Here is a 57671-nt window from a genome sequence, read left to right as displayed (position 1 = left end):
AGCGCTCGTGAGATCGTCGCGTTCGCTGCCGGCCGGGATGGTCCATGCGCCACCCAACGGAGCAGCCAGTGGCTGCGAAGAGAAGAAGTTGATCGGGGCGGCCGTGGTCGGTCCCAGCTTGAGCCTGTCGTAGACCGGATGGCCGCCGACGGTCCTGACGTACGTCCTTCGAACCTCCCGGTCGAGCAACGTCCAGGTCGCGCCACCGTCGACCGAAGCCGACACGCGGTACATCGCCCCCAGCGCCCTAAGTCCCGCCGAAAACTGAAGCCGGATTCGGATCAGGTTCGCGAACGGGGAGTCGACCGGCCCGCCGTTCTCGATCGTCCCGATGTTCCCCGAAACTCCGGACGTCGTCGATCCGGCAAGGGTCTGGCTCAACCCGTAGACCGCGTCCGGCGAAACCGTTCCGATGGCTTCCAAAACGACCCACTCACCGTCCATTCCGTAAACGGGATCGTCGTAACACGTCCGCGCGTGGGGCCCGGCGTATAGCGTGACCTCCGATCCGCAGGCGAAGTTCCACCAGGTATGGCACCCCACGGGATAGAGCGCGTGAATGACCGCCTCCTCGGGCGTCCCCTTGTCCTGGACGACCTTGAACCAAAGGTCGGGCTGGTCCGGGTTCCAGAAACTGCGCCTGAAGCAGACCTTGAATCGACCTTGGGAATCGACGGCGCCTTCCCCGACCTTTGTCTTGGTGACGAACCGGGGCCAGAACCAGCAGAAGATCGGCCACGCGATGTGAGGGTTCAGCAGCAGCTCGGACCGAAGAGTCCGCATGTCGCCGGACGAGACGGCCGCCCGAAACGAGTCCGGTAACGTGTCGAACATCCTTTGTCGGTCTCCGGACAAGGCCGACAGATCCAGGCCCCCTCCTCGGAACTTCGCCATGAGGCCCGTTTGCGGAGGCAGTGGCGGCGGTCCGATCGGCCCGCGCTCGAAAGGCGGCGGGTCACCGGGTCGGGGGATCGGTCGGTCGACGATGTACCGTCGGAACTTATCAAGTTCGAGGTCAGGGATCCGCGGCAGGAGGATCTCGAGCGGGTCCACTTCGTAGACTTCGACCGTGGAACTGCAGACGGGCAGTTCCACCGCGTGCGACCCCGTTCCGACGCGCTTGACGACTTTGCCTCGGACGCAACACCGTGGCCGAAGCCACTCGTCCCATATCAGACCGTCGATGACGAAGTCGCGCGTCCCTTTCCATTGGGAGCCGAGGGACGTGATCCGTGATTCGAACGCTTGCGCCCTCCGCAGACCGGACAGCGTGGGCTTCTCGTCGCCCGTGTCCGGTCCCACGATCAGCCGGTAGTCCTGGTCGACCGCCGGTGCCGTCGCCTTGAACTCGAGTTTTCCTCCCTTTCCGATGGGACGCTGCTCGATCAGCTTCCCTCCGGCGTCAAAGAGATAGGCAGTGAGGCCTTCCGGTCGTTCGCCGTTGGATCCGGCTTTCAGGTCGATAGAGATGACGAGGCGCTCACCGGCGCCCTTACGTGCTTCGTTTGCCATTCAGATTCCTCTCCGCGCGCTCACAGCCAATCGGCCGCACAAGAACGCGCACCCTTTATCTTATCAGCAAAAGTACGGGCCGGCAAAAATTCGGGCTTTCGATCGTCGAGACCGACGACCGGACCGGACGTCAGGGCAAGAGAGGACCTCCGTCGCGACGCATCGCGACGGAGGTTCTCACTTGGACCGGCGCGGGCCGGCAGACGCGTGGAGCGACTGCGCCGCTCTTAGCCTTTGACCAGTTGCTCGACCAATGTGGACAACTGAGTGCCCACCTTGTCGCTGTAGCCGATCTGGACCTTCACGACCTTGCCCGTGCGGTCGACGAGCAACATGGTCGGCAAGGCTTGAACGGCCCACTTGCTCATAAGGCCGTCGTTCGAGTGAGTGAACACGTACGTGTACTTGTGCTCGCGGGCGTAGCCCGATGCCGCCGAGGGACCGGATTCGTCCTCGAGCCCGTTCGCACCGATGACGACCAAGCCCTTGGACTTGTACTTCGTGTGAAGTTGCTGAAGGAGGGGAGACGCCTTCTTGCACGGGCCGCACCACGTGGCCCAAAAATCGATCAGGACCGGTTTGCCCTTGATCGTCGCGTTGTCGACCTTCTTGTTGTCGACCGTCCGCATTGCGAAGGCGGGGAGCGGCTTACCTTCCATGTCCTTCACGTTCGGTTCCGCGACCGGCTTCGGTGCCGGAGCCAGGAATGCGAATGCTGACGCGAAGAATGCCGCCGCTGCGTTCAAGAGTCCGTTCATTGTCCTTTCCCGACGTACAGAACCCACTTCGGTTTCGGTTTGGTTCCTGGTCCTGGACCCCGAGCCGGGCGGACCGGCCGTCGGCAGTGCCAGACTTTCGACTGTGAAGAGGTGGCTTCCTTGGTTCGCGTTGCCCCTCCTCGCGTGCCTGGCCCTTTTCCTGAAACGCGCGTCCGGACCGGCCCTCTTGAAGGACACCGACACGGCCGTCCTCTTGCGCGCGTTGGACGCCCGTCACGATCTTCTTTCCTGGTTCCGAACGGACTGGCCGCTACAAAACCACTTTTACCGACCCGTCTCGACCCTGGTCTTCGAATTCGACCGGGCCGTCCATAGAGACTCGGCGGCGGGGTTCGGCCTCACGAACGCCTTGCTCGCATGCGGGTGCACGCTACTGCTGTTCTGGCTCGTGCGGGAAGCCGTGCGGTCGCCCTGGATCGCAGGTGTCTCTTCGGCGCTCTTCGGTCTTTGGACCTTGGACTCCGCTGCGCTCTCTCCCTTGACTCCGGTCGCTTGGGCCGCTGCCGGCGTTTGCCTGCTGGGGGTTTTCCGAGGCGGACGCACAAAGATCCCGGTCTGCCTTGGGGCGGCGGGGACGCTCGTGTTCCTTTCGACCCTGACGGCACCCGTCTCGCCCATCGATGACCGCGTCCTCGCGTGGATTCCCGGTCGAACGGCTTCGACGATGGCGCTCTTCGCTCTCGCTGCGATGGCGGCCCATGCCCGGTTCGACCGATTGACCGCGACTTCGGACCCTAAGCCCGCGACGTCGACCGACGTCCCCGCGACCCGGGGGACGGAAACGGTTACGGCGCGTCAAAAAAGGTCGGCTTGGGTCTGGACTACGTTCGCCGCACTCGGCACGGTCGGAGCCTTACTGTCATACGAACAGGCCGTCATGGTGCCCGCCGCCCTCCTGGGACTCTCCGTCATCACGGCTTTAGAAGGACGACGTCCCGTCAAATGGCCCCACGGCTTGTACTGGGCGCTGCTCGTCGCCTACCTGGCCGTCCGTTGGGCCGTCGTTCCGCACGGCGTCTCGGGCTACCAGCAACAACAGTTCCGTGACGGACCGGGCGTCCTGCTCGTACTCATGGACTACGCCCTCCCAGCTTGGAACTGGCTCGCGACGTGCGGCGTGACGCTGTCCGTCGGCTTCGAGGTCCTTCTGACGGACGTCCCATGGAGGTTCGCGGCGTTGGCCGGATCGAACTTGGCGGCCTGGAAGACGGTGGCCCGTCACCGGAGCTGGCCGATCGTCCTCGGATCCATGTCTTTGGCCTTGATCGCGTTCCTACCGATGGCGTGGCTTCAACCTTTCGGCCACTACCACTACTGGCCGTCGGCGTTCCGTTCCGTCTTGGCCTGTTCCCTTGCGGCGGTCGCGGTCCGGGCCGCCCTCAGCGCAGTTTCGCCCCCAGCCGTTCCAGCCCCGATACGGCCGCGTCCCGCACCCGGTTCGCTTCCTCGTCCGTAAAGGTTCCGGCCTTGCGGAGCAGGAGGGCGATGCCCAGGCTATGGTGGCCCGGATCGATCCCCGCCCCTTCGTAGACGTCGAACAGCCAATGCCGCTCGAGCACGTCGCCACAGGCCTCTTCGATCACCAAGGCGACGTCCTGGTACTTGACGGACTTTGCCACGACCACGGCCATGTCCCGGCGGACGCTCGGGTGCCGATGGAACGGCTTGAACGGATCGTCGGCCGGAACGAGCCGCCAAAGAGCCGTCACATCGATCTCGGCGAGGCACGTTTCGGTGGGCAGCCCCAGAGTCTCGGCAACCAAGGGATGGATCTGGCCGAACAGCACGGCCCCCTCCCAAGAGGCCTGCCGCGTCGGGTGGAACCGATCGTCGGGGACGGCAGGAAGACTGAACGACGGTCTAAATCCGGTTCCTTCCAGAATCGTCTCTATCGTCCCTTTCATGGCAAAGAAGCCCGCATCGGTCACGGTCGGCCCAGATGCGGCCGCTGACGTCGAAATGAGAGCCATGTGGTGCCCCTCCGAACCCGGACGGAAGACACGGCCGACTTCGAACAGCTTCAATCCCTTTCCACCGTTCCTCAAGGCTGCATCGGCGACACTGGGAAGGCAACTGTTGCGGAGGAGCTCCAGTTCAGGTGAATGCGGGTTCCGGACGTGGACGTGTCCCCCGGGAGCGTCTAGCGGGCTGCCGGCACACAGCGAATGGCTGATGCATTGGGTGAAGCCGCACCGCACCGCCCAACCGCGAAGGGCGTCCAGAAACTTGGACCGGCCGTGGACACCGCCCACGGGCGTGCTCCCGATGGGCAGCAGCGACGGGATCTTCTCGTACCCGTGCACGCGACCGACCTCCTCGACGAAGTCGTCCTCTCGGACAAGGTCGATGCGCCAACTGGGGGGAGCGACGCTAAAGTCGTCGCCGTTTTGTTCAACTCTACTCCCTAAGTCTTGAAGGTATTTTGCAATCTGTTGAGACGAGACGTCCAATCCCAGCAAGCGGCGCGTCCGATCACCGCGGACAACCACCGCAGGTCGGACCGGCGGTGCCGGATAGACGTCGATCAGTAAAGGTAAAGGCTTGTAACCTGCACATTGTTCCAACAACTCTGCAAAGCGGTCGAGCGCTCTGACGGTTCCTTCCGGGTCGACGTAGCGCTCGAACCGATAGCTCGCGTCCGTCTGGAGCCCGAGGCCCTTGCGCGTCCTTCGGACCGCTTGGTGGTCGAAGTGGGCCGATTCGAGAAGGCAGCGGGTCGTCGTCTCAGAGACTTCGGTGTCCAAGCCTCCCATGACCCCGGCGACCCCGATCGGACGGGTCTCGTCGCAGATCATCAGCATTCCCGCTTTCAGTTCGTGGGCAGTGCCGTCCAGAGTCGTCAACGTCTCGCCCGCACGGGCTTCCCGGACGACGAGCGACCCTTTAGGGACGAGGTCTAAGTCATAGGCGTGAAGAGGCTGACCGGTCTCGTACATGACGGTGTTCGTCAGGTCGACGAGCAGAGAGATCGGACGCTGTCCGATCTTCCTCAGGCGTTCTTGGACCCAGTCCGGGGACGGGCCGTTGGCGAGACCCTCGAAGACGCGGATCGAAAACCGGGTGCAAAGGGGCGACTCGATGCGGACCGAGGCCGTCGCTTCAGGATCCGCCGCTCCTTCCTGCGGACCGTGCGTGGACAGGGCCTGATAGAGCGGCGTCGGCCGGCTCTTCGGGTCCTTAGCCAAAACCTCGCGGGCCAGTCCCAAGACCGATGCCCCGTCTCCCCGGTTCGCCATGACGTTGATGTCGAGCACCTTCTCGCCTTCGACGAGCAAGACCTCCTCCAGTTCGAAGCCGGTCATGGTCAACAGGTCACCGACCTCCTCGGCGCTCATCGCCGTCTCGACGAGGTCGCGAAGCATGGACTCGGTGAACTTCATGGGAGGTGCGATTCTACCGCCCGAGGTTTGAACCCAAGGGAGTTCAGTCCGACGTGCGGACCAGTCCGTCGTCGTAACGGTCTGTACCGTAAGACGAGCCTGTCTTCCGGTTCAGGCCCGTGGTCCGGAAACTCGAAATCTCCGCTTCACGGCCGTACCGTTCCAGGAACCTGAGGTCGTTCTCCAGGAAGTACCGAAGGTCGTCGATCCCGTGCATCATCATCGGAATCCGTTCGACCCCGAGGCCAAAGGCGAACCCGGAATAGCGCTCGGTATCGATACCGTATCGCTCCAAGATGTTCGGGTGGACGAGTCCGGCCCCGCCGAGTTCGACCCATTTACCGTTGAACAGCTTCGGAGTCGAAATGGCATAGTCGACGCCCGGTTCGACGAACGGGAAGAAGTCGGGGCGGAACCGCACCTTCGCCTCGTCGCCGAACATCGTCCGTGCAAAGGCGTCGAGCGTTCCCTTCAAGTGCGCCATCGAAATGCCCTCGTCGACCATGAACGCGTCGACCTGGTGGAACGTGTGCCCATGGGTGCGGTCGACGGCCTCGTTCCGATACGTCCTGCCGACCGTGAAAAAGCGGAACGGCGGCTCGACGGTTTCGAACAGCCGGCCTTGGAACGACGTGCACTGCGTTCTGAGGACGAGGTCGTCGGACACGTAGAACGTGTCCTGAGCGTCCATCGCCGGATGGTCCGGCGGGTAGTTCAAGGCGTCGAAGTTGTACTTGAAATCTTCAAGTTCAGGCCCTTCATAATAGACGAATCCAAGTCCCCCAAGAACCGACTTGATCCGGTTTTCGGTGAGTTGGAGGACGTGTTCGTAACCGACGTCCGGCCGCTTGCCAGGCATCGTCACGTCCAAGCGCTCAGACTCGAACCGGACGGCCAGTTCCTTGTGGAGCAACTCCTCGACGCGCGCGTCGAGGAGGGACTGGAGGCGAGCCCGAGCCTCGTTGACCGCTGCGCCGAATCGGGGCCTGTCTTCCGCCGGCAACTGACCGATGCCGCGCATCAGACCCGTCAGTTCGCCGTTCTTGCCGAGCGACTTCAGCTCGATCTCGCGACACGCCGTGGTCGTCGGCGCGGCTCGAATGGCCTCGGCGACCGTCTGTTCCAAGGTCTGGACCTGCTCCATCGGGAACGCCTATTCTGACACGGGCGCCGTCAGAGCGCGGCCAGGGACCGTCCCACCTTGTCCACGATCTCGTCGATCAAGGCGTCTTCGATGACGATCGGAGGCGTGAACCGGAACGTCCGGTGGCGGGTCTCCTTCGAAAGGATGCCGTTCTCGAGCAACCGCTGCGTGAGTTTGGCCGAGTCGACCCCGTCGTTGACCTCAAGGCCGACCAGGAGTCCGCGCCCCCGAAGGGCATGGATGCGGGGCGAGTTCAACGAGCGGAAACCCTCGAGGAGGCGCTCGCCCTTGGTCAGGGACATCTCGGCGAACCCTTCGGTCTCCATTTCGGCCAACGCGGAGAGGGCGACGACGCACCCGAGCGGGTTGCCGCCGAAGGTCGAACCGTGGTCGCCAGGTTGGAACACGGACATGACTTCACGAGTGCCGACGGCCGCACTGACAGGCATGACGCCACCTCCGAGCGGCTTTCCGACGGCCATCATGTCCGGTGCCGCGTCTTCCCATTGCCAAGCGAACTTACGGCCGGTGCGGCAGAACCCCGTCTGGACCTCGTCCCAGATCAAGAGGGAACGGGATTCGTCGCAGACCTTCCGGAGCCCGACCATGTAGCCGTCTTCCGGGATCAAAATGCCGCCTTCTGCCTGGACAGGCTCGACGAGGACGGCGGCCGTGTTGGGCCCGACGGCGGCCCTGACCGCGTCCACGTCGCCGAACGGAACGATCTTGAACCCGGGCGTGAACGGCCCGAAATGGTCGCGGTAGTTCTTCTCCGTCGAAAAGCCGACGATCGTGGTCGTCCGACCGTGGAAGTTGCCTTCGCACACGATGATCTCGGCCTGATCGTCAGGGACGCCCTTGACCGTGTAGGCCCACTTTCTGGCGATCTTGATCGCGGTCTCGACCGCTTCGGCCCCGGTGTTCATGGGGCAGACCATGTCCAGACCGCAATAGTCGGCAAGTCCCTTCAGGAAGAGCGCGAGTTCCCCCGTATAGACGGCCCTGCTCGCCAAAGAAAGGCGCTCGAGTTGCTCGTGGACGGCCTGGACGACCTTTTCGCTGAGGTGGCCGTGGGCGACGGCCGAGTACGCCCCGACGCAGTCGATGAAGCGGTTCCCCGCCCCGTCCCAGCATTCGGCACCGTCACCCTTCACCACGTTCACGTGGAGGGGCTTGTAGTTGTGCGTCCCGTACTGCTCCGTCATGCGGATGGCGTCTTCGTCGGCGAGGGTTCGGACGACCTCCGCGACCCCGCGGGAAGCGATGTCGTCCCAGATCGAAAGGGTTCGGGAGGTGGACATAGGGTCAGTGTGAAGCAAGGACACGGCCGAAATGAACCCCAGAAGGTGGACGGTGCGACCTTCTGACCAGTCAGGTCCCGACTTTCGGCACCCTTACCGGCCGGCAAATGTGATTTCCCGGCCCAAATGCGGAACAAACCCTTAGAGGATGGTCGCGCATGTCTGAAGCAGCAGCTCCCGAAAAGCCGAAGAAGAAAGGCAAACTTCCCATGATCTTGGCCCTCGTGGTCATGCTGGTCGCCGGAGGGTTCTTCGGAATGAAGATGGGTTCGGGGGGCAAGAAGGAAGAGCCGCCGATCGAGCTCGGAGAGGTCGTCCCTCTCGGTGAGTTCCTCGTGAACCTGAACGACGGTCGTACGTTCCTCAAGACCGACATCGCCGTCCACGTCGCCAAGAACATGCACCTGACGGAAGAGGCGGGAGGCGGCCACGAAGGCAAAGCCGAGCCTCCCGCTCCGGTCCGCGATGCTGTGATCTCGGTCCTGACGCGACAGGACTTCAACGAGATCGCGACCCCGGAAGGCAAGGAGAAGCTGAAGAAGGAGATCGCAAAGGCGATCAATGCCGTCGTGCCTCATCACGACGAAGAAAAGGACAAGAAGGGCAAAGGCAAGAAGGCCAAGGGCCATGCCGCCAAGTCCGAGGGCGAAGCCGGGGCCGAGAAGGGCGCCGAGGGACACGGCGCCTCGCACGAGGAAGAGATCGTCGACGAAACGTGGGACTCTCAGACAGGCCCCGTCTTGAAGGTGTACTTCACGACCTTCGCGACCCAGCAGTGATCCGTGCGGCCGGTCGTCTAAACTGGCCGCATGTCCGATCCTGAACAGGCCCCCGAACCGCCGAAGCCGGCGGCCGTCCAGCGGCCGACCCTGGTCTTGGCGGCTTTCGTCTTGGCCGGCGTCCTCGCCATCGGACTGCTCGTCTGGATCGAAGGGATCAAGGCCGCTGCGATGAGGCGCGAAGCGTTCGCCCGAGGCGTGGACGGCCTCGCCGCTTCCCTTTCGCTCCCGCTCCTTGAAACACGCTCGGTCCGGTTCGAAAACCGAAAGTCCCGCCTCCAAGGCGTCCTGGACGCGATCAACCGGGAGGGGCGGTTCGTTTCGGTCGTCGTGACCGATCCGGAAGGTACGGTCGTCGCGACCACCGACACGTCCCTACAGGGCCAGAAACTGCCGGAAGGCGGTATGGCCAAATCGCCTGGCACGGCGAAGGACGTCGAGGGCACCGTCGAGGTGTGGACATCGGTGACGACCGACGGTGGCGAGAAGATCGGCGCTCTCCGGGTCCGGATCCGCTTCTAGGCTAGCCGCTGTTGCTGCCCCGTGCGTGTTGGTCGCACGTGGCCGGTTCGCTGCAGTTGCCGATCGTGTACGTCCCGTGGGTCGGGCACTTCGGTTCCCTTTTCAGGTACTTCGGGACAAGGTCGGTCATCACGGGCGTGTCGGTCGGGCCCATGCCTTCTTCCATTTGCCACAGTTGCTTGGCCTGGTCGATCTTGACTTGGTTCTCGAGACAGGCGTGCGTCCAGGTCCGAAGCCGCACTTGAGCGTAGTAAGGGACGGCGATCGTCAACAGGATCCCGATGATCAGAATGACGATCATGATTTCGACGAGCGTGAACGCCCGTCGTCCTCGAGGTCTTTTGATCATGCTTTGAATCCGTTTCACAGCGCCTACCTGGAAGATTGTCGTCGCCTTTTCCCCTTTTCGTCAGGTTACGGCCTATATCCTTGTTCCGCAAACGGGATCAGAACCTGCCGATCGAACGTCAATCCCGCAAAAAAACAGGAGGCGCACCGAACGTGGTGCGCCTCCCGAAAGGGCTAAGCCTGGGGCTCTTTAGTGACCGGACGACGTCATCTTGGCCTTGGTCGGCTTCGACTTGGCGGCACCCTTCATGTAGGTCACTTTGACTTCGGTCGCGGTGATGGTGGAACCCTTGGCCGGTCCCGTCACCATGACGAGCGTTCCGCCCTTTAGGGATCCGATGCTGAAGAACTTGCCCTTGTACGTACAACGGGCCTTGGACGCGTCGACGGTGTACGTGCCCTTTTTCGAGGCGACGACGAACGTCTTGCCCTTCGGTTCGCCCTTTACGGCTCCGCTGACTTGGTTCGTCGCGGCGACCGGCTTCTTCATCGTGCCCGACTTTTGGGCGGCGACCCGGGGGGCGAGGGTCTTCGTCTTTCCGACCTGGGCCATGGCCGGGGCCATCGCCGCAAGGGCAAGGGCCGTGACTGCGAAGATGCGGATCGAGTTTTTCATGCTTCGGTTCTGCTCCAACGTACTCGGAGATGTCTCCGAGTAGAGATTAACGGACCCGTGAGGTTGCCGGTGCCCGAATTCCGTTATGTTAGCAAAATCTAGGTGTCGTGAACTCACGACACCTTGAATTTGATGACGCCGACCTTACCTTCGACCTGCACTTCGACCGTATAGTCGCCTTTCGAGACGTACGTCGCCCTGCGGGCCGCGTAGGGGTCTTTCAGCACGTCTTCGGCCGTTTTCGGCACGCTGAAGTCCGGCTTGGCGTCCGGATTTCCCGGTTTGATCAGGAGGGTCATCGTGGCAAAGTTGTATCCCGGAGCCACGACGTAGTCCTCTGACTTCAACTCTTTGCCGTCCGCACCTTTCAGCACCAGCTTGCCTTTGCCGCGCCAATGAGTGAAGAACTTGAGTTGGACCCGCGGCTCGGTCCGCGGCGCTTTCTCCCATTCGGACGCGGGCATGCCCCAGCGTTCGCTGGCCGTGACCTCGTCGACCGACCACGCGTGGAAGTCCTTCTTCCGGATCTCGTCGGTCAAGTCGTATAGCGGCTCGAGCGATACGGCCCAGACCGACCGTGCATGGCTCGCGACGACCATTTCCTTCGCCTTGGCCGCGATCGCCAAGTCGTGGACGGGCGTATGCGGCATTCCGCCACCGTACGGCGTCCAGTGCGAACCGCCGTCCGTCGACACATAGACGCCCATATCGGTCCCCACATAGAGGAACCCGGATTTGTTCGGGTCTTCACGGACCGTGTTGACGCATTCCGCGGGTAGGTCTCCCGAGATCGATTCCCAGGTCTTCCCGTAGTCCTTCGACCGCCACACGTAAGGAGCGAAGTCGTCTTGGCGATAACCGTTCTGCGAACAGTAGACCGTCCCGGCGTCGTACTTGCTGGCGACGATCCTAGTTACCCAGTTGTCCGGCCGAGGGGTCGCGATGTCGACCCAGGAGTTGCCGCCGTCCGGCGTCATCTTCACCGAACCGTCGTCCGCTCCGACGTAGACCACGCCGAATTTGAACGGGCTCTCGCTGACCGTCGTCAACGTCGAATGAGGGACGTTGCCGGGAGGACGGTTCTTGGTCAGGTCGCCGCTGATCGCTTCGAACCGCCGTCCTTGGTTGAACGAACGGTGGAGCTTCTGGCTTCCGACGTAGACGATGTCCGGATGGTGCGGCGAGATCAGGATCGGAGAGATCCAGTTGAACCGAAGCCCTTCGCCCGTCGGCCGGGCGTTCCACCGCTCGTTGGTCTTCTGGTCGATCGCAGAGTGGTCGCCGAACTGGCTGGCGATGTAGACCGTGTCCCCACCGCCCCTCGGGTCGATCGCGATCGCACTTCCGTCGCCTCCGCCGATGTCCTTCCATGAGTTCGGATCGGACCGGCCGGACACGTACGTGCTCGGCCCCTTCATCGTCCCGTTGTCCTGGAGCCCGCCATAGACGTTGTACGGCGTCTTGTCGTCGACGGCGATGGTCGTGAACTGGCCGACGGACAGATTGTTGATGATGCGCCAGTGGTCGCCGCCGTCGCCGCTGTAGTACAGCCCGCCGTCGCACCCCTCCCAAATCCGGCGGGGATCGTCTGGGTGGAAGCGCACGACGTGGAAGTCGACGTGACTCTCTCTGGCCGTAGAGGCCCAGGTCTTGCCGCCGTCCTTGCTGCGCAGCAACAGGACGCCCGTGATGTACACGACGTCCGGATTGGTCGGATCGACCGAGATTTGGCCGCCATAGTAGCCGCCGTGCTCGCCGAGCGGGCCGCTCACGCTCTTCCAAGTCTTGCCCGCATCGTCGCTACGGAAGACTTCGGCTTCGCGTAACCGCATCTGGAACACGTTCGGGCTCCGCTTCTTGAACAGCTCGTCCAAGCCCTTCTTGTCCAGCTTCCCGTCCTTCAGCCGCGCTAAGACGTCTTCAGCCTTTTCCTCGCGCGGAAGATAGCTCGTGAGGAAGGTCTTCAGCTTCGACTCTTCGACCTTGAGCAACACGTCGAGCGGCGTGCGCACGTAGCGCATCAAGGTCAGACGGCCCGCCGCCGTCCTTTCGTCGCGCCCGATGGACTCCTCGTCGGCGTTCTGGTTGTCGTAGAAGGCATAGACCGTGTCCGGCTTCGAGGCGGCGACCGCCAGGCCGATGCGTCCGGCATCGCCGTCGTGGGGCAAAGCGGTGACCTTTTTCCAGGTCTTGCCGCCGTCGGTCGTCTTCCAGACTGCGGATCCCGACCCGCCTTCGCGGAAGTTCCAGGCCCGACGGTCCCTGTCCCACGTCGAGGCGTACATGACGTCCGAGCGGCGCGGGTCCATGGCAAGGTCGACGGCGCCCGTGTAACGGTCGACCTTTAAGACCTGCTTCCACGTCTTGCCGCCGTCGGTCGTTTTGTAGACGCCGCGCTCTTCGTTCTGCGAGTACAGATGGCCGAGCGCGGCGACCCAGACCGTGTTCTCGTCCCGAGGGTCGATGACGACGCGACCGATATGGTGGCTCTCGGGCAATCCGACGTTGGTCCAAGACTTGCCCGCGTCGGTGCTCTTGAAGACGCCCGTCCCGGCATAGCTCGTCCGTTGGCTGTTGTTCTCTCCGGACCCCAGCCAGATCGTGTCCCCGTTCTTCGAGACCGCGAAGTCGCCGATACCGAACGAACTTTGTCCGTCGAAGAGCGGCGTCCACGTCACCCCGTCGTCTTCGGTCGACCAAAGCCCGCCCGTCGCATAAGCGACGAGGAGCCGATTGGGAACGCCCCTCGGGACTTCGATATCGATGACTCGCCCGCCTTGGACCTCGGGGCCGATCGATCTCCACATGACGCGCTGGAACACCGAGTCCGACTCCATTTGGAGCCGCCGTCTGTATCCGGCTTCGCGGTCTGCGGCGGACATCCCGACGACGTCAGGGGTGTGAAGCTTGGCTTTGACCTCGCCCTTGGAGACCGGGCGCGTGAGCTGGGACTGGTCTTGGGCGATGAGCGCCAACGCGACCGGGATCACGAACATTGTCGGGCAGTATGAACGAAGACGCCTTCCGGATCAATACGAAAGGCGTACCGATGGCCTGCCGATACCGGACGTCAGCGTCGGGATCCCGCCAACTTGGACATGAGCCGCAGGATTTCCAGGTACAGCCAGACGAGGGTGACCAGCAGGCCGAAGCCTGCGTACCATTCCATGTACTTCGGCGCCCGGCTCTGGACCCCGCTCTCTACGACCTGAAAGTCCATCGCGAGGTTGAGGGCGGCCAACACGATGACGAACGCGCTGAATCCGATCCCGATCGGCCCGCTCTGATAGATCGGCAGACTGAAAAGACCCTTGAAGAACATCCCGCCGATCCAAGTGAACAGGTAGGTGATCCCGATCGCGAGCGTCGCTCCGGCGACAACGGCCATGAAGGTCTGGGTGACCTTGATGATCCGGGTCGCGTAGAGCGCCAGCATGACCCCGAGAACGACGAACGTTCCCAAGATCGCAAGCGGAACGGCGCCGGCATATTGGGTCTTCGCCATGTTGGCGTTGTAGACCACCGAGATCGTCCCGACCGCCAATCCTTCCACGACGGCGTAGAGGGGGGCCGTGACAGGCGACCACTCGCGTTTGAAGCTCGTCATGACCGCGAGGATGAGCCCTCCGACGACGCCTGCGATCAGGAGGACGATGCTCTGCGACATCCAGCCGACGACCGCACCGACGATCAGGAGGAGCAACAGCAGGCCGGTCTTGACCATCGTGCCTCCGAGCGTCATGACGCCGGAACCGGACGCTTCTTCGAAGATCCGCGACTTGAGTGTAGGGTTCTGTGTACGGAACATGCTCGTCCTTCGTCTTGCAGACTCCTGAAAGTATGCCCCGGCTTCAGGTCCCATCGTCCGTTGGGGCCAAGACGGTCCCGTCAAACTGCTCCCCGTGGAAGCCCGTACCCTCCGCGTCCGTCCGGTTCAACGCCTCATGGGGACCGTCCGGCCGCCTGGCGACAAGTCGATGACCCACCGGGCCTTGATCCTGGCGGCGATGGCGGACGAGTCGCCCAGCCGCATCGGCGACCCGCTGATCGGGGAGGACTGTATGGCCACCGCCGAGTGTCTCGGCGAGTGCGGCGCCGACATCGAGTTCTTCGAACCGGGCGAGTTCGGGTCCGCCCGCTTTGCGATCGTCGGCCGCGAAAGGCCCTGGTCGTCTCCAGACGTCGACCTCTATTGCGGCAACAGCGGGACGTCGATGCGCCTGCTCGCCGGAGTCCTGGCTTCGGTCCCCGGTCTGGACTGCCGGTTGACGGGCGACGCCTCGCTCTCCCGCAGGCCGATGAGGAGGGTCGTCGGACCGCTCCGTGACATGGGCGCGTCCATCGAAGGGGACACCGCGCCGATTTCGATCCGGGGCCGCACCCTGAACGGGATCAGGTATCTGTCGCCCGTCGCGAGCGCCCAGGTCAAGACGTGCCTGTTGCTGGCCGGGCTCAAAGCCCAAGGCGAAACGTGGGTGTCGGAACCGTCCGTGAGCCGTGACCACACCGAACGCATGCTCGAGGGACTGGGGATCGAAGTGATGAGGGACGGGAACCTGTGCGTCGGCGTCCGGGGCGGCCAGCGGATCCCTGCGGTGGATTTCGACGTTCCCGGCGACGTTTCGAGCGCCGCGTTCTTCCTGGTCGCGGCGGCCATGACCCCTGGCTCCGACGTCCGGCTCGTCAGCGTCGGCGTGAACCCGACGCGCACGGGCGTCTTGGACGCTTTGCATCGGGCCGGGGCGACGGTCGAACGGGACGTCGAACGAGAGTCCACGGGCGAACCCGTCGCCGACCTTCGCGTCACGGGGAGCGGGTGTCTCCGTGCCTTCGAAGTCGGCGGCGACGACGTACCCCGACTCGTCGACGAAATCCCGGTCCTCGCCGTCCTCGCGACCCAATGCGAAGGGACGACCCGGATCCGTGACGCCGCCGAACTGCGCGTCAAGGAATCGGACCGGCTGAAGACGATGGCCGAAGGACTGAGGGAAATGGGTGCCGCCGTCATCGAACACGAAGACGGGCTCGACGTCAGCGGCCCCACTCCGCTTCGGGGCACGACCATCGACGCCGAGGGCGACCATCGGATCGCGATGGCGTTCGCGGTCGCAGGCCTCGTTGCCACAGGCGAGACGACCGTGCTGAACGCCCAATCGGTCGACACGAGTTACCCGGCGTTCGAAAGCGACCTTCGGCGGCTTCGGCACGACGGGGCGGGCCTGCCATAATGCCTTCTGTGGATCGCGAGGCTCAGGTCAGGTCGCAAGTTTGCGACGTCGGCCGCCGGCTCTGGGAACGAGGCCTCGTCGGTGCCCGCGAAGGCAACGTGTCCGCCCGGTTGGCCCCTGGCGTGCTCGTCTGCACCCCTGGCGGCGTCTGCAAAGGCGACATGCGGCCCGAAGACCTGGTCCTGGTCGACGACGAAGGTCGCCCTCTCGGCGAAGGCCGGCCCAGCAGCGAGGTCAAGCTGCATTTGAGAGCTTATCGCCGGAGACTCGACTGCCAAGCCGTCGTCCACGCCCATCCGCCCGTCGCGACCGCGTTCAGTCTCGCCGGACAAGGCTTGCCCGACGATGTGCTTCCCGAATCCGCCTTTGTCCTCGGCCCCGTGGCGTCCGTCCCGTTCGGTTTTCCGGGGACCGACGAACTACCGGACCGGTTAGACCCGTTTTTGGACGGCCACAAGACGTTCCTGCTCAGCCATCACGGAGCCGCGACCCTGGGCCGCGACGTTTGGGACGCTTGCGACCGCATGGAGACGCTCGAACGGGTGGCGACGATGCTCCTTTACGCCAACACGTTGGGGCGTGTCGTCCCCATGCCTCCGTCCGCCTATGCCGAGCTCAAAGGAACGGCGCTGCACGGGAGACTGGCTTGAGAGGCCGCCTCCTTGGTCTGATGCTGCTCCCCATAACGGTCTCGGCGCAAGTGCCTGACGTCGCGCCGTTCCTTGAGCTTCGACCGACCTGGCAGGTCCGTGCCACCAAGAAGTCGTTGTTCGAGTATTACGATGCGAACGGTCGATACTCCCTCGTCGGCCTGCGCATGGTCTTGGAGTCGGGCCACAGAGTCTACGTGGCCCAACGCTTCCAACGCGTGGACAACACGGGAGATCCGGACACTTTGGACGAATACTATGTCGAACAGCGCGGCTCGTGGAGGCTTGGCAAACAGTACCTTCCCTTCGGGCGGCGGGAGATCCTGCGTTCGACCGTGGCCGCGGCCCGGTTCGACACCAACCTACTGCTCGACGACGCCCCGATCTCGCTGGCTGCGTGCGACGGCGGATCAGGTCGGACCCGGGCGGTCTACGGCCGCATCGGCGGGGAGATCGGCTTGAGTTTCGCGATCGGTAACCATATCGGCATCCAACCGACCGACATGTCCCGGTTTCGGGACGTCGAGACGGCGCCAGGAATCGGCCGTGGATATCGGCTCGCCCTTGGCGCGGACACTCAGGTCCGGCTCGGTTCGGCCCTGGTGGCCGTCGAATGGGGTTCGCTCAGACGTGGGGAGACACCGTTGGACGAGGACAAAGACCTTTCGGACGTCCGGCTCAAACTGCCTCCGAACGAGCGGGGCGACAAACTGACCGTCGGATGGTCGCGGGACTGGAGCTCCCGGACCGACCTGACGTCGTTCGAGATAGAGCTCTTCGGGAACGGCAAGATCAGCTATCTTCCGACGGTCCGGTTCGACGGTTTCGGATTCCGAGACTTTTCGATTTCAGCGGTGGTGAGGTTCTAGTGAGTTTCGGCTTGGCGTCCTTCGGACTCTTCGCGATCGTCGCGCTGGGAGTCCTCCTGTTCCTCGTCATCGCACTGGTGGCGGCCTTGCGGTCCGCAGGATCGAAGTCGTCGGGCCAGACCGGCCTCGGCGAGGAAGCCCGGTGGCTGCTCCGACCGATCCGCCAACTGCGGGACGGGCTGGACGACCTTTCGCGGAGGGCGAAAGCACCGGAGGTGAAGATCATCGCGGCGGAAGCGGTCTCAGAGGCCGACGCCGTCCTGGAGCACGCGATGCGGCTCGTGGAAGCCCGCGAATCCTTGAAGCGGGGACTCAAGGGCCGTGGCGAGGCCGAAACGAACTACAACCGGCTACAGCGCCAATACGTCGAGGCCGCTTCCGACTCCGAACGGTCGGCCCTCGAGTCGGCCATGGAAGCCCGGAGCCGGGAACTGCAGTCGTACGACGCGGCCCAGGCTAAGGTCAAGGAGATCGACGGCAAACTGCGGGAGGCCGAAGCGACGCTCTCCGAACTCAAAGCCAGGCTCTCCGCAGGCGCCGTCCACAGCGGCACCCAGTGGGAAGAAGCCGAATTCGGCGACGTCGTTTCGCGGCTGAAGGGACTTGGCCGTTCGTTCGACGAGGTCCAGGCAGAATTGGAAGTGACGTCATGAGTGAGATCCGCCGCGCGTACGACCTGCTCCGAGGCTACATCAACCACGAGTGGGACCGGATCCGCTCGTCCGACCTCGACCAGTATTGGCAGCCCAAAACGAACGACGCCCGGACAGGATCCGATGCCGGCGAGTCCGTCGAGGCGTCCGAGCCCGTGTCCAGGCCCGCGGACCCGAAAGCCGTGGCGCGCGGCATCCTTGGGGTGACCGAGGAAGCCGGACTGGACGACGTCCGCAAGGCGTTCGACCGCCTCAACAAGCGCAGCAACCCCGCCAACTTTCCGGAGGGGAGCGAGGAGGCCTCGATGGCGCTGAAACTCCAGGCAAGGGTCAATTGGGCTTACCGGACGCTCACGGCCGACATCCCGTCGTCCGAGCTCCGGTTCAAATCGCTCGAACTAGACTGACCCGCCCTGAAGCTCGAAAACGGTCGGTCTCCAACCGAGTTCGGCCAGTTTCGACAGGTAGTCCTCGTCCGTAATAGACTCCAGGGGCTTACCGATGAGCGTGACCAGCACCCCTTCCATGACGTTCGTCGCAAAGGTTTCGCCCCCCATCTCTGGTGTGGTCGCGATCGCCCGCCGGGCTCCCGTCGTGCGGAGCCACTCCAGATCTGCCGACCGGAGGGTCTGGGTCATGACGGTCTTGCCTTTGAGATCGTCCGGGGCATAGCGACGGATGTAGTGCCAGTCGCCGCAGACGAACGTGGCCCAGGCGAAGACGTCGGGGAACTTGGGTTTTCGCTCTTCCTGCTTCTCTCCCGTCGGATAGAACCACTGGAACGGCAGCCTGGTGACGACGGGCAAGAGGACGGACGCCAAGCGGGACACGGTCTTGTACTTCTTAAGTTTCAGAGGCAGGCCCAACCCGAACAAGACGTCGCCATAGACCGTCTGTGGACAGACCTTATCGATCGCTTGGGCCATGCCGAACCGGTCGACCGCACTGACCAGAAGCACCCGCTCCTTAGAAAAATCGACGGTGCCTTCTTCCTGGAGCCGCTCGATGGTCCGACGCTCGAGCGTGTGCTTGAGGCCGCTCCCGTCGACCACAGGCGTCTTCTTGACGCCCCGGATCAGACCCAGGATCTCGCGGAAAGCGTAACGCTTCGTCTCCGTCACAAGCCAGATGTCGGCGCCGCCCACACCAAGGGCGTCTGCCACTCCGTCCAAGCTTTCCATTACAGACTTGAACTTTTCGCGATCCCCGTCCGTTCCCCGACGCTCGATCCGGAAGGGGACGCCGAGAATGTCGCACTCGTGCGCCTTGTCCCTTTTCGAAGTCCCTAAGGACACGGAGACGACGAGGCGGTGCCGCTCCGGCCTTGTCGCACTGTCAGAAGACAGCGGTCACCTCGATTTCGACGTCGACGCCTTTCGGCAGACCCGCCACGGCGACGGTGGACCGCGCCGGCGGTTCGCCCGTGAACGCGGCGCCGTAGATTTCGTTGACGGTCGCAAAGTGCTCCATCGAACTCAAAAAAATGGTCGTTTTGACGACGTTCTCCATCGACAGACCGGCCGACTCGAGGACGCCGCGGATGTTGTCCATCACCTGCCGCGTCTGGACGTCGACGGAGCCTTCGACGAGGGTGCCGTCCGGTCGGAGACAGATCTGACCGCTACAGAACAGGAACGACCCTTGAGCGCGGACGGCCTGTGAATACGGCCCGATCGCGGCAGGGGCCCGGTCGGTGGAGTGGGCCTGACGAAGCATGGTCGGAGGTTACCATCGGGTCGGTAATTGTCCCGGTCGGGAGTCGACGTCCGACGACCGAAAATCCGAGTGTGGTCAATCCGCAATGGGAGGGGGTCGCGACAAGGGACGAAGTCGTCGATGTGGCGAACGCCTGGGTCGCGCGGTTCGCGCCGCTCGTCCTCGACGAGCCGACGGCGACCGTGCCCGAGCTTAAGGAACGGATCGCGAGCGCAACCAGGCTCCAAGACGAGTCCGCCTCGCTGCTGACCCTTCTATCCCCCTTCGAGACCTCTGAGCCGGAGCTTGCCGAGACCGTCAAGAAGGCCATGTCCCAGCTTCCGTCGCTGGAAGACGACCTGCGCAAACGGTTGGCGCGGCTGGCACCCGGAGATCCGGCCGGGATCGCCGATTACCGGGCGATCCAAGACCGTCTGCAAGAACGGGAGGCGCGTCAGGAGCTAGGCGTCCCGACCGAGGAGGAAGGACCGTCGGTCCTCGACCTCAAGATCGCGGACGGGAACTGGGCCGCCGCCGTCGGGCTCGGCGTCTTCGCCTTCGGATGGAACTCCTTCACGCTGGTCCACTGCGTGATGATGATCGGCGGAATGTCCAAGGCGATCGGATGGGGGGCGCTCGGCCTGCTCGGGTTCTACGCCATTTTCTTCGGTGTCGGGGCCCTCATGGCGGTCGGCAGCCTCGCGGCAGCGTCGCAAGAGTCCGTCCATATCGACGGATGCGACTTCACTGCGACGTACAAGCTGGGCTTCCTGAAGTACTCGTACCGTCGCAGGCTCGATCCGACCGTGCCCGCCCGTGTCGGGGCACCGGAGCGCCAGGGGTCGTCCGATTCCAAGCCCAAGGCGACGATCGTCTTGACCGACGAAAAGGGCCGCGAACTGTCGGTAGGGCAGAACGCGGGCAAGGCCCGACTCGAAGCGCACTGCGCTAAGATCAACGCGTATCTGGCCGCCCAGGATCGCCCGACCGGCCGCTAAAAAGGCCTAGGCCCGCGAACCATGACGGCTCTGTACGACTTGAGGATGTTCGTGGCGATCTTGAAACTCGGTATCGTGGCCCTGGCCTTGTCGGTCGCTTCTTGTAAGACCATGAGCAGCCTTCAACCCGGACAAGATCCGGCCCCCGTCTCCGTCGAGGCGCCCGCAGGGGCCCAGACCGTCGTTTTCGGCGGCGGGTGCTTCTGGTGCGTCGAGGCCATTTTCGAAGCTCTGAACGGCGTGACGGCTGTGGAGAGCGGATACGCCGGCGGATCCGTGAGGAACCCGACCTACGCCCAAGTGTGCACCGGGACAACCGGCCATGCCGAAGTCGTCAAAGTCATGTTCGACCCGAAGGTCGTCTCGGAAGACGACCTCCTCCACATCTTCTTCACGACCCACGACCCGACCACGTTGAACAGGCAGGGCCCCGACTCGGGGACGCAGTACCGTTCCGTCGTTTTCTACCGGACCGACGAAGAAAAGGCCCTTGTCCAGAAGGTCGTCAAGGACGTCGAGGACGCCAAGATCTGGCCATCCCCGATCGTGACGACGGTCGAGAAACTCGACGCGTTCTATCCCGCCGAAACCTATCACCAGGACTACTTCGACAAATTCGAAAAGGCCGATCCCGTGGGCCAGTCCGAAATGAACGCGGGCTACTGTCGCGCGGTGATCGAACCTAAGGTCCGGAAGTTCCGCGAAAAGTACGCGGCCAAACTCAAAAAGCGCTGACGACGCCCCGTTCCGGGCACAATGGAGCGGTGCACGCGAAGCGTCTGTCCCGGGCCCAGCGCGAGCGCATCCTCCGACAGGGCGTGGAGAGCGCGTTCGAGGAAACCGCCCTTCGGCCCCTCTTGTCCAAAGTAGTCCGGTCGGCGTGCTTGCTGCTCGGGGCCGAGGACGGCGGGATCGGACTCGTCGCCGAACACCCCCGGAGGATCGTGATGGAGGCTGTCCACAACCTCCCTTCTGACGAGATCGGCTCGGCGTGGCTTCCAGGCGACGGAATAGCCGGCCGGGTCCTAGAGTCGGGCCGACCGGTCGTGGTCAACCGGTACGGGGACATCGATCCCCAACAACGACCGGAGCTCGAAGACAACGCTGTCCTCGGCGTACCCATCACGCGCCGCCGACGGATGATCGGCTTTTTCGGAATCGGAGCGCAGTCTCCCAGAGTCTTCAACGCCGGCGACGTCCGGATCCTCAGCCAGTTCGCGCGAGCCTGCGCGACCGCGATCGAAAACGCGAGACTGTTCGAAGAGACCCAGCGCAGCCTTCAGCAAGCGCGCCTGCTCGCCCAAACGACGACCGCCCTGAGTCAAGCCCTTACGCTCGAAGATATCGTACGGGCCTATTTGGACCAGCTCGCCAAAGGGCGGACCTACAACTGCTCGATCGTGCTCTACGAGCGCGACGGGCAAGGTGAAATCGCGTTCAACTGTCAGGTCGGTGAGTACAGGCCGGGCCAACGCGTCCGCACCCATCGGAGCCGGATCCGGCACGAGAGGGACGAGCTCGACCCCGTGCTCGAGTCAGGAGACGCTCTTGTCTTCTCAGACGTCCGGACGGACGGACGCGTGCCCCAAGGGTTGCGGCGGATCCAAGAGCAAGAAGGACGGCCCGCTCTCGCCCTTCTTCCCCTCGTGAGCCGGAACCAACGGTTGGGCCTCGTCACATTGTCGCTCGACCGGTCGCACGAATGGACTCCCGAGGAACTGCGCCCTTTTTTAGTGAGCACGGCCCAACTCGCGGCTGCGATCGACGCCCGACAAGAACAGGCCCGCGTCGCCGAAGAGCAATCGACGCTCGCCCTCGTCGAAGAACGGAAGCGGCTCGCCCGCGACCTTCATGACTCGGTGACCCAGACGTTGTTCGCGATCCAGCTCTTCAGTCAGTCGCTCGTCGACGAACTGGAGGACGAGCGGGCGGTGAAGTTCTCGAAGGTCACGGACCTTGCCAGAAACGGTCTGAAGGAGATGAGGGCGTTGCTGTCCGAGCTCCGCCCGGTCGAGGGAGGGACGGTCCGACCGGCTGCGGACGATTCGCTGTCGGACAGGCTCCAGCGGCATGCCGCTTCGATCGGTCTGACGGCACGGCTTTCGGTCTCCGACCTCCGCACGAGGACCGGCGACCGTGAAACCGACCACGTCCTGTTCCGGATCGCCCAAGAAGCCCTTTCGAACGCCCATAAGCACGCTCGTGCCGAATCCCTCAAGGTGACACTGACGATGACGGCAACGTCGACCGTGTTGACGGTGACGGACGACGGCATCGGGTTCCGGCCTGATGGACCGTCGGCTGGGATGGGCCTTGCCGGAATGCGGGAGCGCGCCATCGGCCTCGGAGGCTCCCTGAACGTTGCTTCGAGACCTGGCCATGGGGTCAAAATCACGGTCAAGTTGCCGAGCACGGGGACATGAACACCGTCAAGGTCATGATCGTCGACGACCATCCGGTCGTCAGGGAAGGTCTCAGGGCGCTCCTCGCCAAGACCGACGTGGCCCGCGTCGTCGCCGAAGCCGGAGACGGTCGGGAGGCGATCGATAAACTTCGGGCCGTGGACGTCGAACTCGTCCTCATGGACTGGCAGCTTCCCACGATGGACGGGCTCGCGACGACGACGGAGCTCAAGAAGTCATGGCCCCACGTCAAGGTCCTGATGTTGACGAACCGTTTGGACGCGGAATCGGTCAAGCAGGCGATCAAGGCCGGCGCTTCGGGCTACCTGCTCAAAGACGTCTCGAAGGACGACCTCGAACGGGCCATTCAAGAGACCATGGACGGGAAGACGGTCCTTCACGAGGAAGCCCAATTCCAGCTCGCCGCGGCACTGACCGCGACCGACCCCATAGAAAACCTGACGCAACGGGAACGGGACGTCTTCGTCCTCTTAGGCCGGGGCCGGTCCAACAAAGAAATCGGGCGCGAACTCGGCTTGACCGAAGGCACGGTCAAAGGTTACGTCAGTGCGGTCCTCCTGAAGACAGGGACGGCCGACCGGACACAGGCCGCTCTGCTTGCGACGAAGCTCGGACTCGTCTGATCAGCCGCGCTTCGTCCTGACGTATCGGGTGTCGGCCACGTAAGGCCGGAACACATAGTCCTCGCCCTTGACCGTGTCATGACACTTGATACAGGCGGAAACGTCCCCGTTCATGACCTTCCCGGCGGCGTCGACCGCATAGTACGTCCACCTTCCGTTCTTCTTCGCCATGACGGTCAGGAGTTCCGGCTTGAGGCCCTTGACCTTACTCGTGTCGACGGGGTCCCACATCGCAGCGTCCTTCCGCTCCAAGGCCTTGCGGTCGTACTTCTCCTTCACGATGACCGTTCCGTCCGGGAACGTCTTCTTCCCCCGATCCATCATCACTTTGGCCCCGGCAGCGTTCACGTAGACCATGAAGACCTTGCGGTTGTGGGGGTTCGGAGATTGGTCTTGAGGACGCGGGCCGACGCAGGAGAGGGCCATGGCCGGGGTCATGTCCTGGGGCCCTGTCGTCGCTTGCTTCCACGATCGGTAACCCTTGATCGCGTCGAGACGGGCTTCGGATCCGGACGTCTCGGTCCATGCGACGAACGCAGCCGCCACGGCGCCCGCACAAACGATGGCCTTCATCGACGATTTGACGGGTCCGACCGCACGGTCGTTTCATCGCTCGCTCAAAAGACGAAGAGGGTCTGCTCGGTATGATCGACGGATGCCCGTCCCTGAACCGCTCCTCAAGGCTGTCGGCCGATGGACAGGATCGAGCCGACTGAACCTTCCCTACTTGCCCGAGGGCGAGCAAGTGGAAGAGTCGGCCTCGACCTTGACCGTCACGACCGACCAGAAACAAACGTACGCGACGGTGGACATCACCTGGTCGACGAAAGGCGACGACCAAACCGGACGGATTTTGGTCGCGGGTGGCGAAGACGGCAACGTCAGTGCGGGTTGGAGCGATTCCTGGCACCAGAGCGGCGGCGTCATGTCGCTCGTCGGCAACGGCATGACGGGGCCGACAAAGGTCACCGGTGCCTTCAGCGCCGGTGAGGGGCCGGACTGGGGATGGAGGATCGAGTTCTGGTCGGACGGGCCGGACGCGTTCCAGATGAAGATGTTCGTCATCACCCCGGACGGCGAAGAGACTTGGGCCGTTCAGGGTGACTACGTACGGGCGTGACCGTCAGACGGAGACGACGGCCATCGGCTTAGTCTCGAACAAAGGGCGGAGGGCCGCCTTTTGAGATTCGTTCAAGGTCACGAGCGGCAGACGGACGGACTCGCAGTCGAAACCTTTGAGCGACAGCGCGTACTTGACAGGCACCGGGCTCGGTGCCGAAAAGAGCCCTTTGATCGCGGGCACGAGCGACTTCGAGATCTTGGCCGCCCGACCGGAGTCGATCGGAAACGTCGCGATCATGTCCGCCAGTTCCGCCCCGATCACGTGTGCGGCCACGCTGACGAGTCCGTGTCCGCCGACGCTCATGACGGGCAGCGTGATCCCGTCGTCTCCGCTGTAGACGCGGAACCCTTCGGGCGCCGACGAGCACACTTCGGCGATCTGACCCATCATCCCGCTCGCTTCTTTCACGGCGACGATGTTCGGAGTCGTCTCGACCAGTTTGAGCAACGTCGGTGTTTCCAGATTGATCGCCGACCGCGGCTGAATGTTGTAGAGCATCACGGGGAGCCCGGTCGCCCTGGCACACGTCTGGAAGTGTGCGAAGAGGCCTTCTTGGCCCGGTCGGTTATAGTAGGGGTTCACGAACATCACACCGTGCGCGCCGGCCTTTTCCGCTCGCTTCGCAAGATGGACCGATTCCGCCGTATCGTACGTCCCGGCACCGAACACGACGGCAGCCCGGTCACCGACCGTCTCCATCGTGATGTCCAGGATCCTGAGCTTTTCCTCTTCCGATAGTGTCGGCGATTCGCCTGTCGTACCGCTGACGACGATACCGTCGTTCTTCTGCACGTCGACAAGGTAGGTCGCGATGCGGGCCACTTCGGAGTCGTTGACCGAGCCATCGGCCCGGAAGGGGGTGAGCATGGCCGTCAACAGACGGCCCCAGTCGCGAGGCCCTTGGAACGAACCCATGGGAAAAGGATACCGTGACGCGTTCCGTACTGCGAGTCCGAGCCGGTCGTCGCGCCGCAAGGGGACCGACACGCAACTTCAGCTGAACCGCGAACGTCTTTCAGGGACGGCCTTGAACGAACACGACGACGAATTGACGCCTGAAGAGGCGCGGGCGGTCCTCGACCTTCACCACCTGCGGGAAAGGTTGAAGGACGTCCAGGGCGGATTTGTCGGCTATGAGGACATGCGCCAAGTCCTCGGAATCTTGCCCGACGAGCTTTCGAAGTTGGTGCGGCACGTCCGAAGCGTCCTCCCTTCGCGGTTGACGGTCCAAGAGGACGTGCTCACGGACCGCGAAGCGGAATTCGTCGTCGCCCTGCACGCGAGGAGCAGCGAAGGCTATGAGCCTGGGGCGATCGACTTTCCGACCGTCGAACTCGTCCAAGTCGTCCGACAACGTCAAGCCGAGTTCGAGCGCTATGAAGGCGTCGCGCACGCGGCCGGTCCCGTCGCGGACTACGGCGTCGTCGTCGGAGAGGACCCCCGCTCTTGGACGATCTTGTTGACGGTCGTCGGCGCGATCGCACTGACCCTGGCCGTCCTCTATCTCCTGTTCCGGTCGTAACGAACGACGCCCCCGACCTTTCGGACGAGGGCGCCGCAATGGGGACGAAGTGACGGTCTTACTTCTTGCCCTTGGCCGTCGAGATCTCTCCGTAGACCTGGTCAGGCCCGCCGTAGCCCACGAACTCGTGGACGACGCTTCCGTCCCCTCGCAGGAACTTGACCGTCGGCATCGCGGTGATGTTGTAGCGCGAGGCGATGTCCTTCTGAAGGTCGACGTCGACCTTGACGAGGACGAAGTCCTTCGCGACGTCCTTGAACTTCTCGCTGTGGAAGACCTCGGCGTCCATCATCTTGCACGGGCCGCACCAAGACGCCATGAAATCGACCATAACGAGCTTGTTCGAAGCCTTGGCGATCTGAAGGGCCTTGTCGAAGTCGCTCAGCCAGACGCCCGCAGTGAGGGCGTCGAACTCGACTTTCTTCGCGCCGTTCGGGGCTTTGAAGGCGAAGAGGTCGGATCCCGCGTTGAACGCGGCCTCGGTCACGATCATGACGCTGGTCTGCGCACCCTTACTGGACTGGACGGTGACCTCGCCTTGGCAGAGCATGTCGGTCGAGTCCGTGTACAGGCGCATGGTCGTTTGGCCTTTCGCGTCGGCCGAGACTTCGACGACGTTGAGCGTCTTACCGCCGCGCGACTTGGTTCCAGAGTCTTTGCTCGTGGCGTAGTTCTTGACCGACTCCGGCTTGAAGAACGGCTTCCAAACGGACGTCTCGACGCCGTTGAACGTGCTCAGAAGGTCCAGCTCGGTCTGCGGCTTGTCGAAATAGGTGTTGTCCTGCTTGTTATAGGTCGTGATCGTCTTGCCGTCGGCGACGACGATAGAGTCGGCGGTCTCGATCCTGGCCTTGTCCGGCTTCGCGAACGCGACCTTGAACTCGACGGGCGACCCGCCGATCGGCTGGACAGAATACGTCGCGCTGAACGACTGCGCCGCCCCCAACGCGTCGGCGAACGCCTTGAGCTTCGGCGACGCCTCGCTCTTCAAGGCGGCGATGCTGACCGCCGATCCGGCGACGAGGAGCGCCGCCACGCAAACTTTCATGTTCATTATGTTAGGCCTCTCTGTTCCGCGGTAGAACGCGTCCATTCTATCCTAACTTAGCGGAAAGGTAAAACAAGGCCGTGCGGGAATGGTGGCCGGTCGCGGTCGTAGCGGCGTTGTTCGTGACGGTCTGCCTCTTTTTTTCATCGGCGACCCCTTACCGCACGGGCGGAGCGATCGTCCACGGCGTCCGGGCCGTCGTCCCCGATATCGGCGCTCCTGACGAACGCCAGCACGCGAACTACGTCGGCCGACTGATGAAGGGCGACGGCTTTCCTGTCCTTGTCGCAGGCTCCCCGGACGCCTATGAGAACTACCAGGCCCACCAACCTCCGGCGTACTACGTTTTGGCCGCGGGGTGGTGCAAGCTCACCGGCACCGATCCGACCTCACCGAACGGTCAGGGTCTGAGGTTCTTGAGCACGTTGATCGGCGTGGCGACGGTCGTAGGATTGTTCTTGGGAGCCAAGTGGGCGGGCGGCTCGAACGCCGTCGCATGGGCGTCGACCGCGGCCGCCCTTATGCCGATGTCGGTCGCACTTCACTCTGCCGCCAGCAACGACCCTCTCTTGATCGGTCTGTGCACGTGGGTGCTCGCGCTCTTGTTCAAGGGCCTGCGAGACGGTTTCGACACCAAGTCTCTCGTGGCGACGGTCCTTCTGACGGGGGCCGCACTGTTGACGAAGACGACGGCGTTGGCGCTGCTGCCTTGTCTTCTCCTGGGCGCAGTCTTTGCGCGGAGTCATGCGACTTCGCCCTTGAGACCCGCCGCCTTTGTCGCGCTCCTCCTTGGACCGGTCGTCCTGGCCGCGCCGTGGTGGTGGCGGAACGTCGGGCTCTACGGCGACCCGTTCGCCATGAAGGCGTTCAACGAGGCGTTCCTCGGCTCCCCTCAAGCCGCGACGTTCATCGGAGGCCTCGGAGCCGCCACGTACTGGTCGAACATGGTGGCGTGGTGGACGGCCCGAAGCGCGATCGGCGTGTTCGGTTACATGGATATATTCCTTTTTGAAAATTTGAACATGGACAAATCATCGAGCATCTACGTCGCTCTGATGGTCGTGGCGGCTGTCCCGGTCAGTGCGGGACTTGTCCGATCGTTCCGGTCCGTCCGGACGGGTAAGGGCGGCGTGGTCGTCCTTGCCGCCGTGTTCGCAGGCCTGGTCGCAGTCTTGTTCGTCGGGTTCAACGCGAGGTACTTCCAGGGTCAGGCGCGCTATCTGTACCCTGCTCTTGGCCCCGCCGCCTGGTGCACGGGCGCGGGTCTGTGCGCCTTGATGCGGGAGCGCCGCGAGTGGGCATGGGCGGTGGGCGCCTTGCTTCTTCTGGGCCTTGATCTGGTGGCTTGGTCGCAACTCGGGCCCGCTTTCGCCCTGAGGACCTCGGTCTAAGCACCCGGTTCGAACGTCAAGACTGGTAAGGCGCGGACATGACGTGTTTCTCTCCGGACGGAACCGAAACCTGGGTCCCTCGACAGAGGCGTAACCTGGGTCCGGCGGTCCGCGTCAGACGGTTACGGTGGTGTGGCCCCTGATCGATAGTACGGGCGCAGCCTGGGACGACGAGCTTCGGCTCGTCGACCGGGCGACGGACGGTGACGAGGACGCTTTCCGCATCCTCTATTCCCGCTATTACGCCCGGGTCTTCGCGATCGCCAAAGGCGTCGTCCTCGACGCTGAAGAGGCCGAAGACATGGCCCAGGAGGCCTTCACACTCGCTTTTAGGAACCTCAAGCGGTTCGACCGACGGTCGAAGTTCAGCACGTGGCTCTTTCGGATCGCGGTCAACCGCAGCATCCAACAGGCCCGCAACACGAAGGGGCGCAAACGGCTCGTTCCGCTCGACGACAACGCCGAGGCCGTACCCGCCAAGCCCGAAGCGGCCGCGAACGATCCGGACATCGAGGCCGCTATGGGCCGGCTCCAACCTCTGGACCGGGCCGTCATCACGCTGTTCTATTGGGACGAACTCAGCCTGATTGAGATCGGCGAGAGCCTGGGGTGTTCGGCGAACGCCGCCAAGACGCGGCTGTTCCGGGCCCGCGAGCGGTTCCGTGAAGCCTACGAGGAGGCCGTGTCGTGAGCGCTGTGCGCATCCCGCCGGAAATCGACGACGCCCTGTGGTCGGTCGCGGAATCGAGCGACCCTCGGGCCATCGAGGAGTTCGGCAACCGATATCCCGCGTACAAGGCCGCGCTCGTGGAAAGGGTCCGACTGGTGCGCCGGCTCCGGTCGTCGCGACCGGCGGGAGAGGTCCCTCCGATGAGGTTCCGACCGATCCCGGCCCGGACGTCGAAGCGCTGGCCCGTGTTCGCGGTCGGCGGCCTGATGTTCGCGACCCTGGCATGGGGCACGGTCGCAAAGCTCTCGGCTCCGGCCCACGGTCCGTCGGTCGAGTCGACCGCGGCGGCGACCGGCCTTCCTTCGAACGGGCCGACGAAAGACGGGCGTTCGACGCCCCTGTCTTTGGCACCGGGAGACAAAAAGGTCGAACAGGCGCCGGACCTAGCCGACCGTGAGCCTGTCCAGCCGCCCATGGCCGAAGATCCGTTCGAGCGCACGGTGACGCTCGACCATGAGAAAGTCCGTTTGACGTCGCTCCTCAAGGAGATCGCAGGACAGGCGAAGCTGAAGCTCGAAGTCGCACCAGGCCTAGAGGACGTCGAAGTCGAAGCCCGTTACGCTTCGATGCCCGCCAAAGACGTCTTGCGCGACCTCGGGGACAATTTCGGGTTCACCGTGATGGTCCAGGAAGGCGCACACGCACTGGTCATCCCTGCCCTTGACGAACGGTCCCGGCAGAACGGAGGCTCGGTTCCCTCTGGACAGGGTTCCGGCCCGACGATCAAGCTCATGCCCCACGACGGCAAGGGCCGCTGACGGAAACTGTCCGATTTAATAAATTCCAAGTAAGGCACCGTTTGTGCTCTATAATGTAAGTCCTTATGTTGAAAAAATCCGCCTTCACCCTGATCGAGTTGCTCGTGGTGATCGCCATTATCGCGATTCTTGCGGCCATCTTGTTCCCGGTGTTCGCCCGTGCCAAGGAGTCGGCTAAGAAGACTCAAGCTCTGGCTCAAATGCGCCAAATGGGACTGTCCGTCGAGATGTACGCTACGGACAACGACGACTACCTGATCCCGAGTACGAACTATGACTCGACGAACACCGATCCGGACATCTGGACGCCCGGCTTGCAGCCGTACGTGAAAAACAAGCAGATTTTCGTGGCTCCCGGTAGTTCGACGAGCAAGTACGCCGAAGGCTGGGGCAACCGCCAGGAACAGAGCGTCGGATACAACGGCACGACGGCCATCGGTACGGTCGCCGGCGGCCGCCTGACCGCCGCACAAGTGTGCTCGAACGGCGAACTGAAGGTGGGTTGCGAAGGTTGGGCCACGGCCGCGACGATGAACGCGATGGACCGCCCGGCCGAGGTCGGGCTTTTCGCGATCACACCAGACGGCCCTGTCGGCACGAAGTACCGCGGCTACGTCATCAGCCCGGACAACGGCACCGCGTACTGGAACCTGCCCTTCACGAAGCTCGAGCAGGCCGTACCGCTCGTCAGCGACCGCGACCTCGTCGCCGAGCTCGGCGGTTCCCTCGCCCCCGGCCAGATGAAGCCGATCTACGCGCGGTACCTTGCCGACGGCAAGGACGCGGGCCAGACCCCCGTCGTCCTCGGCGACATGCACGCGAAGACGTTCTCGGCCGCTTCCATCCGAGCCGGCAAGGTCGTCTGGCGTTTCCGCTGAGAACCTGTCCGAACGGACGTTGAATCGTCACGGCCTGTCGCCCCGTCGCTTATACTGATAGCGACAAGAGGTGGCAGGCCGTGCCCCATTTAGAAAGAAGCTCCAACGTTCGGGAAGAGTTCAGCCAGCGCGGGCTGATGGCGATCGTGCCGGGGATCGTCCTCATCGTGCTCGGCGTCACGTTCATCGTCTACCAATCGGTCTTAACGACCCTTGGATACGTCCTGGCCTTGATCGGCGTCGGCCTCGTCGGCTATGCCGTCTACGAGTTCGTCCAAGTCAAGCGGGTCGTCGGTCACGCGGTCAAATGTCCGTTCTGCGACCACAAGAACGACTTCAACGAGGCCGCGACCGAAGACGTGCGCTGCGAAGGGTGCCAGCGGATGATCCCGATCGAGGGCGGTCGGATCCTTCAGGTCTGGCAGGTCCGCTGCGGATACTGCAACCACCTCAACTATTACAGCGAGAAGAGCACAGGGTTGATCTGTGAGAACTGCAACCGAGTGGTCCCGATCTCGAACGACCGTGGGCTTCAGTCTAAGGCCACGTTCGAGCACTATACGGTCCACGACGACAACAGTCCGTACGACCTCGTGTTGACCGGAGCAGGGCACGCGCACAACGAAGAGCTCGTCTCGACGCTGCAGCAAATGTTGGCCCTGAACAGGAACCAAGTGAAGCAGATTTTGGACGAGCTCCCGTCGACCCTTCTCTCGGGGATCCCGAAGAAAAAAGCCGAACTGCTCAAGGCGCAGATCGATATGCACGGCGGTTCCGCCGACTTTCGACCGTCTTCCGGATAGACCTGGCAGAAATGCCGGCAATACACCGGGCCTGACTTCCGGTTTGAACCTGGGGTACCATCGTCGCGCAACGCCCGGTGAAGGGCCCGAGGCCGTTTGGGCGGTCGCGGACACTCACCGGGCTCAAGACTATTGGAGATGTCAGAGATAAGGACGTCAAACATGCGGTTTTCATCCCCATTTCACCGACGGGCGCTCAGTCTGATCGGACTGACGGTCGCGCTCCTTCTCATGCCGGTCATGGCCCTGGCAAGTGAAGAGAACGTCGTCCTGAAGTTCGGTCAGAGCGACTTCGTCTACTTAGGAATCTCGGCAGCGATCGGGCTCCTCGCGATCGTCGTCGCATTCGCCCTTCGATCGAAGATCCTCTCCCTGTCGCCCGGCGACGAGAAGATGCAAGAGGTCGGCAAGGCGATCATGGACGGCGCGAACGCGTACTTGGCCAAACAGGGCCGGTCGATCGCGGTCGCGGTCATCGTGCTCGGCATCGCGCTCGGAGCCTTGTACACGTCGAAGTACGACATGATGACGGGCGTCCTGATCGCCGTCGCTTTCGTGCTCGGCGTCGCAGCGTCCTACTTTGCCGGCTTCACGGGCATGCGCATGGCGGTCCAGGCCAACATGAGGTCGGCCCACGCGGCCCTCGGTAAGTTCAGTCAAGCACTCGAGATCGCGTTCCGCAGCGGCGCGGTCGCAGGCCTGATGACGGTCGGCATGGGCCTCGTCGGCGCCACCCTCATTTTCTGGTTCGGCGGCCCGAACTCCATGAAGCTGTTGATCGGCTTCGGATTCGGCGGCTCTCTCGCGGCCCTCTTCATGAGGGTCGGCGGCGGCATCTATACGAAGGCCGCGGACGTCGGCGCCGACCTTGTCGGTAAGGTCGAAGCGGGCATCCCCGAAGACGATCCCCGCAACCCCGCCGTCATCGCGGACAACGTCGGCGACAACGTCGGCGACTGCGCGGGCATGGCGGCCGACGTCTTCGAGTCTTACGAAGTCACCCTCGTCGCAGCGATCGTCCTGGGCGCCGCGACGGCGACGATGTTCGACCAAGCGACCTGGATGAGGCTCGTCCTCTTCGCCCTGATGGCCCGCGGCGTCGGCATCATCGCCTCGATCGCCGGCATCTTCATGGTCAAGGGGAGCGACAATGTCGACGACAGCGCGCTCAAGCCGATCAGCAAGGGCTTCAAGGCTTCGGCGGCCATCGCCGCGGTTCTGACGATCGGGCTCGCCTGGTTCATGATGGGCGGAATGTCCGAGCAGTCCAAGATCTACTCGCACGAATTCGTGTCCCGTGAGGAGGCCGAGTTCCAGCAGCGCAAGGCGATCTTGGACGTCCGTGACCGCCTCGCGAAAACCAAGAAGGTCGAAAAAGACCAGGTCACGTCCGACGACGTGGCCAAGGATCCGGAGATCACGAAACTGATCGCGGACGAACAGGAACGGACCGGAGCCGTCTCATCGGCCCTCACGATGCCGGAAAGCATGGTGAAGAAGCCGGAACCGATGCACGGTTACGTCCCGTTCGACGCGAAGGACAAGAACAGCAAGGTCGGCCAGTACGCCACGCAGTTCGTTCCGATGGACAAGGCGGTCAACGCTGATCCGAGCAAGGCTCCGGAGCCCATCGTCGACACGATCGCGAACCGCATCGCTTCCGGCGGCGACTTGAGGGTCTTCACGGTCAACGTGACGATGACCCCGACCGCCCAGCCCGGTCAGCCGAAGCCCGAAGAGCGTACGAACAAGGTCTACATCGGCCCTGTCTCGCGAACGGACCTCGACGCCGTCATCAAGAACGCGACCAAGAACCCGGGCAGCCCGAAGATCCAGGTCGAGGGTGAAGGCAGGAAGGTCGAGTTCTTCACGAACGACGAAGGCAAGCTGATCGCGGCCGTCGACGACCCTAAGAACGAGGTCAAGATCGAGCGCGTCCAGCCCATCCAGCCGTTGACGTTCTTCAAGGCGGACGTCAAGCGCGTCAACGAGGCGCTGGCGAAGCAAAAGGCGAACCCCAACCAGATGGCGGCCATGCCCGCGAGCGACTCCGTGACGACCGTCCGGTTGGTCAAGAAGCTGGTTCCCTGGTGGACGTTCGTCGCCTGTATCCTCTTCGGCATCGCTATGGCGTACTTGTTCGAGAGGTTGACCGACTACTATGTCAGCCTTGACCGCAAGCCCGTCAAGGAAGTCGCCCAGGTGGCTACGGCCGGCCCGGCCCCGATGATCATCCAAGGCTTCGCTTTGGCCTCGGAATCGTCCTTCTTCAACGCGATCGCGATCGTGTTGTGTCTGATGGCTCCGATGATGATCTTCCCGGTCGCGTTGTACGGCAACTTCATCTTGTCGTTCTACGGCATCGCACTGGTCGGCCTCGGCCTGCTGACGACCACGGGCTACATCCTCGCGATGGACACCTTCGGCCCGATCAGCGACAACGCCCAGGGCGTCTTCGAGATGTCCGGTGCGGGACACGACAACCCGGTCGCCAGCAAGGGCATCCAGCGCCTCGACGCGGCAGGCAACACGACGAAAGCCCTCACCAAGGGCTTCGCGATCGCCACTGCCGTCGTGGCGGCGACGGCCCTCTTCCACTCCTTTGTGGAAGCGGCCAAGCTCGAGTCGGTCGGCATGCGCATCGACGTCCCGCAGATCTTCCTCGGGTTTATCGTCGGCGGCGCCGCGCCCTACCTGTTCTCCGCCTTCTCGATCAATGCGGTCGGCCGTGCGGCCTTCCAGTTGATCAACGAAGTGCGTTCCCAGTTCCGGAACGACCCGGGGATCATGGCGGGCACGTCCAAGCCGAACTACGGCAAGTGCGTCGAGATCGTGACGACGGCCGCCCAGCGCGAGTTGGCCGGCCCCGGCATCCTCGCCATCGCGCTCCCGATCGCCGTCGCTTACGGCTTCAGCATCGGGAACACACCGGTCGAGATCAACGGCGTGGCCTACAACCTGACGGGCGCTCAAGCTCTCGGCGGGTTCCTCGCCGGCTGTATCCTCTCCGGCCAGCTCCTTGCCGTCCTCCTCGCCAATTCGGGCGGGATCTGGGACAACGCGAAGAAGCTGATCGAGGACGGCCTCCACGGTGGCAAGGGGACGGAAGCCCATAAGGCCGGCGTCGTCTGCGACACGGTCGGTGACCCGTTCAAGGACACCGCGGGTCCGGCCCTCAACCCGCTGATCAAGGTCATGAACCTGATCGCACTACTGCTCGCTCCGGTGATCATCATGCCGGTTCCGGTGGCCGTTTCGGCCGGCGTGACGGCTGTCGCGGTGATCGCGCTGGGCTACGCGGTGTGGTACTCCAAGCGAGGCTCGTTCGGTAGCGAGATGGCGGCCGCTTCCGGCCCCGACGCCATCCCCGAGCAGTCGAGCGCCGCTCCCAAGCCGGTCCAAAAGCCGGCATCGGACGAGACGAAGAGCGAGTAACGCCCGGTCGGCTCGAATCCGACAGCCCCCGCCCAGATCGGGCGGGGGCTTTTTCTTTGATCCGGACCTGACGCCCTTGTCGCATGCCCTCGACGACCAACGTCCTCTTGCCGGATCCGATTCTTGTCAAGTCGGCGGCTGCCCGATTCGAAGGGGCTTCTCTGGCCCGTCCGCGTTGCCGGGCCTTTCCGTCCCCGTGCACGAGACGGTGTCCGTGCGTGCCAACCCTTTCGACGGTGTCTGCTCCGTGCAGCGCCCGAACGTCGGTCGCCAGCCTGGCCGTTTCCACGCCTTTGTCCTGTTCGCCCTTCAAAGGGCATCGATGCAGGCCGTCCTGCCCCCGGCGAAGGCCTGTCTTGCGACCGTACTGCGCGGGCCGAGCCCGGTGCCGTTTGTCCGCTGGGCCATGGAACCCCACGAGTGCCGCGTTCAGCCCGGTCCAAGAAAAAGCCCCCGAGGCCGTGAGGCCTCGAGGGCTGTCGTCCGGTCCAGCGTCCGTCTTACGGAAGGACGTTGGCGGTGAGTTTGCCTTGCTTCAGCGTGAGCTGGAACGGGCTGCCCGGCTCGCCGCGCCGACCGACCGGCGAGAACGCGCGGACGGCGACCCTCAGCGTCTTGTCCGTGGCCAGGTAGTTCGCGATACTGGCGTTGTACGAATGGCTGAAGGTGAACACCGATCCGTCGTTCGGCATCGGAGTCGTCTTGATCATGTCGTAACGGCCCGTGCTGAAGTTCCAGAAGAACACTTGGACGGTCGAGTTGCTGCCCTTCGAGGTCGAGAGCTTGAAGCTCGATACGACCGACTCGGTCGCGCCTGCGCTATAGCCCAGCTTGAAGTCCATCTTGGCGATCGACGACTCGCCCACTCCGTTGACCTTGACGCTCTTGGCGACATAGCCAGCACCGGTGCCGTTCTGGACCATGCCCAGATTGCCCGAAACGTACGTTCCCTGCAACAGGCTGAGCGTCGCCGGCTTGTAGTCGATGGCGATCGTCCTGGTCGCCATCGCCGCTTGCGCCGCCTTCAGCATGTTGACCCGGCCGTGCCCGTAGATCGACGGGGAGCCGATCTGGTCGCAGTTGTTGTAAAGGATCGTCTGGACCTGTTTGGGCTTCAAGGACGGGTTGATCGACCAGATCAGGGCGCAGACGCCGTTCGCGATCGGGGTCGCCATGCTCGTGCCGCTCGCGGCGCCGTAGCCGCCGTCGACGGTCGTGGACCAGATGCCCTCGCCGGGTGCGAAGACGGCCACGCCCTTGCCATAGGCCGAGAAGCCGGCCCTCGTGTCGGACGAGTTGGTCGCGCCGACGACGATGGTGTCCGGATGGCTGAAGCCGCTCAGGTCGCGTGCGTCGTTCCCGGCCGCCCACAAGAGGAGTCCGCCTTTGCCCTTGACATACGTACCGGTCGTATTGACGGCGGGGCTGTCCACGCCGGAGAAGCTCACGCTGACGACTTTGGCGCCGTGGTCGGCGGCCCACATCGCACCGTTGAACAGGTCGTCGAACGAGGCGCTACCGTTGAGCGAAGCCCGGATCGGCATGATCTTGAAGTTCCATCCTTCGCCGACGAGCCCGATCCCGTTGTTCCCGAGCGCAGCCGCGTCACCGGCACAATGGGTGCCGTGGCCATGGACGTCGACGACGTCGCCGCCGTCCACTTCGGCCTTACGGTCGACCGAGTTGTAGCCCTTGACCATGCCCGCTTTCAGGTCTTCGTGCGTGATCAGGACGCCCGTGTCGACGATCGCGACCGTGACGTTGTTCGTGCCCGTGTGAAGGTTCCAGGCCTCTTCGGACCTCATCACCTTGTGCTGCCATTGCGAGCTGAAACGGGGGTCGTTCGGCGTCTTCTTCGCCGCATTGACATAGCACCTCCAGTTCGGGACGGCGTACTCATAGTCGCCCGTCGCCATCAAGGCCTTGCTCATGTCGTTCTCGTCGGAATAGAACGGGATCTGTACGATCGACCAGTCGGTCTTCGCGTAGTACTTGAGCCGATAGGGCCGGAGCCTGTCGGCGGCGCGCCTCTGGACGGCGGCGATCGTCTGGCTGTCGTAGCCTCGCTGAGCCAGGGCCACGGCCTGCAACGGTCGGACGATCAACGTCCGTGTGAACTCGAGGACGCCCTTTTGCTCGATGAAAGGACCGTTCACTCCGCCAGCCCCAGCCGCCAGCGCTGGCGCCGCGGACAGAAGGGCGGCGAGGCCCGAAAAGATCAATCGTTTATACATGATGTTCCACCCGACGGCGTCGGCTGCCACCGTCACCGTCAGTATACGCTCTTCTGACGCGTTTCGGGCTCGATTTGATCGTCGTACGGATTCGTTTCGGCACATTCTGTCTGCTAAACTGCGGCCATGGCCGACCCGAAAGACGTGCAAGCCGGCAAGTACCTTCGAAGCGAACTGGGCAAGAAGATGATCGACGTCACGCAAGCCGACGTCCGGGTCATGCACGGCGTCGCCTACATCCGGGGCGTCGTCAAGGCCGTCGCCGGCGGCCCGCCGGACGTCCGCGTCGCCCTTCAGAACGCCGCGAACGGCCTGCGGCAGAAGGGCATGATCAAGGACGTCGTCATCGATTGCGCCTATCGTTGACCTTGATGCAAAACCGGTCCGAACTCCGGACGTCCGTGCTACATGGGCAAACTGACAAGGCGATGGGCCGTCCTCGGTTGCGGTCTGGCTTTGGCCGCGGCCGCCTCGACGGCGGGCTTATCCGGTGACAAACAGGTCGACAAGATCGTCGCCGAGCTCGACGCCAAGTACCAGGCGTTGTTCGCAGACCTTGCCCTGACGAAGGACGGCACGTTCGGGATCGGCCGGGTGGAAGTCGACAACATCAAAACCCATGGCCGGAAGCCTTCTCGGCCGACGACGCCAGGATTCTTGACGAACGTCGCCATCTTCGGGAACAAAGGGAAACCCCTGTCCGCACAGGGACTCGAGCGACGCTACACGAAGGACATGAACGGGGTCACGCACCGGCGGGACAAAGGTGAGGGCCGGGCCGAATACGAGCTCGCCTTGAAAGCCGTCAAGGAATGGTCGAAAGGGGGCCGAAGCCCTCTCAAGGCCGTCAGAGGCGACGTCGCCTTCGAGGCTCGTCCGGTTCTTTTGTCTAAGAAAGAATGCGTAGACTGCCACAAAGGGATGAAACGGGGCCAACCTGTCGCCGTCATGGTGTACGCCGTCGCCCCGACCGGAAAAGACCGCCCTTAGGGCATCCGCGCGAACCGGTAGAATCGGGCCCGACGAGGCGTAGCTCAGCTTGGTAGAGCGCTTGCTTTGGGAGCAAGAAGTCGCAGGTTCGAATCCTGTCGCCTCGACCAGACATTCTTGTTGAAGCGGTGCCGATCGCCCAGTATCATCCGGATATGACCGTGGCGCTCCTCGCCGCCCTCGCCATCGTTCCCGTGCCCTTCAGCGCGCCCGAAAAGCGGTGGCTCTATCTTTCGACGAACCTTCTCGTCGACGCGAACGTGGACAAGGGCCTCGAGACGGTCCGGCGTGCGGCCAAAGCCGGCTACAACGGAGTCCTCGTAAGCGACAGTAAGTTCATGAGGTGGGACGACCTACCTGAAAGATACGCGACCAACGTGCGGAGATTCCGTAGGGCGGTCAAGGAATCGCACATGGAACTGGTCGCCGCCGTCGCACCCATCGGCTACTCCAACGATCTCCTGTGCCGCGATCCCGACCTTGCCGAGGGTCTTCCCGTCGTCGACGCCCCGTTCGTCGCGGGCGAGGATGGCCGTCTGTCGCCCCGACCGGACGACGCCGGGCTCAAGAACGGAGGCTTCGACGCCGAAGGCGGTCCTGCCCCGTCAGGTTGGAACTGGGTGGACTCGCCGGGAAAGGTCTGCGTCCTGGATACGGACGTAAAGTCCGGAGGACGTGCGTCCCTCCGCATGGATCCGGCCGACGGTGGGAACGCGCGGGCCGTGCAAGTCCTCGACGTGAAGCCGTTCTCGTACTACCACTTGCGGCTCTCCGTCAAGACGAAGGGGCTCAAAGAACCGGGAAACGTGAACGTCACCGTGCTCGGAAAGTCGGGCCGGTCGCTCCAGCACCGGAGCTTGCCCATCAAAGCGGACATGGACTGGACCCCGATGGACGTGACGTTCAACTCGCTGAGCGACGGCCAGGTCTCGTTGTACGTCGGCGTCTGGGGCCACTCTGGAGGCCAGATCTGGTGGGACGACGTCAGCATCGAACGGGGCGGCCTCGTCAATCTTGTCCGACGGTCCGGCGCCCCGTTCACCGTGACGAGCGAAGACGGGACGACCCGCTACCAAGAAGGGCGGGACTTCGAAGGGGCCAAGGATCCGAAAACCGGTCGCGTCGCCTGGCCAGGCGATTACGACGTGTGGCACGACGGCCCTACGATGACCGTGCCTTCGGGCAGTCGTATCAAGGCCGGACAGACCGTCCTTGTCGACTATTGCCACACCGCCTTGATCTATGACGGGCAGGTGACGTGCTGCCTGGGAGAACCCAAAGTCATGGAAGCCGTGACGTGGCAGATCGGCAAGGTGAAGGACAATCTTGCTCCGGACGGCTATATGCTCAGCCATGACGAGATCCGGGTCGGCGGTTGGGACCTGGGTTGCACCCGCGACGGCCTGTCCCCGGGCGCGTTGCTCGCCCGGAACGTCAGAGACTGCACCACCGCCGTCCGAAAGGCCGATCCTGGAAAGCCGGTTTACGTGTGGTCGGACATGTTCGACCCGTTCCACAACGCCGCCACGGCGGGCAAGTACTACCTCGTAAACGGAGACGGTCCATGGAAGGACTCTTGGAAGGGGCTGGACAAGGACGTCACTGTCGTCAACTGGAACATGGGTCAGGACCGCAAAAAGGCGATCGGCTTCTTCGTCGGGCTCAAAACGCGACAGATCCTGGCGGGCTACTACGATGGGGGTGGGACTCCCATCGCCCAGTGGATGTCGGAGGCCGGACGGCCCTACGGCGTCATGTACACGACATGGCGCGGCGACTTCTCCGGCCTGGAGCAGTTCGCGAAAGACGCGGGTTTCTTCCCGGATTAGACGGTCACGGTCTCGGACGAAAGAGCACTCTTTAAGATCTCGACGTCCTCTTCGAAACTGTCCGCAGGGAGCGGCCCGAAAGAAAACCGGACGTAGTCCGCAAGTGGCGATGCGGCCCCGCGCCGGAACATGTCGCAGAGGGTCCCCGGCAAGACGCCCGCGTCGCGCCGGAAGAGCCGCCGGTTGAACTCCTCGGCGGACAGTCCGCCCGGCAAGCGGCCCCAATGATAAAAGCCGCCGTCCCCGGTATGGAGTTCGAGGCCCAGGTCCTCGAGGGCGCTTCGATATCGGTCGCGTTGGGAGCCGTAGAACCCGCTGACCGCCTGTCGGGCGTGGGCGACCCGGTCGGTCGCCAAGAGCTGGGCCGTGGCGATCTGGGACGGGCGGGCGACACCGCCCACGGCGATGCTGGAGAAGTTCCGGAACAGCTCGATGTTCTCCTTGGACGCGACGACCCATCCCACTCGTAGACCAGGGGCTTGCAGGCCCTTGGTCGCGGCGCTGACGACGAACACGTTGGTCTTATCGATATCGCCGACATGACGCATCGCACTTTCGGGCTCGCCCGTTTGGAAGAACTCATAGGCTTCGTCGAACAATCCGCCCCTTCCCGGCTCGCTGCACCATTCGACCATCGACTTGAGCGCTTCGCCCTTCCACGTCACGCCCGTCGGGTTGCACGGATTGCTCTTGACGACGAACGAGAACGGGGCGAAGACCTGGTAGTCGTGCAGGCTCGGCCTGAAGCCGTTGCCCGGGTTGCTCGGAATGATCGCGTGGTCCCGCTTGAGAAGGTGCAGCGCGTCCCAATACGGCGTGTATTCGGTCTCTTCGATCAGCACTCGGTATTCGGGCAGTAAGAAGGCCAGTACCGCGTAGATCCCAGGTCGTCCGCCCGCGAAGACGGCGACGTTGTCGGTCGTGATGTCCGACCCGTAGAAATGGTTGTAGTAGTCCCGGACCGCGGTCAACAGTTCCATTCCCCCGGTCGCGGGCGGGTACTTCAATTCGGAGTAGCCGAACTCGATCTTGGTCGGGATGTCCGGGCCGCCGGGTAAGGGGCTGGTCAGAGGAAACCCCTGGGCCCACGGGTGCGTCCCATCCGTCCCCATGTACTTCCCCGTCGCATCGAGGAACTTGAAGAGCGTTTCGTAGACGCCCATGGGCGGAAAGTGGACGAGGGCGGAAGGCATCGGCGGAGTTTAGCGGGTCCAGGCGCGGCGTCCCGCTCCTCGCGTGCCTCTTCATGTGCCTGCGACGCGTCCTCTGCTGGTATACGTTGGCGGCGAAAGCGACATGGACGGACACAAGACGACCGACGACAGCTTTGGACGCAAGCTCTACACGTTGTTGGAGGCCCAGCCGAGGGACACGAAAGCCGAAGTCTTCCTAGACAGGGCTTCCGTGGCGATCGTCCTGATCGGCCTCTTCGTCGGCGCCCTGTTGACGGTCAAGGACCTGGCCCCTTACTACCGCCTGCTGGAGTGGACGGCGGGCGTGATCCTCGCCACGATCGCGCTGGAGTACGGGTTGCGCGTCTGGTCCTCCGGATTCGATCCCGACGACCGCTATCCCCAAGGCTTGGAGCGCTTGAGGTTCGCGTTCAAGCCGCTCAACTTCATCGATGTCGTCGCCGTCGTTTGCGGCGTGTTCGGCATCGTGTTCAACAACAGGCAAGTGATGCTTCTCGGTCTGAGCGTCCGGTTGTTGCGCATCTTCGCGTTCAGCCAGGCGGACGATTTGATCATCGCGGCCCTTCGTCGGGCTTGGCCGTTCTTCAAGTCGGCTTTGACGATCTGGTCGATCACCATCATCTTTGCGACGATCTTCATCTACTGGTTCGAGAAAGACGCCCAGCCGGACAAGTACGCGGACGTCTTCCAGGCTTTCTATTGGAGCGTCGTCACGTTCACAAGCACGGGATACGGCGACATGTCCCCGGTCACGGTCGGGGGCAAACTTTTCACCTGCCTGTACATGTTATGCGTTGCGGCGATCGTCCTCGGCCTGCCGATCGGTGTCTTCACGGTCGGGTTCATGGAGGAGGTCCAAACGAGGATGCGCCCCTCGCAATCCGCGCCGGTGGGCGACCCGGACGACAGTGAAGGCGCCTGAGCGACTTCCACCGCAAAGTGTCCGCAAACCGCGCTGAGACGTCTGCGCTTCAGGTCCGGGCCGTTTCGAAACCGGCCGGTCTTTGCCGCATACTGTCGATCATGTTTAGGCACTTCTCGTCCCGGAACCGGTCACTTCTCAAGGTCGGTGCGCTTTCGTCGCTCGCTTGTTTCATGGCAGGATCGGCCTCCGCGTCCCTCATCAATGCTTCGTTCGAAGACCCGCCCCTCGCTCTCGGTACGTTTTCGTCGTCCGGGATCATCGGGTGGGGAGGAGGGACGGGTGTCTGGCACATTCCCTCGACCTCGTTTTTCGAGACGACCGCACCGGACGGCCTACAGATCGGCTACTCCAATACGACCAACCTGGCGCAACAGTCCACGAACGTGGTCAGTCTCGGGGCGAATACAGTGACGGTCCAGGCCGGACGTCGACACGACGGCTTCGCAGGCTCTTTCGACATGAAAGTCTGGGCTGGAGGAAGCCAAACGAACGGCGTCGTCACAGGTGGCACGTTGTTGACGACGGTCCACTTCGACCACACTTCGATCCCGCCGGACTCGTTCGTCCTGGTGTCCGCGACGTACACGGCCGACGTCAACGATCCGAACCTCGGGCAGTTCATCACGGTGCAGTTCGTAAAAACCTCGGGGTCGCAGATCAACATCGACGACGTGAAGATCTTCAGTGCGGATTCGGAGACGGTACCGCCTTCCAACCTCAGCCTGAGTTTCGGCAAGATCTCGACCGGGAGCGTGGCCAGCCTCGAGACGGCCGACAACACCCCCCTTGTCGTCTGTAAGTTCATCGTGCCCAACCAGACGTCACCCTTCGTCCAGTTCGCGGTCACCGGCAACACCACGTTGACGTCTCAGAAAGCCTTGCGCTTCCGGATCAAGTCCGCCATGGCGACGAACGGCTCGTTCACCCAGACCCTGAGACTGTTCAATTTCGTGACGAACGCTTACGAGGAGTCGCGGACCGACACGATCAATACCGGATACCAGTACACCGATCTGGTCGCGACGGGCGACGTCTCGCGCTACGTCGGAACAGCAGGCGCCTTGCAGTCTCAAGTCCAGATCCGTCAGGTCGGCCCGTCGGCCTCGACGAAGCCGTGCGTCAACTTCGATTACGCGGCTTGGGACGTGACCCAGTAAGCACGTCCAGGGTTTAGCCAGGTCGGCGGCCTCGGTCCGCCGACCTTTTCGTCGCCGGCACTGAAGTATCCTGCCAGGCGTCTATGGACGTCATCGAGTCGCTGGTCAACCTGAACGACGCCGAGCACTCGGCCAACAGGCAGGCGATGTCCGTCCTGATGGACGAATACCGGGCCAACCTTCAGGAAGCGATGAAAGGCGGCGGCCCGGAAGCCCTTGCCAAACATAAGGCCAGGGGCAAGCTGCCCGCTCGGGAAAGGATCGACGCCCTGATCGACCCAGGCTCGGCTTTCTTGGAGTTCTCGACCTTTGCGGCGTGGGGCCTCTATGACGGAAGTTCTCCTTCGGCCGGGATCGTCACCGGCATCGGACGGATCTGCAGTCGTGAATGCATGATCGTCGCGAACGACGCTACGGTCAAAGGCGGGACGTACTTCCCTATCACCGTCAAAAAACACCTTCGGGCCCAGGAGGTCGCGCTTGAGAACGACCTTCCTTGCGTCTATCTGGTCGATTCGGGTGGCGCGAACTTGCCCATGCAGGCCGAGGTCTTTCCTGACCGCGACCACTTCGGGCGCATCTTCTACAACCAGGCGCAAATGTCGGCGAAGATGATCCCGCAGATCGCGGCCGTCATGGGGTCGTGCACCGCCGGCGGAGCCTACGTGCCGGCGATGAGCGACGAAACGGTCATCGTCCGCGGACAGGGCACGATCTTCCTCGGCGGGCCCCCTTTGGTGAAAGCGGCGACGGGTGAAGAGGTCACGGCCGAAGCCCTCGGCGGAGCGGACGTCCACACGCGGGTCAGCGGTGTGGCCGACCATTTCGCCGAAGACGACGACCATGCGCTCAGGATCGTCCGGAACATCGTCGAAGGGCTGGGCGCGCCGTACCGCGACCCGATGCTCGACGTCCGGGAGAGCGAAGAGCCCCTGTTCCCTGCGTCCGACCTTTACGGGCTGGTGCCGTCCGGTTCGAAAACACCGATGAAGATGCGGGAAGTCTTGGCCCGCTTGCTGGACGGCTCGCGGATGCACGAGTTCAAGGCCAAGTTCGGAACGACCCTGATCTGCGGCTTCGCCAGGATCCACGGCCGACTGGTGGGGGTCATCGCGAACAACGGCATCCTCTTCAGCGAGTCGGCGTTGAAGGGTGCGCACTTCATCGAGATCTGTTGCCAACGCCGGATCCCGCTCGTCTTTTTCCAAGACATCACCGGCTTCATGGTCGGACAGAAGTACGAGAACGAGGGCATCGCGAAGCACGGGGCGAAGCTCGTGACCGCCGTCGCGACGGCCCAAGTTCCGAAGTTCACCGTCATCGTCGGCGGATCGTACGGTGCGGGCAACTACGGCATGTGCGGACGGGCCTATCAACCGCGCCAACTTTGGATGTGGCCGAACGCGCGGATTTCGGTCATGGGCGGCGAGCAGGCGGCCAACGTTCTCCTAACGGTCAAACTCGACCAGATCCGCGCCCAAGGCAAAGACATGTCGCCGGAAGAGCAGGACGCTTTCCGAGCACCAACCGTGGCGAAGTATGCCGAGGAATCGTCGTGCTACTACTCGAGTGCCCGGCTGTGGGACGACGGCGTGATCGATCCGGTCGATACTCGGCGAGTCTTGTCCCTTGGACTGGAAGCATCGTTGAACGCGCCCGTGCCCGAAGCGGGATTCAGCTTGTTCCGGATGTAGACCAGGTTTACAATCGGCCATGCGCCGCTTCTGTTGGATCAGCGTCCTCGCCGTCTGCTGGGGGTGTGCCTCCGGTCCTTCGACGGGCGACACCGGAGCCCGTGTCCCCGAAAGTGAGCAAGGCAACTATGCACCGGTCAACGCCGACGATCCCGAAGTCGCGGCCGCGAAGAAGAAAGCTCAGGAGTCGCTCGATTCGTTTATTGCGAAGTGCAACAAAGAAGACTTGTACAAGGCCAAGATGGTCAAGTTCCCGATGCCCGTGAAGGGCAAGACCGAGCACATTTGGATGGACGTCTCCGAACTCAAGGACGGAACGTTCATCGGGACTCTTGCGAACGACTCGTTCTATGATCCCCAGCTCAAGGTCGGCGCACCGGTTTCGGTCCACCGGAACGATGTCGAGGACTGGATGCTGATGGACATGAAGGACAACATGGAAGGCGGGTTTTCCGTGGAAGCTGTCCGCAAGCACCTGAAGTGATCAGCGACGCCGACGGCGGCGCGTCTCGGGTTTCGCCTGCTCGACGGTTTCCATCCCTTCGGTATTCAGGGCCGGATCGAGTCCGCCTTTGATGACGATCGCGTGAGGCACGGGCCGCGAGCCGCCTTCGGCTCCACGGTGGCCCCAGGCCAGCGTCTTCCCGTCCACGAAGAGAGACGTGGAGAAGCCTGAATCGAGGAGGACGGCCGTCCACGCTCCGGCTTGAGCCGCGGCTTCGGCCAGCATCGAGGACGTCGCGCCGTTCTTCGTCGCTCCGACGATCAGCCTGCCGTCTTGGGTCAAGCCGAAAAAGCTCCGTTTGCGAGGGTCTTGAGCGTCGCTGGTCGCCGCGCCCATGATCTCTTCCTTGGTCAAGGGCTTGCCTTGGAAGACGAGCCATGCGCCGGCCACGAAGGCGTCCGTCATGTCGGGGACAAGGGCCTTGATCGCGGTATCCGTGTTCAGTGACTTCGGGCTGAACGGCGTGATCACGGCTTTGGTCGGCCCCCAGACGACGAGAGGCCGACCTGCCAGCTTTTCGGCTCTCGCTGCGTCGTCGTCGGGGACGAGATAGCTCCGGTTCGACGCCATGCACGGGCCGATCATCGTGTTGTCGGTGGCGGCGATGGCGGCCATCGAGAAGAAGCCGCCGTTGATCCCAGCCACGCCTTGGAACTGCGAGACGATCTCGGCGACCGAAGCGCGGCCGTCGATCAACACCGACGACGGACGTCCGCCCGTCAAAGTCAGGAGTTCGACCCGGCCTTGCTTGTCGTCTTGGAGCGACACCGGCGCGTCCTGCCAAGCGACCTCGGCGTATCCTACGGGCGGTGCCGCCGCCATTCGTTTCAAGGACTCTTCCAGGCGTTTCCGCGTGATCCGGTTGACGGCCAAGACATTGGGCGATTCGGCGGCCAGGCCTGGCTCCATGGTCACGGCCAGCTTGTAACCGGCGTCCTTGGCTTCGGACTGGGTCAGCGCGTCGTTCTTCCCGATCGGCCAGCTCAAGAACTTGACCTCTTTGCCGAGGGCTTCTTCGAGGACCTTCTTGGACTCCGTCAGTTCCGTCCGGATCTTTTCCGTGGTCAGGGTCGTGATGTCCTCGGGATGCGTGACGGTGTGCGATTCCACGTCGACGAGGCCCGAAGCTTCGAGCTCGCGCAACTGCTCGAGGGTCATTTTAGGATGGCTGCCTTCGGTCTTTCCGATGAAGGCGGTGTGCATGAACACGGTCGACGGATAGCCTTTAGCCTTAAGGATCGGGAAGGCGTTTTCATAAAAACCGAGGTAGCCGTCGTCGAAGGTCAAAGCGACGGCGTTCGGAGGTAGGGTCTTGTCTCCCGTCAGCGCATCGTAGACATCGGACAAAGGAACGACCGTACCACCTTCCTTCTCGATCGTCTCGATGTCCTGCTCCAGCTCTCTGACGGTCGTATCAAAATAGACGGATCCGGATCCGCGGCGCTTGACGACATCGTGGTACATGACGATGACGGCGCGGTCTCCGGGACGGCTCGGACGAATGTCCGGAAAGGCAGGGGCTTCGTTCGGTGCCTGGCCGTCCTTCGGAACGACCCTCGCGACGGCGGTCGGAGTCCCGGAAGACTCCATGTTCCGTTGCCAGACGACGGCGCCGCCCATGACCGCGACGATCGCCGCTCCAAGGATCCATTCGAACCGCTCCAGCCTTCTCACTTTGGGAACCTGATACCTGATGGACGACCGCACCGCGGCCCTTCCGCGACCTTCGGCGGACTCAGTCGCGGTCGAGGCGCGTGATCAGCCGCGCCCCGCGAGAGTACGAGAGGTAAGCCCAGGCCCACTGCACGAACACGAGGATCTTGGACTGCACCGTCAGAAGGGAACGGAGATGGATGAAGATCCAGACCGCCCATGCGAAGAACCCGCTGAACTCGCTCCTTCCGATCTTCGCGACGGCCGAACTTCGACCGATCGTCGCGAGGATGCCGAGGTCGCGGTACCGGAACGGCGCGTCGCCTCCGCGCGTCGCTTGTCCGGCGACGTAGCGACCCTGCTGCATCGCGGTCTGGGCGACTCCTGGAAGTCCCTTGCCGTCCTCGGTCGGAAAGAACGCGGTGTCGCCAATGGCGAAGACGTCCTCATGCCCGACGACGCGGCAGTGGTCGTCCACGACGACGCGTCCGGCCGGCCCTGGCTCAGCGTTCAGCCACACGGCCGCGGGAGAGGCCTTGACGCCGGCCGCCCAGACGACGGTCCGACAGGGGATCGACCCGGAAGGTACCGTGACCCCGACTTCTGAGATCTCCGTGACGCCTTCGTTCAGCCGGACGTCGACACCGAGTCTCTGGAGCGAGTCGAGGGCGTCTTGCGACAGCTTTTCCGGAAAGGCGGTCAGTAGCCGAGGGCCGAGTTCGAGCAACACGATCTTCGCCTTGCGGGGATCGATCGACCGGAAGTCGTCTTCCAGCGTGCGTCGTGACAGCTCCGCCAGGCTCCCCGCCATTTCGACCCCGGTCGGGCCGCCGCCGACGATCACAAGGGTCAGCCAAGCGTCGCGCTCGGCCTCGGACGGAGCGGCCTCGGCTTGTTCGAAGGCGCTCAAGATCCGGCTTCGGGCTGTGGTCGCGTCGTTCAGGGTCTTGAGACCGAGACAGTGCCGTTCCCACTCAGGGTGGGCGAAGAAACTGTGGGTCGCGCCCGTGGCCAGGACGAGGACGTCATATGGGGTCGATCCCGCACTGTGGACGACCGTCTTCGATCCCGTATCCACGCTTTCGACGCTCGCCATGAGTACGGACACGTTCCTTTGCGACCGTAGGACGGACCGAGCGGGCCACGCGATGTCGGCCGGAGACAGGCCGGCGGTCGCGACCTGATAGAGCAGCGGTTGAAAGAGGTGGTGGTTTTCCTTGTCGATCAGGGTCACGTGGACGTCGGATTTCGACAGCCCACGGACACACGACAGCCCGCCAAACCCTGCTCCGATCACGACGATCCGTTTCGCCATCCGCCCAGTCTACAGACGCCGGTCCCAATCCGCACCATGGGCCCAACATTGGTGGAACCTTACGGGTGGACGTCCCGTACTGTGTCCCAATGAGTTCGGGACTCCGGTTTTGGAGCCTCGTGGGATGGGTCTCTTTCGCCCTGTCAGGGCATGTTCAGGCACAACCGGCACCGGGACGGTACGTCCGCCGGCCGATGCCTGCGGCGGTGTGCACGGTGCCGCCAAAGATCGACGGCGACCTCTCCGACGAAGCGTGGGCGACAGCGGGCAAAGCCGAGGAATTCCTCGACCGCACCAACGGCACGGTCGCGACCGAGCAATCGGTCGCCTATATCGCGTATGACAAGCAGTTCATCTATGTCGCGTACGAATGCTTCGACGCCGAACCGGACAAAGTCGAAGCCCGAGAGACGATCCGTGACAGCAAGTACGCGACCCGTTCGGACAACCCGAACCAGGAAGACAACGTCACGTTCGCCATCGATCCCTACTTTTCTAAACGGTCCGAAGACGTCAGCGTCTTCTCGGTGAACGCGCTCGGCACGCCTTCCGCGCAGATCGCGGGAGGACGGGGAGGAAAGTTGGAGTGGAAAGGCCAATGGGACTCGGCGGCCAAGCGGACGTCCAAAGGCTATTGCATCGAGATGCGGATCCCGTGGGCGATCCTGAACTATCCGAGCAGTTCGAAGCCGACGACCATGGGCGTCAACTTCTTCCGCTACCAGTACCGGACGCGGACGGAAACGGTTTGGAGCAACGTCACCGACCGTGGATTCACCGACCTTGAAGGCGTGTGGACCGGCGTCCAACCTCCGAGCACGGGCTTCCGACCGAAGGTCTCGCTCCTTCCCTACGTCCTCCCTGGCATCAAGGACGGCGAGTTCACCTTCCGCTCGGGCCTCGACGCACGCGTCACATTGACCCCTGACCTGACCGCGGTCGGTTCGCTCAACCCGGACTTCAACACGATCGAGGGAGCGGTCGAGAGCATCCAGTTTTCGCGGGCGGAGCGTTTCATCCAGGAAAAGAGGCCGTTTTTCCTGGAGGGTCAGAACTACCTGTCGCCAGGCACCCGGTTCAACGACATCGGGGCGTACTTCTATTCGCGAAGGATCCCGACGTTCGACCTCGGTACAAAGGTCTACGGCAAAGTCACGCCCGTCGATTCGGTCGGTTTTTTGAACACGGTCACCTTCGGCGACCGGACGGACACGGCGTTCCGGTACAAACGCGACCTCTCTCCGACGAGCGACGTCGGCGCGTTCTTCGGCCAACGGCAGTTCGGAAGCGACAACAATTCGGTCGTGATGGTCGACCAACACGCACGGTTCGGTAAGGTCGGTTTCGAGAGTCAGTTCGCCAAGACCTATGGCGACGATGCTGGGGGTGGTGCCGTCGTCCTCAGCGCGAACTACCAAGACCTTCGGAACATCAGCGTCTTCCAGTACCACACGATTTCGGAGGACTTCAACATCGCCGACGGGTTCATCCCGTACACCGGCTATCGCGGCTGGTTCGGGTTCACGGACTTCTTCGGCCCGTGGCGGAAGGGCCCGTGGAGCTCCTACGATTACGGGATCTACGGCATTGCATGGGACCACCAAGACGGCAGCCGGTATCAACGCGGCTTCGGCGCTTTCGGGACCCTGACGTCCCGCTCGGACTGGAGGTTCAGCGTCAGTCAGGACTACGCGGTCATCGACGGAACCGTGGACAGCACGTACATGGTCTCGGCGACGATGGGCGCCACGAACCGTTTCCGGAAGATCGGCCTGGGCGTCACGGTCGGCACGTTGGCGAGCGAACCTTCGACCTATTTGACTCCGAACGCGAGCGTCAGGCTCTTCCGCCGCTTGGACCTCGCGTACAGCGGCGCCTTGCTGAATTTCCAAGGCACCACTCGTCAGCACGTCCTCACGGCGGGTTACGAGTTCTCTCCGACTCGGTCGATAGGCGGAAGAATGGTCGCCGTCGATGCCGACACGAACTGGTACCTCTTCTATAGGAGCGCGGGCGGACGGGGAACGGACCTGTACTTGATCTATGGAGACCCGAACACGCGGACGTTCTCGCGCAAGTTCCAGATCAAGCTCGTCTTCGCCCTATGAGCGTCGCGCGGTGTCAGAATCGCCGCGTGACGCCTCTCTTTCCGACGGCCGCCCTCCAGGACGCGACCCTTTATGACGAGCCGCTTCGGCCCCAGTTCCACTTCACCGCGAAGAAGGGATGGTTGAACGACCCGAACGGACTGGTCTTCCACAAGGGCCGCTACCACCTGTTCTTCCAGCACAACCCGTTCGGGGTCCAGTGGGGGAACATGACGTGGGGCCACGCCGTTAGTCCGGACCTGGTCCACTGGACCGAGCTGGACAGCGCGCTGACTCCGGACGCGATGGGGACGGAGTTCTCGGGGAGCGCCGTGATCGACAAGTCCGGAATCCTCGGAGAAGGCAGGGGGGTCATGGCCCTTTTCTATACGGCTGCGGGCGGCACGAACCCGGAGAGCCAAGGCAAACCGTTTACGCAGTGCCTGGCCACCTCGGTCGACGGCACGACGTTCGTCAAGTCGCCCGGCAACCCCGTCCTCGCCCATCAAGAAGGCGAGAACCGTGACCCGAAGGTCGTGTGGCACGCGCCGTCCCGGACTTGGGTCATGGCCCTGTACCTGGCCGACGACCGATACGGCCTCTTCGGCTCTTCCGACCTCAAGTCGTGGAAGAAGTTGAGCGAGGTCGTCCTGCCGGGGACGAGCGAGTGTCCGGACTTCTTCGAACTGCCCGTGGACGGAAACCGGAGGAACCGACTATGGGTCTTCTGGGGGGCGAACGGCAACTACAGGCTAGGGAGCTTCGACGGACAGAGTTTCCGGGCCGGGACGGCGGTCCTCAGCACCGACGCCGGTCCGAACTTCTATGCCGCCCAAACGTATTCCGACGAGCCGAAGGGCCGGCGGGTCCAGATCGGTTGGATGCGTGGCAGCGACTTCAAGGACTGCGATTGGAACCAACAGATGTCGTTTCCTAGGACGGTCCGTCTGAAGTCGACGCCGCTCGGCGCCCGCCTCGCCTTCGAGCCCGTCAGTTCGCTCCAGAGCCTGCGGACGCGACGGCTGCCACCTGAACAGGACGGTGACTCCCAAGTTTTCCGGTCGTCGACGGGCCTGTTCGAAATCCGGGGCCGCTGGAGGGCGGTGTCGCAAGGGCGGTTCAACCTCGACGTCTTAGGGACCGCCGTGTCGTACGACTTCGGGACGAAAACGATGAAGATCGGAAGCCACGAGCGCAAGATCGAGGCGGTCGACGGGTTCGTCGACATGACCCTCTTGGCCGATCGGGCGAGCCTGGAACTGTTCGCGCAAGACGGAGAAGTCACCGGCCACCTCTTCGCCCCGGCCGATCCGGCGGCACGGGACGTCCGACTGATCGGGGCGGGAGGGGAAACTCCGGCCCGGCTGGACGTTTATGAACTTCGAAGCGCTTGGAAAGGCACAAAAGACAGGCGGTCGCGGTAAAACCGTCCGGATGAGACTCTTTCTCGTGGCGTCGGCCGCTCTGGCTTCGGGACTGTCTTGGGCGCAGACGGATGTGGCGACCATCGCCAAAATCATCGACGAAGGCAAGTCGCGCAACCAGACGCGCGTTCACTTGGAGACGATCACCGAACAGATCGGGGCACGCTTGACGTCGTCGCTCGCTCTCGAACAAGGCTCCCAGTGGGCGATGGACCAGTTCAAAGCCTTCGGCTGCCAGAACGTCCACCTTGAGAAATGGGGCGAGTGGCCCGTCGGGTTCGACCGGGCCAAGACCGGGCACGTCGGACGGATGACGTCGCCGACCGTCCGCGACTTCCAGTTCACGACGCCGTCTTGGACGCCGGGGACGAAAGGGCTCCAGAAGGGCAAGGCCGTCATGGAACCGAAGAGCCTGGCCGACTTTGAGAAGGACAAAGGATCGTTCAAGGGCGCTTGGATGGTGATGATGCCTCGCTCCGGCGAAGGCGTTCCGACGCGCGAAGTCCGCGACGCCGTCCTAGAGGCGGCCCGCAAAGCCGGCATCAAAGGCACCGTGTCCGGTTCGGGCAACGAACTCGTTCTGACGGGCGGCCAACAGAACATCGACTGGAAGAAGCTGCCGAACGTCACGCGCGTCACGGTCCGTAAGAGCGATTACACCGCTGTCACCTCGGCGATGCAGGCAGGCAAGAAGGTCGACCTTGAATTCGACCTGAAACAGTCGTTCCGGAAGGGCCCGGTCGTGAACTCGAACGTCGTGGCCGAAATCCCGGGCACGGAGAAGCCGAACGAAGTCGTCATCGTGAGCGGCCACTTCGACAGTTGGGACGGGCCCGGCGCCCAGGGCGCGCTGGACAACGGGACCGGCTCGAGCGTCACGTTGGAATGTGCCCGGTTGCTCTGCACCCTTGGACTGCGGGGCAAACGAACGATCCGGTTCATCCTGTGGACCGGCGAAGAACAGGGCCTCTTCGGTTCTCGCCAGTACGTGAAGGACCACGCTGCCGAAATGGACAAGATCAGCGCGTGCCTTGTCGACGACGGTGGGACGAACTACTGGGGCGGTTTCGCAGGCCTAGAGTCGCAGCGCTCGTTCTTCCAACCGAGCATCGACGCTCTGAACGAGGCCTTCCCCACCTTACCGATGAAGTTCAACGCGCAGGCGAGGATGCCGCGGGGCGGCGGTAGCGACCACGCGAGCTTCAACGCCGTCGGCGTCCCGGGGTTCTTCACGATGGAGACGGGCGTCAGCGACTACACGTACGTGCACCACACCCAGCACGACAGGCTTCAAGCGGCGATCAACGCCTATCTGGTGCAGTCGAGCACGGCGGCGGCGGTCACAGTGTTGAACCTGGCGAACGCGGACACGATGTTGCCGCGAGAGCCCAAGACCGGAGGCTGACAAGCGGTGGGGCGGGCCGATCACGGCCCGCCCGTTTCCTTCCGCACCTTTCCAGACCGCATTGGAATCCTCTCCAAACGAGTGCTTACGCCCTAATGATGGCGGCCGGTCAGATGGGAATCTGTCCTGCTCGAACCGTGCCGACAACGGCCTCCTCGCCCAAATCCCGGAACAATAACGGCCCGTATCCCATGAACCGCACGTGATCACGACGACCTCCCTCAGCAAGTCCTTCAAAGATCCTAAAGTCGGCCTCGTCAAGGCCGTCGACGACGTGTCCTTCGAGGCCCGTCCCGGTCAGGTGTTCGGACTCCTGGGCATCAACGGCGCAGGCAAGACCACGTGCCTCCGGATGTTGAGCACCGTCATCCGCCCGACCTCGGGGACGGCGACCGTCGCCGGTCACGACATCCGCACGGACCCCTTGGCCGTCCGCACCCAGATCGGGTTCTTGAGCGCGTCGACCGCCCTCTACGGCCGCCTCACGGGTGAAGAGGTCCTCGAGTACTTCGGCCGGTTGAACGGACTGGACGGGGCTGTTTTGAGAGAGCTGATCACGTACGTCAAGCGGGCCATGAACCTCCACGAATTTGCCGGAAAGCTCTGCGACAAGATGTCGACGGGACAGAAACAACGGGTCAGCATCGCCCGGACGATCCTCCACGATCCTCCCGTCCTCTTCTTCGACGAACCGACGGCGGGCCTCGACGTCGTTACCTCCCAGACCGTGATGGAGTTCATCGAGGAAGCCAAATCCCGCGGCCGCACGATCGTATTCAGCACTCACATCATGAGCGAGGCCGAGCGCCTCTGCGACACCGTGGCCGTTATCCATCAAGGGAGGCTCCTCAGCCAAGGGACGACGGCCGAAATTTTGGCCGAAACAGGTAGTCCCAACCTTGAAAAAGCCTTTCTCAAACTGGTCGACTATTCGCCGGAGGGAGCCCGTCCATGAACCGCATCATGACCGTCTTCCGAAAGGAACTTCGCGAGATGTTCCGCGACAAACGCGTCCGGAGCGGCGCGTTCGTCATGCCCGTGTTCATGATCGTGCTCTTCGTGCAGATCTTCGGCCTGATCGAGGACAAAGTCTCACGGCCTCAGACACCAAAGCTGGCCATCGTCGACCCTGGGATCGACTCGGTCGCAAAAACGCTTTCGGGAGACAAATCGGGCCAGACGACCCTCGTGAAGACGCGTGAAGAGGGCGTTCGTCTCGTCGAACGGGGAAAGGCCAAGCTCCTCGTCGAGTTCGGGCCAGACTTCGAGAAGAACGTGACTGAGGGACGGGCGAAGATCACGGCGACGTACGACCCGACCGAGCCCTTGTCAGGCATGGCCCTTGGCGCCTTTCAGGAGAAGATCAAGCGGGCCAACGACGCGAGACTCCGTGAAGTCCTGTCGAGCCACGACGTCGATCCCTCGATGGCCGAGCCGATACGGGTCACGGTGAAGGAAACGTCGCGACCGAAGGGCCTCGGTGGCTCGTCGATGGTCAACCTCCTTCCCTATTTCATCGTGATCTGGGCCTTCTACGGAGGGATGAGCATCGTCTCCGACCTCGTCGCGGGCGAGAAGGAGCGCGGAACCATGGAGACCTTGCTCGTCAGTCCGGTCAGACGGCGGGAAGTCGCTCTTGGGAAATATCTGGCGCTTGCCCTTGTCTGCCTCCTCAGCAGTCTGACGGCCGTCGTCGGCATCGTGCTCGTCGGTGTGACGAAGTTCGGATATGCGGGCCGGCTGTTCCCGACTGGGCTCTCGATCTCGTTCGCGTCGCTCGCGGCGATGACGCTGACGCTTCTCCCCCTCGTCCTTTTGATGGCGGGGATCCTGATCAGCGTCAGTGCGGCTGCGAAGAACATGCGGGAGGCCCAGACATACTTGACCCTGGTCAGTTTCATCGTGATCATGCCTGCGGTCTTCAGTCAGATCATCGGGTTCACGGACATGCAGAACGCCCTATGGGTCAAGCTCGTCCCGGTTCTCGGGAGCGCGGTGAGCCTTAAGGAGGCGCTGTTAGCGAAGACGGACTGGCCGGGCCTTTTCGCCGGAATGGCGGTGTGCGGAGTCCTGGCCGCCGTCTTCCTCGCGTTCAGCGTTTCACAGTTCGAACGAGAGTCGATCGTCAGCCGCAGCTAACCGTTCCAGACGGCTTCGACGACGTCCGGAGTGCCCAACGCGGCTTTGAGCACGGCCGCCCGATCGCCTTTGACGTCCATCAAGGCGATCGTACGTCCGTCCCTGAACCTGACCCCCGTGACGTTGCCGCCCGCCCTCTCGATGCCCTCGATCACGGCGGTGAGCGCTTCAAAGCGCACCAAGCGGACGGTGAGTTCTCGGGGATGGGCGTCCGGGGCAAGTCGCCGCTCGATGTCGTCGACGACCTTGAGCGTGACGTACGTGAGGACCGTGCCGAACAGCGCGATCAGAAGGAACGACCCACCGGTGCTGACGGCCATACCGATCGCCGAAACGGACCAAAGGCTCGCGGCCGTCGTGAGACCCTTGATCTCCGCTCCTAGCCTCAAGATCGTGCCGGCACCCAAGAACCCGACTCCGGTAACGATCTGGGAAGCGATCCGGCCCTTATCTTCGCCTGGGAAAGCTTTGCTGACCTCCGCGAACAAGGTCACGCCCAAGATCAGGAGCATGTGCGTCCGGATCCCGGCCGGGCGGCCGTGCTGTTCGCGTTCGAGGCCGATCACGCCGCCAAGGACGGCGGCGAAGGCAAGTTTGGCCAGCACGGTGGCCACCAAGGGCCAATCCAGCGGAGGCATCGCCTCCATTTAACCTGGACCAGGTTCAAACGGACACGTCGAGCCGGCGTCGAAACGCTCTGAGGGCTCGGAAGACCGCAGACTTGGCGCGCCGTGCGAAGGAAGGCGGGCCCAGGAGGCCCTCGAGTTCCGGGCAGCGTCGCACGAGGTCCCGCAGTTTGAGGTCGACCAGGCTCTTGTCGTGCTCGAACGTCCCGGCCCAGCCGCAGACGAAGCAGTCGTGGGCACCGTCGACGCACAGGTTGCCGCACAGAGGGCAGACCTTGAACGAGGCCGACTCGAAGGTGGCTTGAATCTGACGCGGGTCAAAAGGCACGCTGGACCGATCGAACATTCCTGTCTATAAGGATCGGTTTTCTTGTGCCGCTTCAACAGAAAGTCCGTGAAGTATGGAATGAGGACTCTAGGAGCGTGCGCCTGTGTTCGGACTCGTCGGTTACTCGATCGCCAGTTTCTTCATCGCGTGCCTGTTGACCGTGATCGTGGCGATGTTCCGCCCGATCAAGCAGAACGACGATTGGAAGGCCTGGAAATGGATCGTCGGTTTCATGGTCACGATAGGCGCCCTGCCGTACACCTACGTCGAGGTCCTGACCGCGGTCAAGGGCAAGCCCATGAAGCCCGCCGTACAGGAAGCGGTCCATGAGGCCGAACTGGCAGGCGAGCTCCAGTTTTTCAAGGTCGTCCGGTGTTCGGAAGACAAGGCCCATGTCATCGCGGTCTCGACCGATGAAAACGAGTTCGGCAGTCCGGAAAGGGCGGTCATGGAGATCGACCTGATCCAGGAAAAGGGCAAGTGGCACGCCGACGCTTACTCGATCGTGAACTCGTTCCACCGACAGCGCGACTCGACGACGACTCCGCCTTACTGGTAGGCCGCCGGTACACTCGGGGCCGATGACCCTGAGAGAGGTGCTGCATGCCCACATCCCGACTTTGACCCGTAAAAGCACGGTCAGGGACGCCGTGGACAAGATGGACGTGTACCAGTTCCCTGCCTTGGTCGTGGTCGACGACGACCTCGCTCCTATCGGAGTTTTGACCGAGGGCGACCTCTGCCGCGCGATCGGCCATCAGGGCAGCCTGGCCGCGCTGAGCTTGGAGGCCGCCCACCGCTTCGCGTCGGCCGATCCGACCGTCAGCACGCCCGACGCCGAAGTCGGCGAAGCCCTGCACATGATGCTGTCGCACGGCATCACGATCCTACCGATCGTCGAGGACGGGACCCTGAGCGGGATCGTGTTCCGCGCCGACCTGATGCAGGCGATGCTCGTC

54 protein-coding genes, 1 tRNA gene and 1 pseudogene (2 of these 56 cut by a window edge) are annotated in these 57671 nt (G+C 63.2%); 36 read left to right on the top strand and 20 right to left on the bottom strand.

Annotation, left to right across the window (positions count from 1 at the left end; genetic code table 11):
* Together JST30_09030 and JST30_09025 are read right to left on the bottom strand one after the other, a co-directional pair.
* On the bottom strand, positions 1-1512 hold the 5' portion of the coding sequence (locus JST30_09030) for a hypothetical protein (GenBank protein ID MBS1714464.1). 618 nt of this gene lie to the left of the window's left edge; the window shows 1512 of its 2130 coding nt (coding positions 1-1512); it begins with the start codon at positions 1510-1512; its stop codon lies beyond the left edge, outside the window.
* A 227-nt stretch (positions 1513-1739) separates the two neighbouring features.
* Positions 1740-2270 carry a TlpA family protein disulfide reductase gene (locus JST30_09025; protein ID MBS1714463.1) on the bottom strand — a complete coding sequence of 177 codons (531 nt, stop codon included), beginning with the start codon at positions 2268-2270 and terminating at the stop codon, positions 1740-1742.
* A 103-nt stretch (positions 2271-2373) separates the two neighbouring features.
* On the opposite strand from JST30_09025, the gene JST30_09020 reads away from it, so the two are divergent.
* Positions 2374-3747 (top strand): hypothetical protein, encoded by a 1374-nt coding sequence (locus JST30_09020; protein MBS1714462.1) that lies wholly within the window; start codon positions 2374-2376, stop codon positions 3745-3747.
* Here JST30_09020 and pheT read toward each other — a convergent pair.
* Genes pheT through rocD form a run of 3 tightly spaced genes read right to left on the bottom strand, consistent with a single transcriptional unit; the run spans position 3671 to position 8020 of the window.
* Positions 3671-5671 carry a phenylalanine--tRNA ligase subunit beta gene (gene pheT, locus JST30_09015; GenBank protein MBS1714461.1) on the bottom strand — a complete coding sequence of 667 codons (2001 nt, stop codon included), beginning with the start codon at positions 5669-5671 and terminating at the stop codon, positions 3671-3673. The two genes, JST30_09020 and pheT, sit on opposite strands and share 77 nt — an antisense overlap.
* Positions 5672-5714: 43 nt before the next feature.
* Complete coding sequence (gene pheS / locus JST30_09010; protein MBS1714460.1) at positions 5715-6815, bottom strand: phenylalanine--tRNA ligase subunit alpha; 1101 nt, start codon at positions 6813-6815, stop codon at positions 5715-5717.
* A gap of 29 nt (positions 6816-6844) precedes the next feature.
* A complete protein-coding gene (rocD, locus tag JST30_09005; protein MBS1714459.1) occupies positions 6845-8020 on the bottom strand; it encodes an ornithine--oxo-acid transaminase in 1176 nt (391 codons plus the stop codon).
* A gap of 254 nt (positions 8021-8274) precedes the next feature.
* On the opposite strand from rocD, the gene JST30_09000 reads away from it, so the two are divergent.
* Positions 8275-8895, top strand: coding sequence for a flagellar basal body-associated FliL family protein (locus JST30_09000; protein ID MBS1714458.1), 621 nt, complete (start codon positions 8275-8277; stop codon positions 8893-8895).
* Positions 8896-8925: 30 nt separating this feature from the next.
* Complete coding sequence (locus JST30_08995) at positions 8926-9417, top strand: hypothetical protein (GenBank protein MBS1714457.1); 492 nt, start codon at positions 8926-8928, stop codon at positions 9415-9417.
* Position 9418: 1 nt separating this feature from the next.
* Here JST30_08995 and JST30_08990 read toward each other — a convergent pair whose 3' ends face one another.
* The 4 genes from JST30_08990 to JST30_08975 form a co-directional block, all read right to left on the bottom strand.
* Positions 9419-9766, bottom strand: a complete 348-nt coding sequence (locus JST30_08990; GenBank protein ID MBS1714456.1) for a prepilin-type N-terminal cleavage/methylation domain-containing protein — start codon at positions 9764-9766, stop codon at positions 9419-9421.
* 189 nt (positions 9767-9955) lie between these two features.
* Positions 9956-10381 carry a hypothetical protein gene (locus JST30_08985; GenBank protein ID MBS1714455.1) on the bottom strand — a complete coding sequence of 142 codons (426 nt, stop codon included), beginning with the start codon at positions 10379-10381 and terminating at the stop codon, positions 9956-9958.
* A 113-nt stretch (positions 10382-10494) separates the two neighbouring features.
* Positions 10495-13377 carry a glycosyl hydrolase gene (locus tag JST30_08980; GenBank protein ID MBS1714454.1) on the bottom strand — a complete coding sequence of 961 codons (2883 nt, stop codon included), beginning with the start codon at positions 13375-13377 and terminating at the stop codon, positions 10495-10497.
* A gap of 74 nt (positions 13378-13451) precedes the next feature.
* The gene (locus JST30_08975; protein ID MBS1714453.1) at positions 13452-14189 is read right to left on the bottom strand and encodes a Bax inhibitor-1/YccA family protein; all 738 of its coding nucleotides are present in this window, start codon (positions 14187-14189) and stop codon (positions 13452-13454) included.
* Positions 14190-14325: 136 nt separating this feature from the next.
* On the opposite strand from JST30_08975, the gene aroA reads away from it, so the two are divergent.
* Genes aroA through JST30_08950 form a run of 5 tightly spaced genes read left to right on the top strand, consistent with a single transcriptional unit; the run spans position 14326 to position 18188 of the window.
* Positions 14326-15609: a 3-phosphoshikimate 1-carboxyvinyltransferase gene (aroA, locus tag JST30_08970; GenBank protein ID MBS1714452.1), complete on the top strand. Its 1284-nt coding sequence runs from the start codon at positions 14326-14328 to the stop codon at positions 15607-15609.
* Positions 15609-16259 carry a class II aldolase/adducin family protein gene (locus JST30_08965; protein MBS1714451.1) on the top strand — a complete coding sequence of 217 codons (651 nt, stop codon included), beginning with the start codon at positions 15609-15611 and terminating at the stop codon, positions 16257-16259. Before aroA ends, JST30_08965 begins: the two co-directional genes overlap by 1 nt.
* Positions 16256-17128, top strand: coding sequence for a hypothetical protein (locus JST30_08960; GenBank protein ID MBS1714450.1), 873 nt, complete (start codon positions 16256-16258; stop codon positions 17126-17128). Before JST30_08965 ends, JST30_08960 begins: the two co-directional genes overlap by 4 nt.
* Positions 17128-17781, top strand: coding sequence for a hypothetical protein (locus JST30_08955; GenBank protein ID MBS1714449.1), 654 nt, complete (start codon positions 17128-17130; stop codon positions 17779-17781). The genes JST30_08960 and JST30_08955 overlap by 1 nt, the downstream gene beginning before the upstream one ends.
* A complete protein-coding gene (locus JST30_08950) occupies positions 17778-18188 on the top strand; it encodes a J domain-containing protein (GenBank protein MBS1714448.1) in 411 nt (136 codons plus the stop codon). Before JST30_08955 ends, JST30_08950 begins: the two co-directional genes overlap by 4 nt.
* On the opposite strand, the gene JST30_08945 is transcribed toward JST30_08950, so the two are convergent.
* Both JST30_08945 and JST30_08940 read right to left on the bottom strand, forming a co-directional pair.
* Positions 18180-19127, bottom strand: a complete 948-nt coding sequence (locus JST30_08945; protein MBS1714447.1) for a quinate 5-dehydrogenase — start codon at positions 19125-19127, stop codon at positions 18180-18182. The two genes, JST30_08950 and JST30_08945, sit on opposite strands and share 9 nt — an antisense overlap.
* Positions 19117-19497 carry a RidA family protein gene (locus JST30_08940; protein ID MBS1714446.1) on the bottom strand — a complete coding sequence of 127 codons (381 nt, stop codon included), beginning with the start codon at positions 19495-19497 and terminating at the stop codon, positions 19117-19119. The genes JST30_08945 and JST30_08940 overlap by 11 nt, the downstream gene beginning before the upstream one ends.
* Positions 19498-19568: 71 nt before the next feature.
* Here JST30_08940 and JST30_08935 point away from each other — a divergent pair, with 71 nt between their 5' ends.
* From JST30_08935 to JST30_08920, 4 genes are all read left to right on the top strand, one after another.
* The gene (locus tag JST30_08935; GenBank protein ID MBS1714445.1) at positions 19569-20474 is read left to right on the top strand and encodes a hypothetical protein; all 906 of its coding nucleotides are present in this window, start codon (positions 19569-19571) and stop codon (positions 20472-20474) included.
* Positions 20475-20585: 111 nt separating this feature from the next.
* Positions 20586-21209: a peptide-methionine (S)-S-oxide reductase MsrA gene (gene msrA / locus JST30_08930; GenBank protein ID MBS1714444.1), complete on the top strand. Its 624-nt coding sequence runs from the start codon at positions 20586-20588 to the stop codon at positions 21207-21209.
* Between the two features lie 29 nt (positions 21210-21238).
* Complete coding sequence (locus JST30_08925; protein MBS1714443.1) at positions 21239-22897, top strand: GAF domain-containing sensor histidine kinase; 1659 nt, start codon at positions 21239-21241, stop codon at positions 22895-22897.
* Positions 22894-23520 (top strand): response regulator transcription factor, encoded by a 627-nt coding sequence (locus JST30_08920; GenBank protein MBS1714442.1) that lies wholly within the window; start codon positions 22894-22896, stop codon positions 23518-23520. The genes JST30_08925 and JST30_08920 overlap by 4 nt, the downstream gene beginning before the upstream one ends.
* Here the strand turns inward: JST30_08920 and JST30_08915 are convergent, their stop codons facing one another.
* Positions 23521-24093 (bottom strand): cytochrome P460 family protein, encoded by a 573-nt coding sequence (locus JST30_08915; GenBank protein MBS1714441.1) that lies wholly within the window; start codon positions 24091-24093, stop codon positions 23521-23523.
* Positions 24094-24175: 82 nt separating this feature from the next.
* Between JST30_08915 and JST30_08910 the strand changes: the two genes are divergently transcribed.
* A complete protein-coding gene (locus JST30_08910) occupies positions 24176-24640 on the top strand; it encodes a hypothetical protein (GenBank protein ID MBS1714440.1) in 465 nt (154 codons plus the stop codon).
* Between the two features lie 3 nt (positions 24641-24643).
* Here JST30_08910 and dapA read toward each other — a convergent pair whose 3' ends face one another.
* A complete protein-coding gene (dapA, locus tag JST30_08905; protein MBS1714439.1) occupies positions 24644-25558 on the bottom strand; it encodes a 4-hydroxy-tetrahydrodipicolinate synthase in 915 nt (304 codons plus the stop codon).
* Here dapA and JST30_08900 point away from each other — a divergent pair.
* Positions 25557-26165, top strand: a complete 609-nt coding sequence (locus JST30_08900) for a hypothetical protein (protein ID MBS1714438.1) — start codon at positions 25557-25559, stop codon at positions 26163-26165. The two genes, dapA and JST30_08900, sit on opposite strands and share 2 nt — an antisense overlap.
* 58 nt (positions 26166-26223) lie before the next feature.
* Here JST30_08900 and JST30_08895 read toward each other — a convergent pair whose 3' ends face one another.
* Positions 26224-27213, bottom strand: a complete 990-nt coding sequence (locus JST30_08895) for a thioredoxin family protein (protein MBS1714437.1) — start codon at positions 27211-27213, stop codon at positions 26224-26226.
* An 80-nt stretch (positions 27214-27293) separates the two neighbouring features.
* On the opposite strand from JST30_08895, the gene JST30_08890 reads away from it, so the two are divergent.
* The 7 genes and pseudogenes from JST30_08890 (at position 27294) to JST30_08860 (ending at position 35208) form a co-directional block, all read left to right on the top strand.
* Complete coding sequence (locus JST30_08890) at positions 27294-28604, top strand: glycosyltransferase family 39 protein (GenBank protein MBS1714436.1); 1311 nt, start codon at positions 27294-27296, stop codon at positions 28602-28604.
* A 127-nt stretch (positions 28605-28731) separates the two neighbouring features.
* Positions 28732-29295, top strand: a complete 564-nt coding sequence (locus tag JST30_08885) for a sigma-70 family RNA polymerase sigma factor (GenBank protein MBS1714435.1) — start codon at positions 28732-28734, stop codon at positions 29293-29295.
* Entirely contained in the window at positions 29292-30092 is an 801-nt protein-coding gene (locus JST30_08880) for a hypothetical protein (protein MBS1714434.1), read from the top strand. The genes JST30_08885 and JST30_08880 overlap by 4 nt, the downstream gene beginning before the upstream one ends.
* Positions 30093-30157: 65 nt before the next feature.
* Positions 30158-30970 (top strand): prepilin-type N-terminal cleavage/methylation domain-containing protein, encoded by an 813-nt coding sequence (locus JST30_08875; GenBank protein MBS1714433.1) that lies wholly within the window; start codon positions 30158-30160, stop codon positions 30968-30970.
* An 80-nt stretch (positions 30971-31050) separates the two neighbouring features.
* A complete protein-coding gene (locus JST30_08870; protein MBS1714432.1) occupies positions 31051-31773 on the top strand; it encodes a hypothetical protein in 723 nt (240 codons plus the stop codon).
* A gap of 162 nt (positions 31774-31935) precedes the next feature.
* A pseudogene (locus JST30_08865) lies at positions 31936-33009 on the top strand (sodium/proton-translocating pyrophosphatase).
* A 6-nt stretch (positions 33010-33015) separates the two neighbouring features.
* Complete coding sequence (locus JST30_08860; GenBank protein ID MBS1714431.1) at positions 33016-35208, top strand: sodium/proton-translocating pyrophosphatase; 2193 nt, start codon at positions 33016-33018, stop codon at positions 35206-35208.
* Between the two features lie 500 nt (positions 35209-35708).
* Here JST30_08860 and JST30_08855 read toward each other — a convergent pair whose 3' ends face one another.
* Entirely contained in the window at positions 35709-37472 is a 1764-nt protein-coding gene (locus JST30_08855) for a S8 family serine peptidase (GenBank protein MBS1714430.1), read from the bottom strand.
* A gap of 96 nt (positions 37473-37568) precedes the next feature.
* On the opposite strand from JST30_08855, the gene JST30_08850 reads away from it, so the two are divergent.
* From JST30_08850 to JST30_08835, 4 genes are all read left to right on the top strand, one after another.
* A complete protein-coding gene (locus JST30_08850; protein MBS1714429.1) occupies positions 37569-37808 on the top strand; it encodes a hypothetical protein in 240 nt (79 codons plus the stop codon).
* Between the two features lie 42 nt (positions 37809-37850).
* Positions 37851-38432 (top strand): hypothetical protein, encoded by a 582-nt coding sequence (locus JST30_08845; GenBank protein ID MBS1714428.1) that lies wholly within the window; start codon positions 37851-37853, stop codon positions 38430-38432.
* Between the two features lie 33 nt (positions 38433-38465).
* Positions 38466-38542 (top strand) — tRNA-Pro (locus JST30_08840).
* Positions 38543-38587: 45 nt separating this feature from the next.
* Entirely contained in the window at positions 38588-40261 is a 1674-nt protein-coding gene (locus JST30_08835) for a hypothetical protein (GenBank protein ID MBS1714427.1), read from the top strand.
* Here JST30_08835 and JST30_08830 read toward each other — a convergent pair.
* Positions 40258-41454 (bottom strand): pyridoxal phosphate-dependent aminotransferase, encoded by a 1197-nt coding sequence (locus JST30_08830; protein ID MBS1714426.1) that lies wholly within the window; start codon positions 41452-41454, stop codon positions 40258-40260. The genes JST30_08835 and JST30_08830 overlap by 4 nt on opposite strands.
* Positions 41455-41557: 103 nt before the next feature.
* Between JST30_08830 and JST30_08825 the strand changes: the two genes are divergently transcribed.
* The 4 genes from JST30_08825 (at position 41558) to JST30_08810 (ending at position 45714) form a co-directional block, all read left to right on the top strand.
* Positions 41558-42376 (top strand): ion transporter, encoded by an 819-nt coding sequence (locus JST30_08825; GenBank protein MBS1714425.1) that lies wholly within the window; start codon positions 41558-41560, stop codon positions 42374-42376.
* Between the two features lie 101 nt (positions 42377-42477).
* Complete coding sequence (locus JST30_08820) at positions 42478-43536, top strand: hypothetical protein (GenBank protein ID MBS1714424.1); 1059 nt, start codon at positions 42478-42480, stop codon at positions 43534-43536.
* 83 nt (positions 43537-43619) lie between these two features.
* The gene (locus JST30_08815; protein ID MBS1714423.1) at positions 43620-45230 is read left to right on the top strand and encodes a methylcrotonoyl-CoA carboxylase; all 1611 of its coding nucleotides are present in this window, start codon (positions 43620-43622) and stop codon (positions 45228-45230) included.
* A gap of 19 nt (positions 45231-45249) precedes the next feature.
* On the top strand, positions 45250-45714 hold the full coding sequence (locus JST30_08810) for a DUF2314 domain-containing protein (GenBank protein MBS1714422.1): 465 nt from the start codon (positions 45250-45252) through the stop codon (positions 45712-45714).
* On the opposite strand, the gene JST30_08805 is transcribed toward JST30_08810, so the two are convergent.
* Entirely contained in the window at positions 45715-47409 is a 1695-nt protein-coding gene (locus JST30_08805; GenBank protein MBS1714421.1) for a polysaccharide deacetylase family protein, read from the bottom strand.
* Between the two features lie 61 nt (positions 47410-47470).
* Positions 47471-48703, bottom strand: coding sequence for an NAD(P)/FAD-dependent oxidoreductase (locus JST30_08800; protein MBS1714420.1), 1233 nt, complete (start codon positions 48701-48703; stop codon positions 47471-47473).
* 89 nt (positions 48704-48792) lie between these two features.
* Here JST30_08800 and JST30_08795 point away from each other — a divergent pair, with 89 nt between their 5' ends.
* The 5 genes from JST30_08795 to JST30_08775 all read left to right on the top strand — a co-directional run bounded on the left by JST30_08795 (position 48793) and on the right by JST30_08775 (position 55758).
* Complete coding sequence (locus JST30_08795) at positions 48793-50811, top strand: carbohydrate binding family 9 domain-containing protein (protein ID MBS1714419.1); 2019 nt, start codon at positions 48793-48795, stop codon at positions 50809-50811.
* Positions 50812-50837: 26 nt separating this feature from the next.
* Positions 50838-52214, top strand: a complete 1377-nt coding sequence (locus tag JST30_08790) for a glycoside hydrolase family 32 protein (protein MBS1714418.1) — start codon at positions 50838-50840, stop codon at positions 52212-52214.
* A 10-nt stretch (positions 52215-52224) separates the two neighbouring features.
* On the top strand, positions 52225-53619 hold the full coding sequence (locus JST30_08785; protein MBS1714417.1) for a M28 family peptidase: 1395 nt from the start codon (positions 52225-52227) through the stop codon (positions 53617-53619).
* Positions 53620-53821: 202 nt separating this feature from the next.
* The gene (locus tag JST30_08780; protein MBS1714416.1) at positions 53822-54574 is read left to right on the top strand and encodes an ATP-binding cassette domain-containing protein; all 753 of its coding nucleotides are present in this window, start codon (positions 53822-53824) and stop codon (positions 54572-54574) included.
* Entirely contained in the window at positions 54571-55758 is a 1188-nt protein-coding gene (locus tag JST30_08775) for an ABC transporter permease (GenBank protein ID MBS1714415.1), read from the top strand. Before JST30_08780 ends, JST30_08775 begins: the two co-directional genes overlap by 4 nt.
* Here JST30_08775 and JST30_08770 read toward each other — a convergent pair.
* Together JST30_08770 and JST30_08765 are read right to left on the bottom strand one after the other, a co-directional pair.
* On the bottom strand, positions 55755-56396 hold the full coding sequence (locus JST30_08770; protein MBS1714414.1) for an MgtC/SapB family protein: 642 nt from the start codon (positions 56394-56396) through the stop codon (positions 55755-55757). The two genes, JST30_08775 and JST30_08770, sit on opposite strands and share 4 nt — an antisense overlap.
* Positions 56397-56421: 25 nt before the next feature.
* Positions 56422-56730, bottom strand: coding sequence for a hypothetical protein (locus JST30_08765; GenBank protein ID MBS1714413.1), 309 nt, complete (start codon positions 56728-56730; stop codon positions 56422-56424).
* An 85-nt stretch (positions 56731-56815) separates the two neighbouring features.
* Between JST30_08765 and JST30_08760 the strand changes: the two genes are divergently transcribed.
* Together JST30_08760 and JST30_08755 are read left to right on the top strand one after the other, a co-directional pair.
* The gene (locus tag JST30_08760) at positions 56816-57271 is read left to right on the top strand and encodes a hypothetical protein (GenBank protein MBS1714412.1); all 456 of its coding nucleotides are present in this window, start codon (positions 56816-56818) and stop codon (positions 57269-57271) included.
* Positions 57272-57293: 22 nt separating this feature from the next.
* Positions 57294-57671 carry the 5' portion of a CBS domain-containing protein gene (locus JST30_08755; protein ID MBS1714411.1) on the top strand. Its footprint extends 21 nt past the window's final position, so only the first 378 of its 399 coding nucleotides appear in the window; its start codon is at positions 57294-57296; the stop codon falls past the right edge of the window.

The organism is Armatimonadota bacterium, assembly GCA_018268395.1.
Classification (GTDB): Bacteria; Armatimonadota; Fimbriimonadia; order Fimbriimonadales; family Fimbriimonadaceae; genus JAEURO01.
Note: the sequence above shows the minus strand (reverse complement) of the source record. Positions and strands in the feature narration are given on the sequence as shown.

What these genes read in the sequence shown, in the direction of transcription:
- JST30_08965 (MBS1714451.1), top strand. Translation starts at nt 15,609, where the DNA reads ATGCCTTCTGTGGATCGCGAGGCTCAGGTCAGGTCGCAAGTTTGCGAC.
- JST30_08770 (MBS1714414.1), bottom strand. Translation starts at nt 56,396, where the DNA reads ATGCCTCCGCTGGATTGGCCCTTGGTGGCCACCGTGCTGGCCAAACTT.
- JST30_08800 (MBS1714420.1), bottom strand. Translation starts at nt 48,703, where the DNA reads ATGGCGAAACGGATCGTCGTGATCGGAGCAGGGTTTGGCGGGCTGTCG.
- pheS (MBS1714460.1), bottom strand. Translation starts at nt 6,815, where the DNA reads ATGGAGCAGGTCCAGACCTTGGAACAGACGGTCGCCGAGGCCATTCGA.
- JST30_09000 (MBS1714458.1), top strand. Translation starts at nt 8,275, where the DNA reads ATGTCTGAAGCAGCAGCTCCCGAAAAGCCGAAGAAGAAAGGCAAACTT.
- JST30_08985 (MBS1714455.1), bottom strand. Translation starts at nt 10,381, where the DNA reads ATGAAAAACTCGATCCGCATCTTCGCAGTCACGGCCCTTGCCCTTGCG.
- JST30_08810 (MBS1714422.1), top strand. Translation starts at nt 45,250, where the DNA reads ATGCGCCGCTTCTGTTGGATCAGCGTCCTCGCCGTCTGCTGGGGGTGT.
- JST30_08920 (MBS1714442.1), top strand. Translation starts at nt 22,894, where the DNA reads ATGAACACCGTCAAGGTCATGATCGTCGACGACCATCCGGTCGTCAGG.
- JST30_08995 (MBS1714457.1), top strand. Translation starts at nt 8,926, where the DNA reads ATGTCCGATCCTGAACAGGCCCCCGAACCGCCGAAGCCGGCGGCCGTC.
- JST30_08990 (MBS1714456.1), bottom strand. Translation starts at nt 9,766, where the DNA reads ATGATCAAAAGACCTCGAGGACGACGGGCGTTCACGCTCGTCGAAATC.
- JST30_08860 (MBS1714431.1), top strand. Translation starts at nt 33,016, where the DNA reads ATGATGGGCGGAATGTCCGAGCAGTCCAAGATCTACTCGCACGAATTC.
- JST30_08785 (MBS1714417.1), top strand. Translation starts at nt 52,225, where the DNA reads ATGAGACTCTTTCTCGTGGCGTCGGCCGCTCTGGCTTCGGGACTGTCT.
- JST30_08975 (MBS1714453.1), bottom strand. Translation starts at nt 14,189, where the DNA reads ATGTTCCGTACACAGAACCCTACACTCAAGTCGCGGATCTTCGAAGAA.
- pheT (MBS1714461.1), bottom strand. Translation starts at nt 5,671, where the DNA reads ATGAAGTTCACCGAGTCCATGCTTCGCGACCTCGTCGAGACGGCGATG.
- JST30_08845 (MBS1714428.1), top strand. Translation starts at nt 37,851, where the DNA reads ATGGGCAAACTGACAAGGCGATGGGCCGTCCTCGGTTGCGGTCTGGCT.
- aroA (MBS1714452.1), top strand. Translation starts at nt 14,326, where the DNA reads ATGGGGACCGTCCGGCCGCCTGGCGACAAGTCGATGACCCACCGGGCC.
- JST30_08775 (MBS1714415.1), top strand. Translation starts at nt 54,571, where the DNA reads ATGAACCGCATCATGACCGTCTTCCGAAAGGAACTTCGCGAGATGTTC.
- JST30_08820 (MBS1714424.1), top strand. Translation starts at nt 42,478, where the DNA reads ATGTTTAGGCACTTCTCGTCCCGGAACCGGTCACTTCTCAAGGTCGGT.
- JST30_08910 (MBS1714440.1), top strand. Translation starts at nt 24,176, where the DNA reads ATGCCCGTCCCTGAACCGCTCCTCAAGGCTGTCGGCCGATGGACAGGA.
- JST30_08815 (MBS1714423.1), top strand. Translation starts at nt 43,620, where the DNA reads ATGGACGTCATCGAGTCGCTGGTCAACCTGAACGACGCCGAGCACTCG.
- JST30_08895 (MBS1714437.1), bottom strand. Translation starts at nt 27,213, where the DNA reads ATGAAAGTTTGCGTGGCGGCGCTCCTCGTCGCCGGATCGGCGGTCAGC.
- JST30_08765 (MBS1714413.1), bottom strand. Translation starts at nt 56,730, where the DNA reads ATGTTCGATCGGTCCAGCGTGCCTTTTGACCCGCGTCAGATTCAAGCC.
- rocD (MBS1714459.1), bottom strand. Translation starts at nt 8,020, where the DNA reads ATGACGGAGCAGTACGGGACGCACAACTACAAGCCCCTCCACGTGAAC.
- JST30_08875 (MBS1714433.1), top strand. Translation starts at nt 30,158, where the DNA reads ATGTTGAAAAAATCCGCCTTCACCCTGATCGAGTTGCTCGTGGTGATC.
- msrA (MBS1714444.1), top strand. Translation starts at nt 20,586, where the DNA reads ATGAGCAGCCTTCAACCCGGACAAGATCCGGCCCCCGTCTCCGTCGAG.
- JST30_08915 (MBS1714441.1), bottom strand. Translation starts at nt 24,093, where the DNA reads ATGAAGGCCATCGTTTGTGCGGGCGCCGTGGCGGCTGCGTTCGTCGCA.
- JST30_08950 (MBS1714448.1), top strand. Translation starts at nt 17,778, where the DNA reads ATGAGTGAGATCCGCCGCGCGTACGACCTGCTCCGAGGCTACATCAAC.
- JST30_08825 (MBS1714425.1), top strand. Translation starts at nt 41,558, where the DNA reads ATGGACGGACACAAGACGACCGACGACAGCTTTGGACGCAAGCTCTAC.
- JST30_08795 (MBS1714419.1), top strand. Translation starts at nt 48,793, where the DNA reads ATGAGTTCGGGACTCCGGTTTTGGAGCCTCGTGGGATGGGTCTCTTTC.
- dapA (MBS1714439.1), bottom strand. Translation starts at nt 25,558, where the DNA reads ATGGGTTCGTTCCAAGGGCCTCGCGACTGGGGCCGTCTGTTGACGGCC.
- JST30_08900 (MBS1714438.1), top strand. Translation starts at nt 25,557, where the DNA reads ATGGGAAAAGGATACCGTGACGCGTTCCGTACTGCGAGTCCGAGCCGG.
- JST30_08940 (MBS1714446.1), bottom strand. Translation starts at nt 19,497, where the DNA reads ATGCTTCGTCAGGCCCACTCCACCGACCGGGCCCCTGCCGCGATCGGG.
- JST30_08835 (MBS1714427.1), top strand. Translation starts at nt 38,588, where the DNA reads ATGACCGTGGCGCTCCTCGCCGCCCTCGCCATCGTTCCCGTGCCCTTC.
- JST30_08830 (MBS1714426.1), bottom strand. Translation starts at nt 41,454, where the DNA reads ATGCCTTCCGCCCTCGTCCACTTTCCGCCCATGGGCGTCTACGAAACG.
- JST30_09025 (MBS1714463.1), bottom strand. Translation starts at nt 2,270, where the DNA reads ATGAACGGACTCTTGAACGCAGCGGCGGCATTCTTCGCGTCAGCATTC.
- JST30_08850 (MBS1714429.1), top strand. Translation starts at nt 37,569, where the DNA reads ATGGCCGACCCGAAAGACGTGCAAGCCGGCAAGTACCTTCGAAGCGAA.
- JST30_08980 (MBS1714454.1), bottom strand. Translation starts at nt 13,377, where the DNA reads ATGTTCGTGATCCCGGTCGCGTTGGCGCTCATCGCCCAAGACCAGTCC.